The organism is Leisingera sp. ANG-S5 (genome assembly GCF_000813925.1).
Taxonomy (GTDB): domain Bacteria; phylum Pseudomonadota; class Alphaproteobacteria; order Rhodobacterales; family Rhodobacteraceae; genus Leisingera.
Genome location: NZ_JWLH01000004.1, coordinates 1 through 57,671, shown reverse-complemented (window position 1 = coordinate 57,671; position 57,671 = coordinate 1). Strand labels below are relative to the sequence as shown.

The 57,671-nt window shown below is 60.4% G+C and carries 42 protein-coding genes and 1 tRNA gene (1 of these 43 running past the window's edge); 29 read left to right on the top strand and 14 right to left on the bottom strand.

Features of this window, described 5'->3' with window-relative positions; all coding sequences use genetic code 11:
• From thiC to RA25_RS07990, 8 genes are all read left to right on the top strand, one after another.
• A protein-coding gene (thiC, locus tag RA25_RS08025) for a phosphomethylpyrimidine synthase ThiC (RefSeq protein ID WP_039171374.1) crosses the window boundary here: on the top strand, positions 1-1,130 show its 3' portion. It extends 685 nt beyond the left edge of the window; the window shows 1,130 of its 1,815 coding nt (coding positions 686-1,815); the start codon falls outside the window, past its left edge; it ends in the stop codon at positions 1,128-1,130.
• Positions 1,127-2,095: an FAD-dependent oxidoreductase gene (locus tag RA25_RS08020; RefSeq protein ID WP_039171371.1), complete on the top strand. Its 969-nt coding sequence runs from the start codon at positions 1,127-1,129 to the stop codon at positions 2,093-2,095. Before thiC ends, RA25_RS08020 begins: the two co-directional genes overlap by 4 nt.
• The gene (gene thiS, locus RA25_RS08015) at positions 2,064-2,261 is read left to right on the top strand and encodes a sulfur carrier protein ThiS (protein WP_019294658.1); all 198 of its coding nucleotides are present in this window, start codon (positions 2,064-2,066) and stop codon (positions 2,259-2,261) included. Before RA25_RS08020 ends, thiS begins: the two co-directional genes overlap by 32 nt.
• A 1-nt stretch (position 2,262) precedes the next feature.
• The gene (locus tag RA25_RS08010; protein WP_039152468.1) at positions 2,263-3,030 is read left to right on the top strand and encodes a thiazole synthase; all 768 of its coding nucleotides are present in this window, start codon (positions 2,263-2,265) and stop codon (positions 3,028-3,030) included.
• Positions 3,030-3,635 (top strand): thiamine phosphate synthase, encoded by a 606-nt coding sequence (locus tag RA25_RS08005; protein WP_039171451.1) that lies wholly within the window; start codon positions 3,030-3,032, stop codon positions 3,633-3,635. Before RA25_RS08010 ends, RA25_RS08005 begins: the two co-directional genes overlap by 1 nt.
• Positions 3,632-4,600: a HesA/MoeB/ThiF family protein gene (locus tag RA25_RS08000; protein WP_039171369.1), complete on the top strand. Its 969-nt coding sequence runs from the start codon at positions 3,632-3,634 to the stop codon at positions 4,598-4,600. Before RA25_RS08005 ends, RA25_RS08000 begins: the two co-directional genes overlap by 4 nt.
• Positions 4,597-5,301 (top strand): bifunctional hydroxymethylpyrimidine kinase/phosphomethylpyrimidine kinase, encoded by a 705-nt coding sequence (gene thiD, locus RA25_RS07995; protein ID WP_039171366.1) that lies wholly within the window; start codon positions 4,597-4,599, stop codon positions 5,299-5,301. Before RA25_RS08000 ends, thiD begins: the two co-directional genes overlap by 4 nt.
• Positions 5,302-5,416: 115 nt before the next feature.
• Positions 5,417-6,775, top strand: a complete 1,359-nt coding sequence (locus RA25_RS07990; protein WP_039171362.1) for an amidase — start codon at positions 5,417-5,419, stop codon at positions 6,773-6,775.
• 6 nt (positions 6,776-6,781) lie between these two features.
• Here the strand turns inward: RA25_RS07990 and RA25_RS07985 are convergent, their stop codons facing one another.
• A complete protein-coding gene (locus RA25_RS07985; RefSeq protein WP_039171359.1) occupies positions 6,782-7,771 on the bottom strand; it encodes a hypothetical protein in 990 nt (329 codons plus the stop codon).
• A gap of 167 nt (positions 7,772-7,938) precedes the next feature.
• On the opposite strand from RA25_RS07985, the gene RA25_RS07980 reads away from it, so the two are divergent.
• Positions 7,939-8,430 carry a hypothetical protein gene (locus tag RA25_RS07980; protein ID WP_039149838.1) on the top strand — a complete coding sequence of 164 codons (492 nt, stop codon included), beginning with the start codon at positions 7,939-7,941 and terminating at the stop codon, positions 8,428-8,430.
• Between the two features lie 43 nt (positions 8,431-8,473).
• Here the strand turns inward: RA25_RS07980 and RA25_RS07975 are convergent, their stop codons facing one another.
• Positions 8,474-9,349, bottom strand: a complete 876-nt coding sequence (locus tag RA25_RS07975; protein WP_039171356.1) for a hypothetical protein — start codon at positions 9,347-9,349, stop codon at positions 8,474-8,476.
• 203 nt (positions 9,350-9,552) lie between these two features.
• On the opposite strand from RA25_RS07975, the gene RA25_RS07970 reads away from it, so the two are divergent.
• The 4 genes from RA25_RS07970 to RA25_RS07950 all read left to right on the top strand — a co-directional run bounded on the left by RA25_RS07970 (position 9,553) and on the right by RA25_RS07950 (position 17,617).
• Positions 9,553-9,628, top strand: a tRNA-Thr gene (locus RA25_RS07970).
• Between the two features lie 1,011 nt (positions 9,629-10,639).
• Positions 10,640-11,980: a diaminobutyrate--2-oxoglutarate transaminase gene (gene ectB / locus RA25_RS07960; protein WP_052254204.1), complete on the top strand. Its 1,341-nt coding sequence runs from the start codon at positions 10,640-10,642 to the stop codon at positions 11,978-11,980.
• A 293-nt stretch (positions 11,981-12,273) separates the two neighbouring features.
• Positions 12,274-16,359 (top strand): Pls/PosA family non-ribosomal peptide synthetase, encoded by a 4,086-nt coding sequence (locus RA25_RS07955; protein WP_082023052.1) that lies wholly within the window; start codon positions 12,274-12,276, stop codon positions 16,357-16,359.
• A 133-nt stretch (positions 16,360-16,492) separates the two neighbouring features.
• Positions 16,493-17,617 carry a hypothetical protein gene (locus RA25_RS07950; RefSeq protein ID WP_039171350.1) on the top strand — a complete coding sequence of 375 codons (1,125 nt, stop codon included), beginning with the start codon at positions 16,493-16,495 and terminating at the stop codon, positions 17,615-17,617.
• 218 nt (positions 17,618-17,835) lie between these two features.
• On the opposite strand, the gene RA25_RS07945 is transcribed toward RA25_RS07950, so the two are convergent.
• From RA25_RS07945 to RA25_RS07935, 3 genes are all read right to left on the bottom strand, one after another.
• Positions 17,836-18,840: a hypothetical protein gene (locus RA25_RS07945; protein ID WP_152612175.1), complete on the bottom strand. Its 1,005-nt coding sequence runs from the start codon at positions 18,838-18,840 to the stop codon at positions 17,836-17,838.
• Between the two features lie 223 nt (positions 18,841-19,063).
• Positions 19,064-20,221, bottom strand: coding sequence for an NAD-dependent epimerase/dehydratase family protein (locus RA25_RS07940; RefSeq protein WP_039149853.1), 1,158 nt, complete (start codon positions 20,219-20,221; stop codon positions 19,064-19,066).
• A 93-nt stretch (positions 20,222-20,314) separates the two neighbouring features.
• Positions 20,315-22,918, bottom strand: a complete 2,604-nt coding sequence (locus tag RA25_RS07935; RefSeq protein ID WP_039171343.1) for a glycosyltransferase — start codon at positions 22,916-22,918, stop codon at positions 20,315-20,317.
• 159 nt (positions 22,919-23,077) lie between these two features.
• Here RA25_RS07935 and RA25_RS22110 point away from each other — a divergent pair, with 159 nt between their 5' ends.
• The 6 genes from RA25_RS22110 (at position 23,078) to RA25_RS07905 (ending at position 33,909) form a co-directional block, all read left to right on the top strand.
• Positions 23,078-24,058, top strand: a complete 981-nt coding sequence (locus tag RA25_RS22110) for an NAD-dependent epimerase/dehydratase family protein (RefSeq protein WP_052254202.1) — start codon at positions 23,078-23,080, stop codon at positions 24,056-24,058.
• Entirely contained in the window at positions 24,058-25,890 is a 1,833-nt protein-coding gene (locus RA25_RS07925; protein ID WP_039171340.1) for a DUF4422 domain-containing protein, read from the top strand. The genes RA25_RS22110 and RA25_RS07925 overlap by 1 nt, the downstream gene beginning before the upstream one ends.
• A gap of 49 nt (positions 25,891-25,939) precedes the next feature.
• Positions 25,940-29,239: a glycosyltransferase family 4 protein gene (locus RA25_RS07920; protein ID WP_052254201.1), complete on the top strand. Its 3,300-nt coding sequence runs from the start codon at positions 25,940-25,942 to the stop codon at positions 29,237-29,239.
• Positions 29,240-29,388: 149 nt separating this feature from the next.
• Entirely contained in the window at positions 29,389-30,774 is a 1,386-nt protein-coding gene (locus RA25_RS07915; RefSeq protein ID WP_082023050.1) for a methyltransferase domain-containing protein, read from the top strand.
• Between the two features lie 410 nt (positions 30,775-31,184).
• A complete protein-coding gene (locus RA25_RS22105; protein ID WP_052254199.1) occupies positions 31,185-33,467 on the top strand; it encodes a sensor histidine kinase in 2,283 nt (760 codons plus the stop codon).
• On the top strand, positions 33,457-33,909 hold the full coding sequence (locus RA25_RS07905) for a response regulator (RefSeq protein WP_019294679.1): 453 nt from the start codon (positions 33,457-33,459) through the stop codon (positions 33,907-33,909). The genes RA25_RS22105 and RA25_RS07905 overlap by 11 nt, the downstream gene beginning before the upstream one ends.
• 396 nt (positions 33,910-34,305) lie before the next feature.
• On the opposite strand, the gene RA25_RS22640 is transcribed toward RA25_RS07905, so the two are convergent.
• Positions 34,306-34,554 carry a hypothetical protein gene (locus RA25_RS22640; protein ID WP_152610550.1) on the bottom strand — a complete coding sequence of 83 codons (249 nt, stop codon included), beginning with the start codon at positions 34,552-34,554 and terminating at the stop codon, positions 34,306-34,308.
• 788 nt (positions 34,555-35,342) lie between these two features.
• On the opposite strand from RA25_RS22640, the gene RA25_RS07900 reads away from it, so the two are divergent.
• The 5 genes from RA25_RS07900 (at position 35,343) to RA25_RS07875 (ending at position 42,142) form a co-directional block, all read left to right on the top strand.
• Positions 35,343-36,377 carry a UDP-glucuronic acid decarboxylase family protein gene (locus RA25_RS07900; RefSeq protein WP_152610551.1) on the top strand — a complete coding sequence of 345 codons (1,035 nt, stop codon included), beginning with the start codon at positions 35,343-35,345 and terminating at the stop codon, positions 36,375-36,377.
• Positions 36,377-37,396, top strand: a complete 1,020-nt coding sequence (gene galE / locus RA25_RS07895; protein WP_039171337.1) for a UDP-glucose 4-epimerase GalE — start codon at positions 36,377-36,379, stop codon at positions 37,394-37,396. Before RA25_RS07900 ends, galE begins: the two co-directional genes overlap by 1 nt.
• Entirely contained in the window at positions 37,383-39,200 is a 1,818-nt protein-coding gene (locus tag RA25_RS07890) for a glycosyltransferase (protein ID WP_241477383.1), read from the top strand. Before galE ends, RA25_RS07890 begins: the two co-directional genes overlap by 14 nt.
• A gap of 3 nt (positions 39,201-39,203) precedes the next feature.
• A complete protein-coding gene (locus tag RA25_RS07885; protein WP_039171331.1) occupies positions 39,204-40,112 on the top strand; it encodes a glycoside hydrolase family 26 protein in 909 nt (302 codons plus the stop codon).
• Positions 40,113-40,849: 737 nt separating this feature from the next.
• Positions 40,850-42,142 (top strand): O-acetylhomoserine aminocarboxypropyltransferase/cysteine synthase family protein, encoded by a 1,293-nt coding sequence (locus RA25_RS07875; RefSeq protein WP_039171327.1) that lies wholly within the window; start codon positions 40,850-40,852, stop codon positions 42,140-42,142.
• Positions 42,143-42,202: 60 nt separating this feature from the next.
• Here RA25_RS07875 and RA25_RS07870 read toward each other — a convergent pair whose 3' ends face one another.
• Entirely contained in the window at positions 42,203-42,922 is a 720-nt protein-coding gene (locus RA25_RS07870; RefSeq protein ID WP_039171326.1) for an SIMPL domain-containing protein, read from the bottom strand.
• Positions 42,923-43,227: 305 nt separating this feature from the next.
• Here RA25_RS07870 and RA25_RS07865 point away from each other — a divergent pair, with 305 nt between their 5' ends.
• Positions 43,228-45,618, top strand: coding sequence for a hypothetical protein (locus tag RA25_RS07865; RefSeq protein ID WP_241477382.1), 2,391 nt, complete (start codon positions 43,228-43,230; stop codon positions 45,616-45,618).
• Positions 45,619-45,758: 140 nt separating this feature from the next.
• On the opposite strand, the gene hppD is transcribed toward RA25_RS07865, so the two are convergent.
• Positions 45,759-46,859 carry a 4-hydroxyphenylpyruvate dioxygenase gene (gene hppD, locus RA25_RS07860; RefSeq protein ID WP_039149878.1) on the bottom strand — a complete coding sequence of 367 codons (1,101 nt, stop codon included), beginning with the start codon at positions 46,857-46,859 and terminating at the stop codon, positions 45,759-45,761.
• Between the two features lie 151 nt (positions 46,860-47,010).
• Between hppD and RA25_RS07855 the strand changes: the two genes are divergently transcribed.
• The 3 genes from RA25_RS07855 to RA25_RS07845 all read left to right on the top strand — a co-directional run bounded on the left by RA25_RS07855 (position 47,011) and on the right by RA25_RS07845 (position 50,734).
• Positions 47,011-47,466: an Lrp/AsnC family transcriptional regulator gene (locus RA25_RS07855; RefSeq protein WP_039171323.1), complete on the top strand. Its 456-nt coding sequence runs from the start codon at positions 47,011-47,013 to the stop codon at positions 47,464-47,466.
• A 67-nt stretch (positions 47,467-47,533) separates the two neighbouring features.
• A complete protein-coding gene (locus RA25_RS07850) occupies positions 47,534-48,754 on the top strand; it encodes a PAS domain-containing protein (protein ID WP_039171321.1) in 1,221 nt (406 codons plus the stop codon).
• 90 nt (positions 48,755-48,844) lie between these two features.
• Positions 48,845-50,734, top strand: a complete 1,890-nt coding sequence (locus tag RA25_RS07845) for a monovalent cation:proton antiporter-2 (CPA2) family protein (RefSeq protein ID WP_019294691.1) — start codon at positions 48,845-48,847, stop codon at positions 50,732-50,734.
• A 54-nt stretch (positions 50,735-50,788) separates the two neighbouring features.
• Here RA25_RS07845 and cobT read toward each other — a convergent pair whose 3' ends face one another.
• Positions 50,789-51,805 (bottom strand): nicotinate-nucleotide--dimethylbenzimidazole phosphoribosyltransferase, encoded by a 1,017-nt coding sequence (cobT, locus tag RA25_RS07840; RefSeq protein ID WP_039171319.1) that lies wholly within the window; start codon positions 51,803-51,805, stop codon positions 50,789-50,791.
• Between the two features lie 100 nt (positions 51,806-51,905).
• Between cobT and RA25_RS07835 the strand changes: the two genes are divergently transcribed.
• On the top strand, positions 51,906-52,664 hold the full coding sequence (locus tag RA25_RS07835; RefSeq protein ID WP_039171316.1) for an adenosylcobinamide-GDP ribazoletransferase: 759 nt from the start codon (positions 51,906-51,908) through the stop codon (positions 52,662-52,664).
• Between the two features lie 68 nt (positions 52,665-52,732).
• Here RA25_RS07835 and RA25_RS07830 read toward each other — a convergent pair whose 3' ends face one another.
• The 5 genes from RA25_RS07830 to RA25_RS07810 all read right to left on the bottom strand — a co-directional run.
• Positions 52,733-53,242: a CarD family transcriptional regulator gene (locus RA25_RS07830; protein ID WP_019294694.1), complete on the bottom strand. Its 510-nt coding sequence runs from the start codon at positions 53,240-53,242 to the stop codon at positions 52,733-52,735.
• Positions 53,243-53,542: 300 nt separating this feature from the next.
• Entirely contained in the window at positions 53,543-53,881 is a 339-nt protein-coding gene (fdxA, locus tag RA25_RS07825; RefSeq protein WP_019294695.1) for a ferredoxin FdxA, read from the bottom strand.
• Positions 53,882-53,943: 62 nt separating this feature from the next.
• Positions 53,944-54,318 carry an RNA-binding S4 domain-containing protein gene (locus tag RA25_RS07820; RefSeq protein WP_019294696.1) on the bottom strand — a complete coding sequence of 125 codons (375 nt, stop codon included), beginning with the start codon at positions 54,316-54,318 and terminating at the stop codon, positions 53,944-53,946.
• A gap of 7 nt (positions 54,319-54,325) precedes the next feature.
• The gene (locus RA25_RS07815; protein ID WP_039171313.1) at positions 54,326-57,280 is read right to left on the bottom strand and encodes a helicase-related protein; all 2,955 of its coding nucleotides are present in this window, start codon (positions 57,278-57,280) and stop codon (positions 54,326-54,328) included.
• A 28-nt stretch (positions 57,281-57,308) separates the two neighbouring features.
• A partial coding sequence (locus RA25_RS07810) for a tetratricopeptide repeat protein (protein ID WP_039171309.1) occupies positions 57,309-57,671 on the bottom strand: 363 nt, incomplete at its 5' end.

The window sequence follows — 57,671 nt, the reverse complement described above, 5'->3', positions numbered from 1 at the left end:
TGGTCTGGGCGATCCGCTGGGGCGCCGACACGGTGATGGACCTGTCCACGGGCCGCAACATCCACAACACCCGCGAATGGATCGTGCGCAACTCCCCTGTGCCGATCGGCACGGTTCCGATCTACCAGGCGCTGGAGAAGGTGAATGGCATCGCCGAGGACCTGACCTGGGAAGTGTTCCGCGACACGCTGATCGAACAGGCGGAACAGGGCGTCGATTACTTCACCATCCATGCGGGCGTGCGGCTGCATATGGTGCCGATGACGGTGAACCGGGTGACGGGGATTGTCTCGCGCGGCGGCTCGATCATGGCGAAGTGGTGCCTGCATCACCACAAGGAGAGCTTCCTCTATGAGCATTTCGAGGAAATCTGCGACATCTGCCGCCAGTATGATGTGAGCTTCTCTTTGGGCGACGGGCTGCGGCCGGGCTCCATTGCGGACGCCAATGACGAGGCGCAGTTTGCCGAGCTGGAAACCCTGGGTGAGCTGACCAAGATCGCTTGGGCCAAGGACTGCCAGGTGATGATTGAGGGGCCGGGCCATGTTGCCATGCACAAGATCAAGGAGAACATGGACAAGCAGCTGGAGTGCTGCCACGAGGCGCCGTTCTATACGCTGGGGCCGCTGACCACCGACATTGCGCCGGGCTATGACCACATCACCAGCGGCATCGGGGCGGCGATGATCGGCTGGTTCGGTTGCGCGATGCTGTGCTACGTGACACCGAAGGAACACCTGGGCCTGCCCGACCGCGACGACGTGAAGACCGGGGTCATCACCTACAAGATCGCAGCCCATGCTGCCGACCTCGCCAAGGGTTTGCCCGGCGCCCAGCGCCGCGACGATGCGCTGAGCCGCGCGCGGTTCGAGTTCCGCTGGGAGGACCAGTTCAACCTGTCGCTGGACCCGGACACCGCACGCGAATTCCACGACCAGACCCTGCCGAAACAGGCCCACAAGGTTGCCCATTTCTGCTCCATGTGCGGGCCGAAATTCTGTTCGATGCGGATCAGCCACGACATCCGCTCGGAAGCGCAGAAAGAGGGCATGGAGGCGATGGCCGCCAAGTTCCGCGAGGGCGGCGAGCTCTATGTGCCTGCCGCTGAAGCAGCGGAACCGGCGGAATGATCACCATCGCAGGCGCGGGCCTGGCCGGCCTCGCCTGCGCCTATGAACTGGCGCAGCGCGGGGCCGCGGTCACCGTCTATGAGCGGGGCGAGACGCCCGGGGCTGGCAGTGTCGCGCGCTTTGCGGGCGGCATGCTGGCACCCTGGTGCGAACGCGAAAGCGCCGAAGCAGAGGTGATCACCCTCGGCAGCCGCGCCTTCGGCTGGTGGGCCAAGGTCACGACCGTGCACAGGCGCGGCACGCTGGTGGTGGCGCCTGCCCGCGACCGGGCGGAGCTCACCCGTTTTGCCCGCCGCACCAGCGGAAACCGGGGGGTGGACGGGGCAGAGATCGGCGCGCTGGAGCCAGCGCTGGCCGGGCGGTTTGCGCAAGGGCTGTTCTTTGAGAAGGAAGCGCATCTGGATCCGCGCCGCGCCCTGCGCGATCTGAGCGCCAAGGTGCAGGAACTGGGAGTGGAGATCCGTTACGGTGCCCCTGCCCCGGCCTGCGTCACGCTGGATTGCACCGGGATGGCGGCACCGCTGCCCGCCTTGCGCCCGGTGCGCGGCGAGATGGCGATCCTGCACTGCCCGGAGGTGGAGATCAGCCGCACATTGCGCCTGCTGCACCCGCGAATGCCGCTGTACCTGGTGCCCCGCGGCGATGGGCATTTCATGATCGGCGGCACCATGATCGAGAGCAGTTCCGACCGTGCCGTCACGCTGCGCTCGCTGAGCGAGCTTTTGAGCGCGGCCTTTGCCCTGCACCCGGGCTTTGCCGAGGCCGGCGTCGTGGAAACCGGCGCGGGCCTGCGCCCGGCCTTCCCCGAAAACCTGCCGCGGCTCACTGAACAAGACGGCACGCTTTACCTTAACGGGTTGTACCGCCATGGCTTTTTGCTGGCGCCCGCGATGGCGCAGCAGGCCGCGGAACACCTGCTACCGGAGACATCAGATGAAGATCATCGTGAACGCCAAACCGCATGAGGTTTCGGCAAGTGACCTGCAATCTGCCCTGCGGGAACTCGGCTTTGCCTGTTCCTCTGTTGCGACCGCTCTGAACGGCACATTTGTTGCCCGCGGCCAGCGGGCAGAGGTGCAACTGGCGGAGGGCGACCAGTTGGAAGTCCTGGCCCCGATGCAGGGAGGCTGAGATGGAATTCTACGGAACAGAGATCACCTCGCGGCTGCTGTTGGGCACCGCGCAATACCCGTCGCCTGCGGTGCTGGCGGAGGCGGTGAAAGCCAGCGGCACGGAGATCATCACCGTGTCCTTGCGCCGCGAAACCGCCGATGGGTCCGGCACCGCCTTTTGGCAGGAGCTGCAGAAGACCGGCTGCCGCATCCTGCCGAACACCGCGGGCTGCCATTCAGTGCAGGAGGCAGTGACAACGGCCCGTATGGCGCGGGAGCTGTTTGATACGCCCTGGATCAAACTGGAGGTGATCGGACACTCCGACACGCTGCAGCCGGATGTGTTTGGTCTGGTAGAGGCCGCGCGTATCCTGAGCAGCGAAGGCTTCCAGGTCTTCCCCTACACCACCGATGATCTGGTGGTGGGTGAGAAACTCTTGGAGGCGGGCTGCGAAGTGCTGATGCCCTGGGGCGCGCCGATCGGCTCCGGCCAGGGGTTGCGCAACCCGGACGCCTTGCGGGCGATGCGAGCGCATTTTCCGGGGGTGCCGATGGTTGTTGATGCCGGGATCGGGCGGCCCTCGGACGCGGCCCAGGCGACGGAGCTGGGCATGGATGCGGTGCTGTTGAACACTGCGGTCGCCAAGGCCGGCGACCCTGCGGGCATGGCCCGTGCAATGGCGCTGGCGGTTGAGGCGGGCCGTGCGGGGTTTGCAGCCGATCCAATGGAGCGGCGCGATATGGCGGTGCCCTCAACCCCGGTTCTGGGAATGGCGGAGTTTGCATGATGGAACGGTTTTATCTGATCACAGGCCATGTGGGACGGCTGGAGCTGCTGGTGCCGCATGGGGCCAAGCTGGTGCAGCTGCGGATCAAGGACCAGCCGGAGGCTGAGGTGCGCCGCCAGATCGCCCGGGCACGCGACTTCTGCGCGGTGCATGATGCCCAGCTGGTGGTCAATGACTACTGGCAGGCGGCGCTGGATCTGAACTGCAACTTTGTGCACCTGGGACAGGAGGACATGGACAGTGCCGACTTTGCCGCGCTGCGCCGCAAAGGGGTCCGCTTCGGCCTGTCGACCCATGACGAGGCGGAACTGGACCGTGCCCTGTCCCTTGGGCCCGCGTATGTGGCGCTGGGGCCGGTCTATCCGACACTCCTGAAGAAGATGAAATGGGGGCCGCAGGGGCTGGAGCGGGTCACGCGCTGGAAGCAGATGACAGGCGATGTGCCGCTGGTTGCCATCGGCGGGCTGACCCCGGAGCGGCTGCCGGGGGTTTTTGCAGCGGGCGCCGACAGCGCGGCGGTGGTGACGGACATCCAGCTGGCAGACGATCCTGAGGCCCGCACCCGCGAATGGGTGCAGGCTTGCCGGATCCGGGAGGACGCATGAGCCGCTATGCGCGTCAGATGGTCCTGCCGGAGGTGGGTGCAGAGGGGCAGGCACGCCTCGCCCGCGCCCATGTGCTGGTGGTTGGCGCCGGGGGGCTTGGCTGTCCGGTGCTGCAATACCTGAGCGGCGCGGGTGTCGGGCGGATCACGGTGATGGATGGCGACATGGTAGAGGAAAGCAACCTGCACCGGCAGGTGCTCTATTCCATGGCGGACATCGGTTTGCCCAAGGTGGAGGCGGCCCGGCAGCACTTGCTAGCCGCCAATCCGGGTTTGCAGTTTACAGCGCAGGCCCGGTATCTTGATGCAGCCAACGCGGAGCAGATGGTGGCTGGCGTCGATCTGGTGGTGGATGCGGCGGACAGTTTTGCGGTGTCTTATATTCTGTCGGATGAATGCCTGCGGCAGGGCAAGATGCTGGTTTCGGCCTCTGCACTGGGGCAGTCGGGCTATGCCGGGGGCTTCTGCGGCGGCGCACCGTCGCTGCGTGCCATTTTCCCGGACTTGCCTGCACAGGCCGCGACCTGCGCAACCGCCGGTGTGATGGGGCCGGTGGTGGGCATGATCGGCGCCCTGCAGGCGCAACTGGTGCTGAAGGCGCTGCTGGGTCATCAGCCCTCGCCGCTGGGGCAGCTGTTTGTTTTCCGGATGGGAGAAATGCAGGTCAGCACTTTCCGCTTTGACGAAGCCGAAGAGCCGGGGGAGGCCCTGCCCTTCATTGCAGCGGCTCATATCTCGCCTGACGATACGGTGGTTGAACTGCGGGACACCGCTGAGGCGCCCAAGTTGCTGGCTCCGCAGGCCCGCCGGATCGCGCGTGCGGAGCTAACAGCAGCGGGGCTGCCAAGGGAGAGCCGGATCGTGCTGTGCTGCCGCAGCGGGTTGCGGGCCTGGGGTGCGGCACAGGATCTGCGACAGGCGGGGTACAGCGATCTGGCCCTGCTCGCCGCGGGGGACAGCGCATGACGGTGATCCTGACCATTGGCGGCACCGACAGCAGCGGCGGTGCGGGGCTGACACGGGATACGGCGATGGCCGCAGAGCTGGGCGTGACTGTCCGCCCGGTGGTGACAGCCGTCACGGTGCAAACAGACGAGGCAGTTCTGGGTGTTCACCCCTGCCCGCCCGAGGGGGTGGCGGATCAGATCCGCGCGGCGCTGGCAACATCCCCGGCGCCGGGTGCTGTGAAGATCGGCATGCTCGGTTCCGCCGCAGTCGCGGAGGCTGTGGCGGCCGCCTTGCCAGCCGGGCTGCCCATTATCCTGGACCCGGTCCTGAAAGCGAGTTCCGGCGGCACATTGATGGACGCGGACGGCTTTGGTGTCCTGCTGCGCCGTGCCGCGCTGGTTACGCCGAACCTGGCTGAACTTGAGGTGCTCGCCGGAATAGGTGGTCCGCTTGAGACACAAGCAGCAGCCCTGCTGAGCCAAGGCGCGCAGGCGGTGCTGGTCAAGGGCGGGCACGGCACCGGCACCAAGAGCACCGACCTGTTGTTCACGCCGCAAAGGTCAGTCAGGCGGCACACGGCGCAGCGGCTGCCTGTTGCGAAACGCGGCACCGGATGCAGCCTCGCCACCGCAATTGCCTGCCATCTGGCGCGGGGCGCTGATTTGGACAGCGCTTGCGGTCAAGCCAAGCTCTCTGTCCACCGCTGGCTGCGCCGCTGACCGCGGCAAGGTCGCTGGCAGGCCGCTTTCAGGCCGGTTTCAGGACGGAGCGAAGCGTTCAGTCTCCCTAGGGTCGCGGCAGCACCGCTGCCATCTTAACAGGGAGACTTGCCGCATGGCCGAAATAACCGCGCTTAGCGCCGAAACAATGGCTGCCAAACTGCGGGCGCGGGAGCTGAGTGCCCGCGAAGTGCTGGAGGCCCACCAAGCGCGGACCGAAGTACAGGAACCCACGGTCAACGCTTTCATCACCCTGGACTGGGAGGCAGCAGAGGCGCGGGCGGCGGAGCTGGATGCAATGGCGACACGCGGGGATTTTGCCGGCCCGCTGCACGGTCTGCCCGTTGCCATCAAGGATTGCTTTGAAACCAAGGGGCTGCGCACCACCTGGGGGTCCAAGAGTTTTGAGACCTTTGTGCCGGATTACGACGCGCTGCATGTGGCCCGGCTGCGCGCAGCCGGTGCGGTGATCACCGGCAAGACCAATACGCCGGAGTTCACCCTGTCGGGCCAAACCGCCAACCTGGTCTCCGGCACCACCCGCAATCCACTGAACCCGCAAAAATCCGTTGCGGGAAGCTCCGGCGGCGCGGCAGCGGTACTGGCGGCAAACATGGCGGCGCTGGCCGACGGCTCCGACCTGGGCGGCAGCACCCGCACGCCCGCCGCCTGGTGCGGCGTCGTAGGGATGCGCCCCTCCTCCGGCCTGATCCCCTATGATCCGAACCCGGCGCCTTTTGACGGGCTGTCGGTGCCGGGGCCGATGGCACGGACTGTGCGGGACCTGGTGCTGATGCTGGAGGTGATGCAGGGCAATGCGGCCTGCCAGCCGCTGGGGTACTGGCAGGCGCTGCCGCGGCTGGCGGAGCTGGAAGAGGCCCCTGCACCGCGCTCTGGCCGGGTGGCGCTGTCACTGTCCCCGTTTGGCTCCAGCGTGGAGCCATCCGTGCAGGCGGCGATTGCCCCGGTGGAGGCGCTGTGCCGCGAGCTGGGCTGGCAGGTCGCGGAAGACACGCCGCCGCTGGAGCCGCTGCTGGCGCATCAGGACATCATCCGGGGCCAATGCGCGCTGCAGCTCCGGTCTGCATTGCAGCCGGATATGGCGCTGGCGGGCGAAAGCTACCGCACCGCTTGCGCCCAGGCCGAGGGGCGCAGCCTAGCGGAGCTGATCGCCTATCAGACTACCCGCGCCAAGGTCTGGGCAGATGTCTGCGCCTTCTTCCAGCGTTACGACTTTGCCCTCTGGCCCACTGCGACGGGGATGCCGTTTTCCGCTGACCTGCGCGACGGGGAGATCACCGAGGACTGGCGCACGGTGACGCTGACACCGCCGATGGAGCTGCCCTCTGCCTCCATCCCCTTTGGCAATTCCGCTGACGGGATGCCTGTTGGGCTGCATATCACCGGGCCGAAAGGGTCGGATGCGCGGCTGCTGCAGTTTGCCCGCAGCATCGAGCGGGCGCTTCAGGGCTGACGCGCCTCAGCGCATCCAGAAGCCTTCGGACTTGATCCGGTTGCGGATCGCCTGCTCGCGCCGCGGCAGGTTTTTGCGGTCAAACAGCGCCCGCACCTTCTCGCCGCGGCCCTGATAGACCATGCGCTTGATCGGCTCGTAGCCTTTCAGCACCTTTTTGATCTTGTTCGGTGCGGCAACCTCCTGCAGCACTTCCACCACGCGGTCGCTTTCTCGCGCGTAAAGCAGCGGGAACAGCCGGTAATGGCAGCTCACCCCCCCGTCGAGATAGCCTGCGGGCAGCGCGTCGCGCCCGCCGCCAAAAGAATGGATCACCAGCGGCAGCACGATCTGGTCCAGCCAGGGGTCCAGGCTTTGGCCCGCCAGTTCCTGCGGCGGGTCGTTCCGAACAGATTGCGCATAAACCAGAAAGCGTTTGCCAAAGGCCCGCGGGCAGGCGCCATAGAAAAAGCCCGCGTTGAAATAGAGGTAACGCTTCCAGTATTCATCCGGCTGGCTGAGATCGAGGCTGGATAGAAAATCAAGGCCGAAGCGGTCATAGAGCGCCTGCCAGATGCCCGCGTAGCCCGGACCGTACAGCGTCGGCTTCGGCCAGGTGCCCTCAACCCGCAGCGAGGCGCTGGGGCGGGAGAAGTCAAACGGCACCTCTGCCAGCTCGCCGGTGATCAGCGTGTCGGTGTCAAAGAACACAAACGGCTCCCCCTCGGGCAGCGCCTGCAGCGCCTCGATCTTGTTGCCATAGGGGTAGGCCGCGCCGAACAGCTTGCTTTCGAACGGCAGGATCTCTGCGCCCAGATCCGCAAGTGCCTGCAGGACATCCTGATTGCGGATGCCGGGATCTTTGTCCCACAGCGGCCCCGGCTGCGGCACGGCCACGAACAGGCGGCCGGAAAATCCCGGAGAACAGTGGCGCAGCGAGGCAGCAAACAGCAGCGCCTCATACTGCAGCCGGCCCGCTTGGCCGACGATCATCACATTGAAGGGGGCATTTGCCATTGTTTTCCCCGTTTTCCGTCTCTGCCGGGCGGTTAGGACTGCGCGTTAAGGCAGCAAAGAGAATTGCCTGCTAAGCTAGCTATAAGCCGGCAGGAAGCCGCGCAACCGGCCTTAGGAATTTCAGGGCGCCTTGTGACGCAAAAGGCGCCCGAGAGTGGAGAGAGACGATGTTTGACGTAATCCTGGCCATCATTGCTGCCTCGGCCCGACCCGGGGTGGACAGCGGCGCGCCGGCAGCTGCCGCAGCGGCACCCGCCGCGGAAGCGGTGCAGACCGCCCTGACCGCGGAACCGCAAGAGGCGACTGGCAGCTTTACGACCGCGCTTGAGGTCAAGCCGATCCTGGCGGCGACGCAGGCCAACTGGATCCATGTGCGCGAGTTTGATGGGCAGGATCTGCTCTATGTGACCCACCTGTGGTCCTGGCGCTGTGGCCTGGCGCAGATCAAGCTGGGGGTGAACGGCCAGGCGCCGGAAATCTGGCCGCTGCCGGACTGCCATCTGGACGAAGGCTTTCCCAACATGATCAAGGAAGAAGACGGCCTGCCCTACCGCAGCTACCCGCTGGGCTCGATCCAGCAGATCGCGGTTGAGGTGACCTATGATGACCTGACCTCCGAAAGCCTGACCTTCGGCCGCAACGGCCAGCCGGTGCAGTAATACAGAGCAGCTGCGGCCTGCAATCCGCGCGGCAAACGGGCTGTTACGGGGAAATGAGAGACACGCCGGGCAGACGCTGGATGGAATAGAGATCCTCCTCATAGGCCTCACTCATTTCCGCGACCAGCCCTGCAGTCCAGCCGGGGAAATCCAGCTCCTCCTCGAGCGCGTCCTCCCGTGCGAATTTTTCGAGAAAGGCTGCACAGACCCGGCGTTTGTGGATCTCTGTCATATCCGGGTGTGCGTCCAGATAGGCGCGCAACCGCTCAACCCCTGCGGGCTGCATGAGCGACGCCAGCAGGTCGAACCCGCCCTTGACCGGCGCTGACATTTCCAGCCCCGCGAGGTCACGCAAAACCTGGCCCCAGATCAGTGGCAAATCCTCGTAGCACCAGACCGTGATTGGCATCTGCGGCACCGCCTGCCGCATCCGCTGCAGCAGGCCGGACCAGCGCAGCTGCAACGGATCGCATCCCTGGAGAGCTTCGCGCACGGTGCCGCGGGCGGATTTTGCAAACAGCGCAGGCAGAAAGGCCGCCGGGTTGCGCAGCGCCATGAAGATTTCCAGCTGATCATAGGGAAACAGCTGCTGCAGCCCCTGCAGCCGCTGCTCTGCGTCCGGATAAAAACTGCTGCCCCGCAGCGCATGCCGCGGCGAGCCGAAGAAATGCGGGTTTGAAAACACCACCCGGCTGGCCGGGCTGTCATCCAGAATGGCATCCCACAGCACATCCGGCGCCTCTGCTGCGGCGGTGCCGCTTTTCATGGCGGCCAGGCAATCCTTCAGCAAACTGCGGTATTTTCCGGGACCGGGTACAACGACGCCTTGCCGTGACAGCGCGCCTGTGTTCTTCAACAGCGCCTTCAGCAGCAGGTCCTCCTCAGTGGCATGCGCGCCGCAGTGAATGATGACCTGCATGAGCGGACCCGTGTTTGCCTGTTGCCTGTGTCCAGACCTACTGCGGCGCGGCCGCCAGGTCAAACCAGAGGCCAGGCACCTGCCCGGTCTGCAACGGATATTCATCAGGTTTCCCCTACATAAGAACAGCCCTGTCCGCTTGTTGAAAAAGACCTCTTGCGACCGACCCGCGAACGATGCTAAGCGCGGTTTCACAGCTCAGCGCCCCTATAGCTCAGCTGGTAGAGCAACTGATTTGTAATCAGTAGGTCCGCGGTTCGAGTCCGTGTGGGGGCACCATTTTCCCGGATATCAGTTATTCCGAAGCAACCAGGTTGCGGTCTGCACAGGCGGATGAAAATACCTGCGGCAAAACTGCTCTGTATTTCGCTGCGGCGGGAAAAGACTTCAATTGCCTGCGCAGATGCGGGCGGCTTGCCGGCACTGTATACCCAAGGCGTTTCTACAAAATGCTGGCTTCGATCGCCAGGCCTCAGATGCGGAACGTGCTCCCGGCCCTCGCGCCGAGCTGCAGTTTTTGCTGAGCACTGGTCGCCAGCTTCAATGGCCAAAGTGTAACCTGGCACTCGAAAAAGTGAACTGGAGCTAGACTCCAATTGATGCTGGGAAATTCAAAATGATACCCGATCCGCGCTAGTATGGCGGGTCCGCATTTCAAATAATTTCTTGAAAATTTCGTAAAAATGACATAAGCTGATACTGCCATGCAACAGTGAGTGGTTAAATTATCCTAACATGGTAAACCGTGGACTTGATGCGTTCATCCGGGATCACGGAGAGCGTTGAATAGCAATTTGCTATTCTTCTCATTTGCTAATGGAGCAAAACTAGGGGGTTTATTTACTAGGGGGGGTATCAAATGATTGTTAGGCCAGAATTGCGCTGCGAAACACAAAGCAGCGCAAGCGTCCGTTCTGCACCTAAAAGCCTGCTTTCCTCTCGTGGAGAGCGTGCGGCCATCCGCAAGGACGCCGCCACCGGGCATGTGGGCAATTCTCCGAAGGCAGACCTGAAATTCCAGCTTGCAAAGACGAAAACCGGCTTGTGGCAAGTTCTGGATGCCAAGTTTGCTTGCGGCGGAGTGTTTCAGGACCGCGTGTCTGCCACGCGGTTTATCCGCCAGGAACTTGCCGGCTGCAGGGCGCCCCTTGTGTACGTGCTGATTGGGTCCTCAGAATAGGCGCCCCTCCTGCACGGCCCCGAACCGGGCTGCCACACAACTTCAAATACAGTTAATTTCCCCGGCCAGACCTGTGTCTGGGGTGTGCTGCGTTAGATATGGAGAATACCATGGAACACGTGCAGCAATTCGGATCGGAAAATGTCCAATTTTCCGAAACCGGACTATTTGCGAGATATGAATCCAATGTGCAATCCTATGCCAGGTCAATGCCTGCAGTTTTTGCAAAAGCCGTCGGCTGTGAAATCTGGAGCGAGGCGGGAGACCGCTATCTCGATTTTCTATCAGGTGCAGGATCACTGAATTACGGGCACAACAACCCCGTTCTGAAAACGGCACTGACCGAATATGTGAATTCGGATGGCATCGTTCACAGCCTTGACCTGCACACAGAGGCCAAGGCGTTCTTTCTGGCGGAACTTGCGGACACTATCTTGCGGCCCCGCGGGCTGGATTATGTTGCTCAGTTCACCGGGCCGACCGGCACAAACGCGGTGGAAGCGGCGTTGAAACTTGCCAGAAAAGTGACCGGCCGGACCACTGTTGTGCACTTTACCAACAGCTTCCACGGTGTTTCGCTTGGCTCGCTTTCCATGACCGGCAATCAGACCCTGCGCAAGGCGGCCGGCGTGCCGCTGCAGGGGGCGGTTTGCATGCCATTCGACGGCTATCTCGGGGACGGCGTGGATACGATCGCCATTCTGGACCGGATGCTTTGCGACAACTCCAGCGGCATCGACCTGCCAGCGGCGGTGCTTGTTGAAACCGTTCAAGGGGAAGGCGGCCTCAACCCCGCAAGCCGGGAGTGGCTGCGCAAGCTTGAGGCGCTGTGCAACCGCCTGGAGATCCTGCTTATTGTCGACGACATTCAGGCCGGCTGCGGACGCACCGGCACGTTCTTCAGCTTTGAGGCGGCGGGCATTGTTCCGGATATCGTCACGCTGTCGAAATCCCTCTCCGGCTATGGGCTGCCGCTGGCGATAGTCCTGCTGAAACGGGAACTGGATCAATGGGAGCCCGGTGAGCACAACGGAACCTTCCGCGGCAATAACCATGCCTTCGTGACCGCCGCTGCAACGCTGCGCCACTATTGGCGGACAAAGGACTTCTCCCGGGATGTCATGCGGAAGGCTGAATATCTCGAGGGACGCCTGCAGGGCATCGTCGCCCGGTTCCCCGGGCATCTGGAGAGGGTCAAGGGGCGCGGGTTCATGCGGGGCATCAGCTTTGCGAACGCAGGCAAGGCCGGTCAGGTGCGCGACCGCTGCTTCGCCCTTGGGCTGATCTGCGAGCGCTGCGGACCGGATGACGAAGTCGTCAAATGCATGTCGCCTCTGACGATCACCGACGGGGAACTGGCCGAGGGACTGGACATCCTGGAGCGCGCCACCGCTGATATTCTGGGTGCGCGAGGCAGATCCGGCCCGAAAATCCGCATCGCGAAGTCCTGACCCGGCAACTGTGCATCAGCTTTCCTAACCGCTGGACAGCGCTGTTGAGGGACGTTTGCATGAGAATTCCGGCTCAAAGTCTGCCGTTCTGCGACCCTTGAGCCGGAAAGGTTGGGAAGGGGGGCACAGTTTTCCTTCCCAACCGGACTGCGGGCACCGCATTTGCGAGCCTGCAGCCGCATCCATCCACGCAATCCCCGCCAGGGCGACGGAAAGCACAGAGCACAGCACCACCACGCAACGACGCCTGAACAGCCCGCGCTGCACGGCGTTCCGGCCAATGGAGCTCAAAAGTGCTTACGTGTCATTCAGCAGTGAACTCTGTCCGCTGGCAGCCCGGTGAACGGCTGCACCACCTGTTCGAAAGACGCTGCGATGAATTCGAGGCCGCCGGCGACAGTGACCACCTTGCAGTCATTTCCAGGGACGCAACGCTGACCTTCCGGGATTTGGACAACCATGCCAACCAGCTGGCCCGCTACCTGCTGTCAAACGGGCTGGGACCGGGCAACCGCATTGGCCTGATGTTCGACAAATCCGCGGCATCCTATACCGCCCTTCTGGCGGTGCAGAAGATACATGCCGCATATGTGCCGCTGGATGAAGGTTTCCCCCGCGAGCGCATAGCCTTCATTCTGGAAGACGCGGGCGTCGACGCCGTTCTTTCGCTTGAGCGGTATGCCGGCTGCTTTAGCGGAATTGATCTTCCCGCACATTTTCTGGACTTCGCTGCGCCGCAAATCGAAGCCTGCAGCACTGCCCGGCTGAGCCCCGCTGAACTGACAGGCAAAGGCGACGAGGTTGCCTATCTCATCTACACGTCAGGCACGACAGGGAAGCCGAAGGGCGTCGTGATTGAACAGGCGAGTATCTGCAATTTTGTGCGGGTCGCAGCCGAGACCTATGGCTACCGGCCCGACGACCGGGTGTATCAGGGCATGACGATTGCGTTCGACTTTTCCGTCGAAGAGCTTTGGGTGCCGCTATTGGCCGGGGCGGCACTTGTTCCCACCAAGCAGGGAGTGAGTCTCGTCGGAGAAGAACTGGCAGATTTTCTACGCCGGCGCCAGGTCACTGCGATGTGCTGCGTGCCGACGCTGCTGGCGACATTGGAAGAAGAATTGCCAGACCTGCGGCTGCTGCTTGTTTCGGGAGAGGCATGTCCGCAAGGCCTGATCTCGCGCTGGCACCGGGATGGCCGCACGATCCTGAATGCCTATGGCCCAACGGAAGCGACCGTTACATGCACCATAACTGAACTGCACCCGGACAAGCCGGTCACCATCGGCGGCCCGCTGCCCAGTTATTCGATTGCCATCCTCGACCCGGACGAGGACACCGAGCTGGCAGATGGCGAGCTGGGGGAAATAGCCGTCGCAGGCGTTGGCTTGGCCGCCGGCTATCTCAACCGTCCTAATCTGACAGCCAGGAAATTTGTTCCCGATTGCCTGAACGGCCCCAACAATCCCTCCCGCCGACTTTACCGCACTGGCGATCTGGGCCGTATCAACGCCGATGGCGAAATCGAATTCCACGGCCGGATAGACACCCAGGTCAAACTGCGGGGGTACCGTATCGAGCTGACGGAAATCGAGTCGGTGCTGCTTGAACTTCCTGAAATCTCTCAAGCCGTCGTCGACACCTGGGAAACCGAACCCGGCACGCGGGAGCTGGTTGCCTATTACGCACTCAATCAAGGTGTTGCAGCGCTGGACAGGGAAACTGTCGCCCGGAAGCTGAAGGAGCGGCTGCCGGCCTATATGATCCCTTCATATCTGGAGGAGCTGAAACACATTCCAATGACCGTCAACAACAAGGCGGACCGGAAGCAGCTGCCGGCCCCGGCCGGGCCGCGCTTCATTGTCAGCAGCAAGAATGCGGTTGCCCTGCAGGGCGAAGTGGAGGAATTGCTCGCCGGGCAGCTTTACCCGATACTGAATGTTGAACAGATTTCGGCGGACGACCATTTCTTTGATGATCTTGGAGCCCATTCCCTGCTGATGGCGCGCTATTGCGCAGTGCTGCGCAAATGCCCCGAGCTGCCGAGCATCTCGATGCGCGATATCTACCTTAACCCGACGATCCGTAAGCTGGGCGATTTTGCAAAGGCCGCAGCACCTGCCCCGCAGGTCCGCAAACCGCCGCAGGCGCCCAAACCCGCACACATCGCAAGCGACCGCGCGTACCTTCTTTGCGGAGCTGCGCAAGCCGCCTGGATGATGGCCTATGGCCTGGCGGGCTTGTGGCTGATTGTCAAATCCATTGAATGGGCGCTGTCGGGCAGCCCCACCGCCATAGAGGCGGGCGGGCGCATGATGCTCGCCGGTTTTGGTCTGTTTGTGCTGTTCAGCCTGATTCCGATTGCCGCGAAATGGACGCTGATCGGCCGTTGGAAGTCTGGGCGTTTTCCGATTTGGAGCATGGCGTATTTCCGGTTCTGGCTGGTCAAGGGACTGGTGCGCAGCGCTCCGCCGGCCCTGCTCGCCGGCACGCCGGTCTACAATGTCTACTTGCGCGCCCTTGGTGCCAGGATCGGACGCGGCACTGTTATCCACTCCGCCACGCCGGTCTGTACCGATCTGCTGTCAATCGGCAGCAACACAATCCTGCGCCGCGAAACGGTTGCACTTGGTTACCAGGCCGAAGCCGGCTTCATCGAGACCGGGCCAGTCACCATCGGAGATGATGTGTTCATCGGCGAGGCCAGCATTCTTGAAATCGGCTCGTCAATGGAAGACGGAACCCAGCTTGGCCACGCGTCGAGCCTGGAAAGGGATCAAGTTGCACTGTCCGGCAAACGCTATCACGGCACCCCTGCTGTCGAAACAAAGGACGACTATTGCAGGATCGAACCGCGCCGCTGCAGCGAACTGCGCCGGTGGGCCTATACGCTTGGCGGACTGGCCTTCGGCTTTCTGATGTTGGGGCTGATGTCCAGCGTCTTGGGCGCGGTCATTCTGGGCGGCTATGTGAATGAAATCGCCGCGATCACTGACTTGCGGGAAATGGCAATCCTCGCCGTGCAAGTCACGCTTGTTCTTTACCTCGTGGCCTTTCCTGCCGGGTTGCTGTTCATCGGTATCATGCCGCGCATTGCACATAAATTCGTGGAACCTGGCCGGGTCTACACGCTGTATGGTTTTCACTACTTCATGCACGGCCTTGTTGCCCGCTGGTCGAATTCACGCTTCTACAATCTGATTTTCGGCGACAGCTCGGCAATTGTCTACTATCTGCAGTATGTGGGTTTTAGCCTGAACAAGGTGATACAGACCGGCTCCAACTTCGGGGTCAACCAACGCCACACCAACCCGTTTCTCTGCGACATTGGCACCGGCACGATGGTTTCCGATGGGCTGTCCATGATCAACACTGAGTATTCGGCATCCTCTTTCCGCGTGTTGCCCGTGAAGATCGGTGCGCAGAACTATCTGGGCAACAACATCCACTATCCTGCCGGCGGGCGTACGGGTGAAAACTGCCTGATCGGGACCAAAACGATGATACCTGTCGACGGGCCGGTTTTGGAGAATACAGGCCTATTGGGTTCACCCCCGTTTGAGATTCCCAGGGCCGTGCAGCGTGACACAGAGATGGCGAGCAAACTAGAAGCAGCTGCCCGCGCCGGCCGGCTGAGGGAGAAAAACATCCACAATCTGAATACGGCGCTGATCTATCAGGCAGCTATGCTTGTGCTTGTCTGTATCATGCTGTTCTCGGCTCAAATCGCCTGGCAGAGCTATCTGGTGGTTGGTTTTCCGGCCTTAGCAGTCGTGGCGATCGGCATGAGTTTCTTCACAATCGGCTATTTTGTCTTTTGTGAACGGGCCAGCCTCTCCTTCGGCAGGCTGAAACCGCGCCAGGCAATTGTGCTTGATGACTACTTCTGGTCGCACGAACGGCATTGGAAAATGACTGACCATCCTGTCATCAACCTGTTCGCGGGAACACCTATGCGCGGGATTATCGGCCGTCTTCTGGGCATGCGGATCGGGCGCAAAATGTTTGATGATGGTGCCCAGTTCGTGGAACGCACCCTGATCAGCATCGGTGACAACGCAACTTTCAACTACAGGGCGACGCTGCAGTGCCACTCCCTGGAGGAAGGCGTGTTCAAATCGGACCGCATCTCAGTGGGCAGCGGGGCCACGGTAAGCGTTGGCGGCTTTGTCCATTACGGTGCCAGCGTTGGTGACAAGGCGGTCTTGGGAGCCAACGCCTTCCTTATGAAAGGTGAAGAAGTCTGTGCAGGCGATGTGTGGTGCGGCAACCCGGCCTGCCCGCCGCCGCATACCGAAGCAGAAAGCGCACTGAACTTCGGCCACCGCGACGCAGAGGTGCGAGTAAACGCTTGCCAGCAGCCGCTTTGTGCCGAATGATTCAACCGGGCATTGCTTGCCCGCCGTGTTGCAGACGGCAATTGAGTGCGTCATGTTCGACCGGCAGGGATGCCCTGCTGTAGGCAGTATCTTGAGCACGGACCGGGCAGGACCTCAGGAGGACCGCAAGGAAATGAAATCCATTGTTGTGACATGCGCGGCGTGCGCCTTGGCGCTTGCGGTGCCTGCGGGTGGCTGGGCCGAAGAAAACCGTCTGGTTCTTCTGGATGGAGCAGACGGGCCAGAAGACGAAAGCTATGATCCAGCCGCGCCCTTTCTGGCTGAACTGACATTGGAATATCTCCACAACGACAGTGATGATCCGGACGATCAGGAAGACGAATACACAGCTACGCTGGATCTCGAGTTTTATTTGAACGAGAACGTCTTGCTGGTTGGCACCTTGCTTGGCACATCGGTGAAAGGTGAGGGAACATTTCCGAACGACTACGATTTCTATTTTGAAGAATTGTACCTGAATGCAGAGATTGACAGCGTTGGTGTCTTCGGCGGCAAGTTCAACCCGGTGTTCGGAATAGGTTTTGATGACGTGGCCGGAGAGCTCTACGGTGCGGGCTATCACGACGATTATGAACTGACTGAGCGGCTTGGAGCAGGTGTTTACTACTCCTTCGAGGATGCTTTGGGCGGTGAACACATCCTAGGCGCCAGCGCCTTTCAGCTGGATACCAGTTTCCTCGCCAAGAGCTTTTTGCGCGGTGAGCGGCTTGCGTCCCGTACAGACGGCGGGCTGAGCAACACTGGCGGCCTGAATTCCTACAACATCTGGCTGGAAGGCGAAGATGCCTTTGGCATCGAGGATTCCCGCTACAACATCACTTACCGCTCGCAAGAGGGCGGGCTTCCGGGAGAGGCAACGGAAACCGGCTTTGCCGCTGGCGCCAGCAAGCTGTTCGAGCTTGCCAACGGCAATGAGCTGGAAGTGTTCGCCGAACTGGTCAGCCTGGACAACTCGCAAGACGACGGCGTGACCTTTGATCAGGAAACCTTGATGGCGAACGCCGCATATTATTTCGGCGCCGACTGGGTCGCCACACTTGGCGGCGGCGTGCAGGACATCGGCAACAGCAGCGACACATCCGAAATTGCCAATGGCAGCAACCGCTTTGCCACCGCGTCTGTGGGCAAGACTTTTTTTGACAGCCTGTATGTGGAGCTGGCATACAAACGCGAAAAGACGAGCGGCAGCTACGAAAACTCCGCTGGCGTTTTGTTTTCCTATAGCGTTGATTTTTAAGTAAGGCTGGAAAACTGCGCGAATTTTGGCGGTTTCAATTGTCCCCCGTCAGCCAGCCGGAAACCTGCGACGCCCTGCCTGATGCCTGGTTGTGCAGTTTGGCAAAGATCTCAAGCGGCTCCGAAATCATGCCAAGCGGCAGTTTAACCAGATACCGGCTTGGAAGACTGGCTCCCTCAGGAAAAACTGCACAACCAAATCAGGCGTTCCAGCATCAATCAGGACACTTTGAAAATATTGCCATTGGTGATTTGGCGCACTGCCCGGTCCATACGGAATTGATTGCCCCGATCGGTGTGCTCATCCGCCAGCAGATCCTCGTATCTATCGGCCACGGCACGCAAGTGTTCCAGAGCGTCATTCTTGCGGTCCTTCAGTGCCATCAGGTAGCCGCGCGACAACTCCAGGAAATACTCGTACTTGCGCTCAATACCCGGGAAGGCAACAGCGTCGTGATATGCCAAGCATTCTTCGTAGCTGCCTTGGGTGAAAGGATCATAGTCAGCTACTTCCTGCGGTACGTCCTTGATGCTGGTATAAATTGATGACGTGAAGACCTGGCCCTCCCAGCGGTAGTAATCCCTGAGGTAGCCCATCGTGACCTTGATCCAGGGCAGCCGGTCAAAGAAGAAGTCCTGATTGATCAATACAGAGTTCCCACCGATCATCGAGGGGTAAAACTGTTTCGAGACATGGGCGTTCAAGCGCATGGTTTTGCAGACATCTATGAACGCTATCTCGATAGGAGCGCCCTCCCACACTTCTTCGTTCAAGTCACCGATGTGAAGCGAGATCAGGTCTCTGTAGGGGTCTACGTTCTTTTCCAAAATGGGAACAAAGCTCTCCCCGAGAACGTAGGGTGTGCCATGGAAGACCCTGTTTTTGTCGATCTTGTCGCTGGCAGGCGCAGGCAGGAACCCCAGTTCGTAACCGTGCAGAGGCCTGGCATCGGGAAAACCCGAGAAATCCATTCTGGCAAAGTCCTGGTTGGATTGGAGACCAGAAGCACTGGCAACCAGGGAAGATCCAAAGAAGCTGCCGCCGTCGATGATGGCCCCATCACCGCGGTACAGCTTGCTGGTCAGAGCAGCCAGCATTGCCCGTTCCATATATGACAGCATGCCCGGTGCGCCGCTCTGGCGTTGGCTAAGCACTAGGTTGGGAAGGTCAAGTTTTTCTACAAACGAGCTGCCGACGACCCCCGCCGCAATCACTGAATACATATCAAATCACCCTTTTCTGTTCTGGCGCGCCACAAACAACCGGTAGCAGTTCAAGCCAGCCGAGGAGAGGCTTAGGTCTGATGCCTACAGCGGCAGTTACGAGCAAGGAGGCGGCCGGGAGAAGCAATCCGCCCGGCCGCCGTCTATGCTTATAAGAAGTCAGCTGCCGGAAAGGCCCAGAAGGGTCCCTTGGGGGTCAGCCGCTGTGTCTCCTTACCGCTGTTTACTTCCAAAGCGATACACAAGGGATTTTAGATGTGTCGCAGCGCGTAGCGTACTTCTGAGCGATCTCGCGCACTTCTTCCATCAGGTTTTCTTTCAGCCTGACGGGCTCAAGGCCAAGATACATGAAGCCTTCGTTGTTCACTTTCAGCTCATTCTCGGCCATTTCGTTCCGCGGGTTTTCGAGATAGGAAATTTCAGCTCCCATCATGGTGCGAAGCATTTGAGCCAGGTCGCGAACACGGTGTGTCTCCGTCATCTGGTTCAGGATCCGGACACGTTCGCCTTCCTGCGGCGGGCTTTCCAGTACCAGTTCAATACAGCGGCAGGTGTCCTGGATATGGATGAAGGCGCGCGTCTGACCGCCTGTCCCGTGCACAGTGACTGGATAATTGACCGCCGCTTGCATGATGAAGCGGTTCAGAACCGTGCCGTAGTCTCCGTCGTAGTCGAAACGGTTGATCAGCCGTTCGTCCAGCTTGGTCTCCGGCGTTTGCGTTCCCCACACGATACCCTGGTGCAGGTCGGTGACCCTGACACCGTCATTCTTGTTGTAGAAGGCGAACAGGAGCTGATCCTGGCATTTGGTCATGTGGTAAATCGACCCCGGGTTCGGCGGGTACAGGATGTCCTGTTCGATGTCGCCCGAAGGAGTTTCGATTTTCACATTCAAATAACCCTCCGGGATCTCAATCCCGGCGGTGCCATATCCATAGACCCCCATGGTCCCGAGATGGATCAGATGGGCATCCGAACCAGCCTCGACCAGAGCCGCCAGAACATCGTTGGTCGCATTGAGGTTGTTTGAGACTGTATAACGTTTGTGCGCCGCGCTTTTCATGGAGTAAGGCGCAGCCCGCTGTTCCGCAAAGTGGATTACGGCATCCGGCCGCTCTTCACGGATCAGAGTGAGCAGCCGTTCATAATCCTGCCCCACCGTCAGGTTTTCAAAGCGGATCGTTTTGCCGGTCAGCTCCTTCCAGACACGCAAGCGCTCGCCGATCGGCCGGATGGGGGTGAGGCTTTCAACCTCAAGCTCTACGTCGATTTTCCGGCGGGAAAGGTTGTCAACGATAACAACGTCATGCCCACGGTTTGAAAGATAGAGACTGGTCGGCCAACCGCAGAACCCGTCTCCTCCAAGAATGAGAACTTTCATCCAAAATTCGCCTTATGATTGTTTTGAGTGGAGATTAATACCGCTTAGATTTTTTTCGCAAGCGGAAATGCGCATTTGAAACTGGAGCACTTTTTACTGCTGGAGCTGCCTGAATGAACTCTCCGGCAGGGCGGCCGCCTTGCCGTGGTCTTCCTCCAAGTCAGCACCAGACGTCTGCCCGCACTCAGCTGACAGCGGTGTTGATATTGCCTTGGCAAGCGCCAATGCGTGTGAGGCCTCTGTCCGCTCCTGTAACAGAGCGTCGCGCAATTGCAGCGCATTTGCGCGCGCCTTCGCGGGATCAGCCAGGACTTTCCGAAGGACGGCGGCCCATTGATCAGCAGGCGCATCCGCGGGCAGGCAATGGGACAGCCCGGGACGCAGCACTTCCCGTGTCCCGCCGGCATCCGCCCCCACAAGCGGAATACCCGTCATGCCAGCCTCCAGCAGTTGCACTGGCACCCCATCCCACGCGGAGGTATAGAGCCACACGTCGGCTTCCCCCAGCGGCAGGCTGGCAAAATGCTCATATTCCCCTTCCAGGCATACATTGGCAGGGCGATCCGGAAGCGGCGGCCCTCCTTCCAGCACACTGGAACCCCACATCCGGAAGTCCGCTTCCGGCAGGCTGCGGGCAATCTCATATACCAACCCGGCTCTCTTTTGCGGATCCATCCGCCCGCCCCAAAAGATCTGGGGACGCCGGCCCGTGCCGGATGGCGGCGCTGGCGCGGCCGGGATCGAGCTGTCTGCCGGACTCGGCAGAACATGCACCCGCTCAGCCAACTGGCGCGGCAGCATAAAGCGTTCACAAAGTTCGCTGGCCAGGAACTGGCTGTCCGTGAGAATTCCCGCCAGTTTCTGGAAATGCGGATAGACACGCCGAAGCGGATACCCCGTCCAATATCCATACGGGGTTTGCTCGTTGCAGAACAGGCAGGCAAACAGGCGAGCTGAAGACGCAAGCGCGGTTCCGAAAGGGGGCATCGCGTCCCACAGAAGCCGGGAATTCACATTGAAGACACATTCCGGATGCAGAGCCCGCAAAAACTCCACCAGAACCCGCAGCCGTGCCTCCTTTTCCAGACCGGACGTCAGTGCTGCGAAGTCCACCACGCGAACGCCCGGCGGCAGCTTGCCTTCTGGCATGGTTCCGGATTGATCCGTCAGGATGACCAGCACTTCGTTCGCATCGCCGTCTGCCAGCGCCCTGGCAATATGGCCTTCGAAGCGCGGCGCAGCACCGAAACGCGGACGGTTCACGCAAATCACATGGCGCGCGCGCCTGTGGCCTGCAGCGCCATTCAAGCGCCACATCGCCGCCGTGCGTTCCGATACTGCATCCGTGTGGAACGGCGGAATCTTAACCTGCAGAGCCTGCATCCACCCTTGCTCAACCAAGGGTTCGTGATGAGCGGCACGCGCCACCTGTGCACCCAGCTCTCCAAACTCCAGCCGCTGGCGGAGCCCGCCGTACCGGGACCTCCACAATTTAAATGCATCCCCTGCGGAACAGCCGAGCATCTCGGCAATTGTGCCGAACGCAGTTACCGGGCGGGGCACATATCCCTCATGCTCGCCTTTTTCCAGCCAGTGCAAAAACGGGTTCATCCCGCTGCGGGCCACATCCGGATAGCTTTTCAGGTAGGCTTTGGTGGAAAACCAAGGAGCCGGATTACGGCCTTCTTTCCAGCCGGCTCGGACATAATGCGCTACCGGGTCAAAGTTTTCGAGAGCGGCAATGTCCGGGTAAGAAGCAAGGTAGAAAGCGTAGTCAAACTTGGCCCGTATAACCTTGTAAGCCCGCCGGTCGCGCCAAGAAATTCTCCCCTTGTGCGCCCGGGCACGTTCCACCCGCGCTGCAAATGCAGCGCCGTAATGCGGAACCTGCTCAAGCTGCTGACCTGGGGGCACGTGCGGGCTTTCCGGAGGAAGTGCAACCTGACCGCAAGCGCCAAGGTCTGCAACCCGGTCCACGGCCATTGGCTCCAGCTGCCGGACAACTGCCTTGCGCGCACGGCTCTCAGTAACCAGAGACGCGTCGCGCCGCCGCTTGAAGATAATTGTGTCAGGCGCGTTCAGGTGCAGCCAGCCGCCCGCCATAGTTTCGATAGAAAACTGCCAGTCCTGAAACGACAGCCCCGCCGGAATATCACGTGCAGAATATTGAAACTCCAAATGTGCCTCGCGCGGAGCAAGGCACAGGCTGTCGTAGTAATTCATGCAATAGAAGTGATACGGCGAGAACAAAGGGTCTGTCTGGTCTGGCTTCAAGAACACCGAATGCGCCCCGTCAAAGAGCCAGTTGAGTTCAGGGTGCACGATCACCCGGTGCCCTGCCCGCTCAGCTTGGCGCAAGCGGTCCATCCCGTTGCTGAGCCAGTTTTCCGAAAAAAGGTCATCAGCATCCAGGAAGGCAATGCTGCGCCCCTTTGCCAAACGCACGGCGGCATTGCGCACCCTTCCCAGGTCACCCTCTTCGAAACAGATTTTCCGCCAATTCAGAAGTTGAGGCTGCGAGAACCACTGGCAGGTTTCTTCAGTCGCATTGTCCAGCGCGACAAGGCGCTCAACTGAGTATCCCTTGGCTTCGGCAGCACGGATCGCATCATCAGCTGCCCTGATCGTTGGCCCGCAGACCAGCGTTTCATCGTGCGCCGTGAGAATTACAGACAAATCAAAACTGATGCCCGGCACTGCTCTGCTTCACCCCTGAACGGATTTTTTGTTTTCAACGCCCGTCCACAGGACCGAAGCACCGCTGCAGCCCCTGGTATTAGAAGCACGCCATCAATAATTTCGCCTTTTATCGCGCAGCGATTGCGGGTACGCAACCCTCAGACGAAAGGATTTTTCATGAAGAACAGCTCTGCATTTATCCTGATTGGCGGCTATGGTTTCGTGGGCCGCAACATCCTGGATGTTGTCCAGAACGGCCCTGAATTCGCCGGGCTGTCCCCCGCTGTGATCGACAACATGTCCAATGCGGCACCGGGCCATGAAACAATCGACGTTCCAGCCTATTGCGGCGGCTATGAGGAGCCAGGTGCCAAAGATTTCCTGGCTGATCTGGACAAGCAAGAGTTCAACGGCCGCATCTTTGTGTTCCTCGCTGGGGAGACCCGGGTCGCCGAATCCAAGGACAGACCCCTTGATTTCATTGAGGCAAATATCAGCCAGCCGGCCGGTTTCGTTCTGGATGCCGTGAAACCCGGCGACCACTTCATCTTGATCTCAACGGCTGGTGCTCTCTTCGACGGCACCTTCGAGGTCCGCAACACCTCTGCGTACTGTCCCAAGAATTTCTACGGCGCCACAAAGGCAGCTGAAGAAATGATTCTGGAAAAGCTGGTCGAGTTGCGCGGCGGCACATTCTCGGTTATCCGGATGACTAACGTTTATGGCTGCTATTCCGAAAACAAAAAAAGCGCCATCCACGCCTTCACCCGCGCAGCACTGGAAGAAACGGATGTGTTTATTAACGGCGACGGCGAGCAGCGGCGCGATTTCATCTATGCCGGGGATGTCGGCCGTGGCATTGCTACCCAGGCGTTGAGGGTTCAAAACGGCGCAGAAACGTCCCGCGTGAACACGCTGGGCGCCGGAGTTTCAACTTCGTTGATGGATGTTGTCAGTGCGATTGAGGCTGCAACCGGCAAAACGCTGAGCTACACGAAAATTCCAGCCGAAGAACTTCTGAAAACCGAACCCCGGGATGTCATCGCGTCACGCGAAGATACTGCGGTGCTGCTCGGGGGGGAGTTCACCCCATTGGTCGAAGGAATTCGAAGCACACACGCCTATTATGCGCGCCGGAGCGCTGGGGCTGACATCTGATGAAAACGGCCCTTTATGTCGCCTATCATAAACCGGCACCGCGCCTTCAGAGCACCTGCGTGCTCCCTGTTCAGGCAGGCAGGGCGCTGACCCGGTCTCCGATCCCCGGAATGATCGGCGACGAAACCGGCATTAACATCTCGGAAAAAAACGAAACCTGGTGCGAACTAACCGTACTTTACTGGGCTTGGAAGAACCATACGGGAAATGACCTGACCGGACTTATGCACTACCGTCGGCTGCTGGATTTTTCGGGCCGCGTTTCATCCGGTCCGGTGGAGACATTTCCGAACGAATTCGACACGCGTGCCTGGTGCCGTGAGGCCGAAGAGTGGATCATGCAGGAAGGTGCGAATTGGGACATCGTGCTGCCGCGGCCGCACCGGATGGGCAAAACAGTAGAAGAAAACTACCGGTCCGGCCACAATGCGCAGGACTGGGAAGAGATGTGCCGCATAATCCGGCGCGACCACCCGGAATATTCCGCCAGCCTGGATGCCGTGGCATCCGGCTACGAGGTGCGGCTGGGCAATCTGGCACTCATGGCCAAGCCTGTACTCGACAGGTATTGCAGCTGGCTGTTCGACATTCTTTTCAAAGTTGAGGCCGCTCCTGTAAACCGTGACACCTACAGCCCTTACCAGGCTCGATATCCCGGGTTCCTGTCGGAACGGCTGCTAACCGTTTTTGTCCACCACGAAGCCAAAACAAACCCGTCGGCACGCATCAAGGAAGTGTCGGTCCTGAACCTCAGCCGCGCGGCGGTGTCTCCGTTCTTGGTATCTGCAGACTGCCAGGAGCAAAGCGCCGTTAATATTGCCTGTTCGGCAGACCGGGCTTACCTTCCCCACGCAGCTGCAATGCTGCGCTCGGTACTGGATCATGCAGACCCGTCGCGGCCGCTGAATTTCTTCTTCCTGCATTCGAATATCGACAATTGCGACCTGTCACTCTTGCAGGCAATGATGGATGAGCGGCCAGGCGCCAGCTTTCACCCGATCAATGCCAATGGCATTTTCGAATCCAGTTACCGGTCTGCATCACGCGCACCTTCCAATGCCACTTACAACAGGTTCCTGCTCCCGTCTCTGTTTCCTGAGCTCAATCGCCTGCTTTACCTGGATGCGGACCTAATCGTCAGGGCTGACATCGGCAAACTGTTTGATGCAGATATGGGTTCAGCAGAAATCGCTGCTGTTCCCGACTGGATTATGACGCGTACCTTGTCCGGCCCGACCAGAACAATCGATCCCGAAGTCCCGGATCTGACCAAGTACCAGCGGGAAACTCTTGGACTAACAGAAGCTGAGATCGGGCGGTATTTTAATGCAGGGGTTCTGCTGTTCGATTTCGCTGCAATGAAGAACCCCGAAGCGATAGGCGGCAAGCTCCGCCGGATGGCCAGCGAGCGCCGGTATCTATTCAGGGATCAGGACATCCTGAATGTGTATTTCAAGGACAAGGTTTGCCTTCTTGATGCACGGTGGAACGTCTTCAACGCGCCGGAGCAGGCCTATGCCCGAGTACCGAGAAACAACCATGTGCAAGCAATGGCGGCCCGCCGCAGCCCTTGGATCACTCATTACGCCGACCGGGACTTCAAACCCTGGCTGGGCCATGCGGTCCCCGAAGCGCAGCACTACTGGCAGGCGCTGATCCGCACGCCATTCTATGGCGAGGTGGTAAGCGGACTGGCAAGGAAGGGCAGCCGCCGCAAGCGCAAGCTGGCCCCCTTGCTCGTGAGCGCTGGCCGCAAAACCGCAGAACGTATTCCCTTTTTGAAAGTTCCAATGCTGAAGCTCTACCATGCCTGTTCGGGCATCCGTCTCTGAGGGACGGTCAGAGGCAGCAGACGACAGCATCGAAACACATGGAGATTTCATGCAGATCGACAAATTTAAGACCAAGAGCTTCCCTGCGATTTCGTCACTCGGCCTGAGCAGTTCGAACCACAAGCTCCGCGTTTGCATTGTTACCGAAGAAATCATCGGACCGGTCCGTAATGGCGGTATTGCCTCTACCTATTACCACCTGTCCAAGGGGCTGGCTGCGCATGGACATGAGGTGCATGTTCTGTTCCTGAAAGGACCCGTGGTTCAGGATGAAACACCTGAACACTGGGTAGAGCATTTCGCCGCTTTCGGGGTCACTCTGCACTACCTCGATATTCCAAGCGATTCAGCCTGGAGCAGTGCTCCGAACTGGCAGCCCCGGTACGCCGCTGCCTACCAATGGCTGAGAGATCAGGAACGGTTTGATGTGGTTCATACATCGGAATGGCGCGGGGGCATGTTCTATGCGCTGATGGCCAAGCGCCTGGGCCTTGCCTTTCAGGATACGCTTTTCCTGGTAAAAACCTCTTCGCCGCACATCTGGAACCGCCACTACCAGATGCAGCCGATTGAGCGGCGCGATCTGGTTCTTGCCGCCTACGCGGAACAAAAGTGTGTAGAACTGGCCGACGCAGTCATTGGGGGCTCCGCCCATCTGATCACCTTCATGGAGCAAATCGGCTACCGGATACCGGATGCCAATGTTTTCGTGCAGCCCAACATCGTGGATTTTTCCAAGGTGCCAGTCACCGATCAGCGCCCGCCGCGCCAGCCGGGTGACGTTGTAAAATCACGTGAACTGATCTTTTTTGGCCGCTTGGAAGGCCGCAAAGGTGTCGAACTGATGTGCAACGCGCTCGATATTCTGCGCGAGCGCCAGATCTCTCCGTCCAGCGTGACGTTCATGGGGAAATGGGGTGGCGCCCTGGCCACTCAGGGCGGCATGAAGGTGCAGGATTATATCGAGGAAAAGGCGCGGGATTGGGATTTCCCGGTTTCCTACATCACCGATAAGAACCAGCCTGAAGCGCTCAGCCACATGTGTTCGCGCGATATGATCGCAGTGATGCCGTCGCTGATCGAAAACTCCACTATGGCAGTCTATGAAACGCTGGAATGCAACATTCCATTCATTGCGACCGATGTTGGCGGCACCGCTGAACTGATTGACCACAAGGACCACGCCAGTTGCTTGGTTGAGCCTATTTCCACAGCGCTCGCGGACCGGTTGGAACAGGTGTTGGAACACGGCCAGCGTATCGCAAGACCGGGGTTCTCCAATGATGAGAACCTGCAGGTCTGGTATGGCTTCCACGCCTATCTCGGTGAACAGATCGAACAGCTCGGCGCACGGCAAGCTATTTCAGCCATTACAGCTGAAATTGACGCGCCCGGCCAGCCCGTCGACACGATCCGTTATGCTGTGCTGTTGCGCAACGGCGATGACGTGGAAGCCCTGACACAAGCCTTGCTGAGTGAACGCCCTGACAGCGTGGCCCTCGCCTACAACGACGCGAAACTGCAAAGTGCCGTTGCCAAGGCGAAGACTACCCTGCAGGATGCCGGAATCGACGTAATCGAGGTTTCCTGTATCGGTCAGGCAGCTGGCAGCACGCTGCATGCGCTGGCGAACCTGCCTGGGGCAGATGCCATCGTAATCGCGCATGGAGCCTCTGTGAGGCCGGCTCCGGGCTTTCTAACTGCTGCCCGCACGGCGCTGGAACACCGGCCGGCCAGCCTGTTCACCAGCTTCTTCAGTGCCGCAGGAGATCTCCGGGGACTGCCAGCAGGCAGCGATGTGGCCTCGCAGCTGCTGTCCCCGCGCGCCTACGGGCCAGAGGTTTTCGCCATGCTGCGCACCACCTATGACAAGGTCGGTCAATTCGAGCCCTACGACGTTCAACGGGGGATCCTGCACGAGTTTGTCACCCGAGCTGCTGTGCAGTTCAATGACGATCTTTTGGTCTGCCCCGAAGAGCTGCTTGATTGGCCGCAGGCGCTGGAAGAAGCGCAGGCGATGGCAGACGATACTGTGTATGCCTACCTCAAATCCAAACCACTGCTTGATGAGTCAGGGTTGGCCCAGCGGAAATTTCTGCTGAGCGCTCTGCATATGGTCAACGGCAGCAACCGGTCCGTCGGCAGCAATTCCCTTCGCGATGGAGGACGCCCCGCGGAGAGCCCGCTGTGGCTGACACCGGCTGACTGGAACCGGGAAGAAATCCGGGATGCGCTGAAACGGAAGCTGGTGGCTGGGCTTGATGAAGAGACCAACACGCTTTGGCTGTTTGCACGGGGTGCTGGCAACCGCCGCCTCGTGGCGCGTGACGCTGATCAGCCGATTGAACTGGTGGAAGAACATCTGAGCCCGGACGGGAAGGATCACCTCACACTGCACTGCTACAGGATCCCCGAAAGCTGGGAAACCGGTACGGCCTACGCTCTTAACTGGTGCCTGTTCGACGGCGAAACGAGGACGGGAAATCAGTTTCTTCGTGTTAGCAAACTTGCCAGCAACACCTATGCGCTTTCCTCGCGGAAGCCTGTCCTGACTAAAGAGACACTGCAAAAGGTATTCAGTCTGCAGACCGAGGGTGCTTCCGCAACGGCTGCACTTGAAAACAAGGCCCTAGCTGCCTCGCTCCCGCATCTGGAAGAAGCGGCAAAGCATCTCCCTGCCCGCCCGCAGGACGCGCCGCAACAACAGCCTCAGCCAGCTGCGGTTGCTCCGGTTTCCGGCAATACCTCAGCGCAAACCGTAACCGAGCTGTTGCGGCTTGCCCAGGAAACGGACCGGCCCGAGCTGGAACGCCTGGCGATGCAGACCCGCAGCGAACTGCTGCTTGCAGAGAAATCTCCGCTTGTTTGGAACGAAAAGACCGCCAGCGATCCGCGGGATGTGCGTTCATTCCTGACCCTTCCAGCCGATGGGCGCTGGCAGGAAAACGAATGGCTGCAAGGCTGGGCTTGGGACAAGAACAGTCCGGAAGAAACGCTTCACATTGTGGTCTTGCAAGGCTCAGTACCCGTATTTGCAGGTCCAGCAGGCTATCATGATCCTAACTTGGGCCGCCGCACGCCGGGACTGGAGCGGCACGCCTTCCGCATTCCGGTGCTGCCCGCGTTTCTAAATAGCAGCAAAGGCCCCCTTTCGCTGCGGATCCTGGAAACGGGTGACCTGGTCCGCAACGGCCAGATTGAATTGGACAGTGCAGCTCCCAGCGTCCTTGTTCCTGCCAAGGGCGGCACTCAACACGCCCGTACAGGCACGCGCCCTCCTGCCAGAAACGAGTCCTTGATGCGGCGCGCAGGCAGGGTTCTGAAGGCGATGGGAAGCAAAACCCGCTGAATGCAGAGACATCTATCAGACACTTGCTTGAGCTAGGATCAAGCAAGTGTCTGCACAATATGCACTTTGAGGGCTCACAGTGAGACCCGGCCCTGCGCGGCCCTCACCGTATAGCCGGCTGGTTTCAACGCTAAGGAGGCTGACTGCCAATGCAATCAGGAACTATTCACCCCGCACAACCTGCAAACGGCTCGCAAGCGGATCTGCCGCGGGCGATCGGGGCCATGCAGCGCCAGGAGTGGGAGGAAGCCCGCCGTATACTGGTGCCGCTTGCCGCTCAGAAACCCAAAAGCGTGGCCTCTTTTCATCTGGCCCGCCTCGAACTGGAAGCCGGGGACACAGCTGCGGCTGAAACTCACTTGAATGCGTTCTTGGAATTCCGCCCCCGGCACCCTGGCGCACTAGCGCTGAAGGCCCGGGTCGCCTTAATCCGTGGTGAATTGGAGCTGGCGTCAGAACTGGCGGACGAAGCTCTTGAGCAGGACCCAAAAAACTTTGGTGCTTTGAGCACACGTTCCCAGATTGACGATGCACTGAACACAAAGGCAGCCGCCCAAGCACTGGAAACACTGAACTCCGGCTATCTCAAAGCGCGGCAGGACGGACCAGACAGCAAACTGCTTGCCGCCGCTGCGACGCTGGCCGAATTGGATCCTGGAAACCGCTGGAACGACGACACAACAGCAGCAGCAATCGCCTATTTCAAGCATGCCGGTGATCTGCAGGCAGCCTTGAGAAACTATGACCCGCATCTGATCAGCGCATCGGTGGAACTCGATTACATCACCTGGCCCAAGCGCATCCAGCCCCATATCCGCGGCGGGGCGGTTCTCGATGTCGGCTGCGGTTTCGGCGGCTATGGCATGGGTTTTTTGATTGCCGGTGCCAAATCCTACACAGGCCTGGATCCTGTGATGCAGCTTGACAGCACAAAGGCGCGGAACAAACGCACCCGAAGCGTTGCAAACCTGGGGGTGACACCGCGGGAAATCAGCGCTTCGCTTCCCGCGATCAATCTTATCCAGGGCAAGTTGGAAGACCTGCACATTGACAGCACGTTTCACGCTATTTCGCTGCACAATGTAACGGAACACCTGATCCAGCTCGAGCAGGTGTTCAAAGAGCTCGCCACGCTCTGCAAAAAAGATGCGAAGCTCATTTATACCCACCACAACTACTATTGCTGGAACGGGCATCACGGAAACCCGGCGTGGCCGGAGCAGCTGGATACCGACAATCCTGAGCATCTGCGGCTTTACGATTGGAACCATATTGAATTTGCCGTTAACGCCCCAGAGGACGACTATGTAAGAACTCATTTGAACCGGGTTCGCCTTGACGAAATCCGATCAGTCACCGAAAAATACTTCGACATCGAAACCTGGCAAAAAATCCCGTCTTCGCCCTCCACCTTGTCGCGTCTGACGCCAGAAGTCCTCGGCAGAATCCGCAAGACGATCCCCGATATCGAAGAACGCGAGTTGACAACAAATCTCGTCTTCTGCGTTGCGGCCCCCAAGCCTCCTACCGGTTGATAGTTGCTTGAACATTGGACCGGTCACTAAAAGGAATTGTCCAAGTTTTCGGATTAACCTGCACGTTTTCCGCTGCGGGATCGTTTGGGCGATGAACTGAGCCATCCGGACTGATTGGACACGGCGTTAAGTGTTCTCAGCGAGACCGGAGTGTTTGGCTGCTTTTGTCAGTTCTGGCCCTCAACTGACCATCGGCGCTGCTCCACCGGGCAGGTCCTTCGGGCCGCACGTGAGGCAGCGTTGGCTGCCTATGCCCTGACGGGGGCAGAAGCAGGCGAATGCTGTTTTAATGGAGATTTCACGAAGGATAACAAAACGTTATCCTTTCATTCACTTTCCAGCCCCACTCTGCGTAGAACAGCCGCCTGCTATCGCAATCACAGCGAATGCAATCGCCTTGAGGGCCGCAGATGTTCAAAAGTTCCGCTTCCTCGCTCAGAGGCCGGGTCGCCGGTCTTTCCGCTGCGATTTCGATCACGGCCGTTGTTCTGCTTACCCTCGCAAGCGGCCTGACCTCCAGATACCTGGAACGGCAAAGAACCCTCGACGAGGTCATGGATACCGCTGCGCTGATCGCGCGCGCCACCGAAGATGCCAACGGCCAAGTGGTTTCGGATGCAGTCATTCTCGCCAGCATGCCGGCGGTCGCTCAGTTGACCAGGAACGGCGGCGGTGACCCGGCTAGCAGTGAAAAGCGGGAGGAGGCGCTTGCCCGGCTGGCCAAAATTTTCAGCGCCTTTTTTGAACTCCGCCCTGCCTATGAGCAAATCCGCCTGGTTGGCATTGATGACAATGGCCGGGAAATCCTGCGCCTCAACAGACAGGGCAGCGAAGTGCTGCGCGTTCCAGAGGACGGGCTGCAGGAAAAGGCTGGGGAATCCTATTTCCAGGACGCCCTGTCATTGAATCCGCGTTCGGCGCTGACAGGAACAGCCTCCTACAATCGCGAAAACGGCCGCATCGCGGAACCTAGGACGGTGATGTACCGGGTCCTTGTGCCCGCCTTCCGCGACAGCGGAGAGATGTTCGGCTTTATCATTATCAACGTGAACGTGCTGAAGCATAACAGGAACACCTTCAGAAATCTGCCGCTCAAGGCAGATTTTGTGCTGCATAACACAAAGGGCGGCAGTTACGCTTGGGACGCAGGTGATCAGGAAGGCGTCTTTTCCCTGGCTGGCAGCGCCGGCCTGCCGGACAGTGTCTGGCAGGCGGCGACCTCAGCCGCAGACGCGCCGGTACGGACAACCAGCGGCGGAAGATTGTTTGTAACGACGCGGCTCGACAGCCTCAGCAACTCCGGTCATGCCGTCAGCTTCACCCTGATCAAGCAGCAGGATTTCTTTGCCCGTTTCCTGCCGGACAGCACACTTGCCCTTATCGCCCTGGGCCTGGTTTTTGTTGGCTGGTCCGCCCGTTTCTCCAGGAAACGGGTCGAAAGGGAAATGACGCCAATGGTTGAAATGAGCTCTGAAATTATCAGGGCATCCAATCAGGGGCGGTTGCCTGATCTTCCAACCCATCTACAAGACGAGGTCGGCGATCTTGCCCGAAGCTTTGAAAAGCTGATCACCAAGCTTCGGCAACAGGAATCCAGTGCGCTGATGCTGTTCAATGGGGTTGGAGACGGGCTTGCCATTCTCGACCGCCAAGGCAAGATTCTGCGCATTAATTCGGCCATGCAAATCATGTTCCAAGTGTCCGAAGCTGATGCCGCAGGTAATGACTTTGCGCAGTTTCTGGCACCGGGCGAATGGGAGCGCTTTCAGCATGGCCTATCGGACTACCCGCACGAGAAGGACTGCCCGGTTCTGGGCCGGATGCATGAATGCGAAGGCCCGGTCCAGGAGGGCGGCCGCACTTGGCTGGAGCTGACCCTGTCCCCTATTCCGGAGCAGGCCTCCCCAAGTTTTGCGCTGGTAGTACGTGACATCACCGAACGCCGGAAAATGCTGCTCCAAGCGGAACATTTGATTGAACAGTTGAACAGGTCGAACAAAGATCTGGTGGAGTTTGCCTATGTGGCTTCCCATGACCTGAAGGCACCTTTGAGGGCGATTTCCCACGCCGCGGCCTGGCTGGAGGAGGACCTGGCGGACAAGCTGACGGAAGGAACCCGCGAACACATCTCCTTCATGAAGTCCAGGATCGGGCGCATGTCGCGCCTGCTTGATGACCTGCTAGAACATTCCCGGATCGGCAACGAAACTCATGCTCCGGCGGAAGACATGGTTGACGGCAGCAGTTTTGCCGAAGATCTGGAGCTTCTGGCAGCGCCGCCCGATGATTTTTCATTCACATTCGACGACAGCTTCAAGCAATCAGTTTTTTCCCGCTTCCCGCTGCAAATCGTTCTGCTCAATCTGATCACCAATGCGATCAAGCATAACGACAAGGAGCATGGAGAGGTTCATGTCAGTCTCGCGGACAAAGGGGACCTCCTGGAGTTCACCGTGACCGACAACGGTCCAGGGATCCCCGAACGCCATCATGAAACCGTCTTTGGCTTATTCAAGACACTGGCCCCACGGGACAAGGTCGAAGGCAGCGGCATGGGACTATCCCTCGTGCGCAAGCATTTGCATGTGCTGGGACATGACATTCGCATCGTATCCGATGGTGATAACGGCGGAACCCAATTCATTTTCACATGGCCCAGGAAACCAGAAAGCGGAGAACAAAATGCAGCTTAATCCGCCGGAACAGATGCAGCCGGTCAACATTCTTCTAGTGGAGGACGACGACTTTGAAGCAATGGCCGTACGGCGGGCCTTTGCCAAGGCGCGGCTTTCGAACCAGATCACCCGCGCACACGACGGTGAGGAAGCCCTGGAAATTCTTGAGCAACGGCATCCGGAGGTATCTGTCAACGGCCCCGTAATCATGCTTATCGACATCAACATGCCGCGGATGAACGGGCATGAACTGGTTGAGGCGATACGGTCCAGGCAGGCCCTGCGCCACATGATTTGCTTTATGCTGACGACCTCACGCGAACCCCGCGATGTAGACCGCGCCTATCAGCAGAACGTGGCAGGCTACATCATCAAGGAAACTGCCGGCCACGATTTCTCAAACCTGCTCAATCTGCTGGGAGACTATTGGATTACAGTGCAGCTGCCGACTCCGCACTAGCCGCATGACGTGCCTTGCCTCCACAGGCCTTTACCGCAGCCCAAGTCCACTGCCGGTTTTGCGGGGTGTCACCACACCCGGCTCTGGCATGGATACCGCCCGAGGACATCCAAACAGCGCCTGCCTCTTGCACCGCAACAGCCATGCAGACAGACAGAGTTTGTGGTAGCGGCACATTGGCCCCTGCCCTCCGCTCTTTGCACAAGCGGCAGCCCCGCTGCGAACCCGCCGGTTCAGCGGAGCAAGCTCCGGAAGCCGGCCGGCACGGAATGTCGCTATTGCAACTGGTTCAACACATGGCGCCAGCAGGTTCACTGCTGGCGCTGGTTTTCAGACACTTCCGCTGGGTAGCCAATTCTGGTGCCCAAAGGCGGTGTTCACCGCGCTGGCGGAAGGTTAAGACTTGCATTCCCAAGCACGTTTGACCAAGCGGTCTTTGCGATCGAACCAATAGTTTTGCTCATTCGCGCTTAGCCTATCCGGATTGCGGACAACTGCGTCAGCCTGAGCTATGGCCTGAGGCAATTCGCGGCACGGATAGTATTCCGGCGGCGTAACTTCAGGCGCCTGTTCACCTTCAAACTCTTCGCATCCGGCCAGAATGGAACTCGCCAAAGCGAATGCAAAAACACTTACCAACTTCATCTTCGACCCCTTTTGTCTCCAGGAATAATTAGATTTCCACCATTTCTGCATTTCAGCACAATTCACTTCATCCGCTCGGGTGCATTTGATTTATAAACGTTCTGCAAGGGGAAACAGATCGCTTGAATATTCTTTCCAGTTCAGTTGGTGTGCTTTTCCGGCAAGTCAAATCAAGGCTTCTCTTTTCAGGAAAAATCCGGGATCGAACCTTTGGCAAGAGCGGCGAGACAGGAGAGAGGAAGCAGCCCTTCCAGGGGCGGCCGGAACGCTTCTTAGAGTAAGCAGATGAGGGCAAACAAGGACACTTTCGGGATTGCCAATGCTGAAATTCAAAACGCGTTCTGCGCCTGATATGCCATGCCTCAATTACTCGCGTTGCAGAACAAACTGGCAAAGAGAACGCAGTTCAACTCTCTTGGCACCACCGGCAGACATCGCGGCATAACATTCCGCGGTTCACTCCACCAAAAGCTGAGGATCAGTTTCGCAGCTTCCTTTGATGGGTAAAAACGCTGGAACGATCCCTGACCAAAAGTGGTAATGCCGCACGATTAAGTACTATAGGCGCACCCGGTGCTTGATGGCGGGCGTCTTGCAGCTATCGTCTTTCTGCGAGGCCGGCAGTGTATTGAAAGATGCAACGCAATTTAGTTTGTCCGGGGGCGCTGGTTAATAACATTAAATAATAGCCAGCTGAAGCAAGAAACGCCGTCGCGCACGGCGGTTTTTCAGGGGACACGTGTCCCGACAATTATATTGTGGTGCTGTACCGGATGGGGGTTGGGTACATGACGCTGCGAAATGATAACAAGCGTGTAATTCACGCCAAGGCTGAACCGTTGGTGCCGATGCGCAAGACGGTTCTGGTAACCGGGGGCGCTGGATTCCTGGGGTCTCAGCTGTGCGCCCGCAAACTGGAACAGGGCCATCAAGTGGTTTGTCTGGACAACCTGCAGACCGGGCGAATGCGCAACATCACACCGTTGATGTCACACCGCCGGTTCCGCTTTGTTGAACATGACGTCGTGGCGCCTTACCAGCTCAAAGGTCCGGTGCATCAGATCTTCAACCTGGCGTGTCCGGCCTCTCCGCCGAAATACCAGCTTGATCCCATCCACACCTTCAAAACCAGCGTGATGGGTGCAATGAACGCGCTTGAACTTGCTCGTGAAAAGGGGGCCAAGGTGTTCCAGGCGTCCACCTCCGAGGTTTATGGCGACCCTGAAATCAGCCCGCAGCCGGAAGGATACCGGGGCTGCGTCAATACCTTCGGGCCGCGTGCCTGCTACGACGAGGGCAAGCGCGCTGCCGAGACGCTGTTTTACGACTATCACCATCGCTACGGCGTGCAAATCTCGATTGCCCGCATCTTCAACACCTACGGCCCTTTCATGGACCCGCAGGATGGCCGCGTGGTGTCCAACTTCATTAATCAGGCGCTTCGGGGCGAGGATCTCACTGTTTACGGCAGCGGTGCTCAGACGCGCTCCTTCTGTTATGCAGATGACCTGCTTGATGCAATTGAAGCGCTGATGGAACTCAATGATCCCAGCCCGGCACCCGTCAATCTCGGCAACCCTGGTGAGTTTACGGTGCTGGAACTGGCCAAAAAAGTCTGCAGGCTGACCGGAACCGGATCGCAAGTGGTTTTCCGCGAATTGCCTCAGGACGATCCGCAGCAGCGCAAGCCCGACATCAGCGCGGCCAGAACCAAATTGGGCTGGCGCCCGAAAGTGCGGCTTGAAGACGGGTTGCGCAGGACCATCCGCCATTTCCAGGCTGAGATGGCTGAGCCGGACCAGATGTCCGCGGCGGTCCGCTGATGCCCCGCCGGTTCGCCATACTTGTGACCGGCGGCGCCGGGTTCATTGGCAGCCACGCTTGCAAAGCTTTGCACCAGGCGGGCTACCTGCCGGTCACGGTCGATAACTTGACCACCGGACATGCAGATGCGGTCAAATGGGGTCCGCTGGTGCATGCAGATGTGCGCAACGCTGCAGCACTGAAGGACGCCATCAAAAATCACGGCATCAAGGCAGTCATGCACTTTGCCGCTTCGGCCTATGTCGGAGAGTCTATGGCGCGCCCGGCCTTTTACTACGACAACAATGCCGGAGGGATGATCTCCCTGATCACTGCGTGCCTGGATACAGGAGTGGACAAAATCGTGTTCTCTTCCAGCTGTGCGACCTATGGCAGCCCCGAAGGCGGCCCTATACGTGAGGATACGCCGCAGGCACCGATCAACCCCTATGGCCGCAGCAAGCTGATGTGCGAGGAAATGCTGCGTGATTGCTCTGCCGCGCATGAGTTGCGGTTTGCGGCGCTACGCTATTTCAATGCAGCCGGAGCCGACCCGGAGGGCGATCTGAGCGAGCGTCACGATCCCGAAACCCATCTGCTGCCGCTGGCGCTGCAGGCGGCTTCCGGCCGGCGCGGACCGCTGCAAGTCTTCGGCACGGATTACCCCACCCGCGACGGCAGTTGCGAGAGGGACTACATCCATGTCAGCGACTTGGCGCGCGGCCATGTGCTGGCAGCGGACTATCTGGCAGAAGGCGGTGCCAGCACCGCTCTGAATCTGGGCAGCGGCACCGGGCATACGATCTTTGAAGTGCTGGAGACAATCCGCAGCGTCACCGGCAAAACGGTGCCGCATGACCTGGCACCGCGCCGCGCCGGAGATCCTTCCTCGCTGACCGCGGACGTGCGCCTGGCACAGCAGACGCTGGGCTTCCGCACCGAACGCTCCAAGCTGGACCAGATCATCAGGGATGCGGCGCCATCCTTCGGATTGGCCGCCGCAAGAGAGGATCGCCATGGGCGCCATGCAGCGGAATAACCGGGCATCGCCCTCCCCCAAGCCCGGCTTTGACTGGGCAGTTGCTGCTGTGTTTGGTCTGTGGATTTTGGCTGCCGGCTATTTCTGGCACTGGTGGCTGCAGCCCGGGCACAATATAGGCACCGGGCGATATATCATTGTTTCAGCAGCAATTTTCTGGCTCTACTTCCTGCTTGCCTATTTCATGCTGTTTTTCCTGAATGGCACCCGCCGCCGCCTGCGGCCGTCGCTGCAAGGACCGATGCGGGTGGCCATGATAACCACCAAAACCCCAGCCGAGCCTTTGTCCGTTCTGAAGGAGACCCTAACGGCCATGCTGGCGCAAACGCCGCCGCACGATACTTGGCTGGCTGATGAGGATCCTGATGACGCAACCCGCGCCTGGTGTGCGGCGCATGGTGTCAGGATCTCAACCCGCAAGGGCCTTTCTGAGTACCACCGCAAGGAATGGCCGCGCAGAACCCGCTGCAAGGAAGGCAACCTGGCCTATTTCTATGACCAATACGGCTATGAAGCCTATGATATCGTATCCCAGCTTGATGCCGACCATGTGCCGCAGCCCGGGTATCTTGAAGCCATTCTGCAGGGGTTTGACGACCCGGCCACCGGCTATGTCAGCGCCCCCTCCATTTGCTGCAGCAATGCGGACAGAAGCTGGGCAGCACGGATGCGGCTTTTTGCCGAGGCACCGTTTCATGGCGGCATCCAGCTAGGCTATAGCGCCGGCTGGGCACCTATGTGCATCGGCTCGCATTACGCAGTGCGCACCCGCGCCCTGAAGCAAGCAGGCGGCTTGGGGCCCGAACTTGCTGAGGACCATTCCACCACGATGCTCATGAACTCCGCAGGCTGGCGCGGCACCCATGCAGCAGATGCCATCGCGCATGGCGCCGGCCCGGCCTGCATGGCTGATCTAGCAACTCAGGAATTCCAATGGTCGCGCAGCCTGACAACGCTGCTGCTGAGCTACACCCCGCGCTATCTGAAGGGGCTGCCGCCGCGGCTGCGGTTCCAGTTCCTGCTGTGCCAGCTGTGGTACCCGCTTTTTGCCCTGTTCATGGCGCTGATGTACCTGTTTCCGATTGCAGCCCTGCTGCTGGATATCCGGTTTGCCGGGGTGACCTTCCTTGGTTTCGTTTTGCACGCGCTTCCTTCAACCGTTGCGGTGATCTTGTTCGTCTACCTCATGCGCGCGCGCGATACTCTCAGACCGTATGACGCCAAGGTTCTCAGTTGGGAGCGCGCATTGTTTCCCTGTGCGCAGTGGCCCTGGGTTCTGCTTGGCTGCGGAATGGCCATTGCGGACAGGCTGAGGGGCGGGTTTGTCGACTTCCGTGTAACGCCAAAAGGCGGCGGAGAGGCGCCGCCGGTGCCCTTGCGAGTCCTTCTGCCTTACCTGTTGCTGGCATTGGGGGCAGCCCTGCCGCCGCTGTTTGTGCAGGACCTGCAACAGGCCGCGGGATTCGTGGTGCTGAGCCTGATTAACGCCACCGTTTATACCGTGCTATTCACGGTAATCGCTGTCCAGCACTTGCGGGAAAACAGGCTGTCGCCCTTCAGATGGCCGCTTGCCTCGGCCTTTCAGGCGACGGCCTGCATGGCGCTTGCCGCAGTCATTGCTGCAGCGCTCGGCAGCCAGGGCGCGCACAGCCTCTATGCACTGTCTCACGGCAGCGGTGTGTTCTCTCCCTACACCCCCAAATACATTGTGTCCGGCGCGGGTCTCGGCCCGCCGGGTACTGTGACCTACCAAATAAACCTGGAATGGCCGGGGAATGCCCTGTTCCAGCAGAAGATGGAGTAGACAATGTCCCGTTCTAGCCGGCATATCCTAGTCACCGTCGCTGTATCAGCGGCCCTTTTCGGAACCGCCCTTCCTTCCTTCCCGCCACCTCCCGGTGAGCTGCCTTTCGGCGTCTATGATCCGAATGGCGACTTTTCAGATGAACAGAATGTTCAGGTCGAACATCTCTTCCTGCCGTGGGAGGACTTGTTTCTGGAGTCGCTGACCGAGGCTGACAAATACGCCAAGGAACGCAACCGCGAGGTCTTGGTCACGATTGAACCCTGGACCTGGACGCGCGATGCCCGCAACACGCCAGCGCGGTTGATCCGCGGCATCCGGGACGGTACCTACGACGGCAATATGGCCGCTATCTGCGAAGTGCTGAACCGGTTTGAGAGCAAGGTTACCGTCCGCTGGGCGCAGGAGATGGACGACAACAGCGGCCAGTTCATCTGGGCGCAGTGGCAGCCGGAAACCTATGTTTATGCATTCAAACGGATGATAGACGTCTGCCGCGACAAAGCACCGGAAATTCGTGTGATGTGGTCACCGCTGGGATATGAAAACCTGAATAAGTATTATCCCGGCGACGACTACGTGGATATCATTGGGCTTTCCGTTTTCGGCTTGCAGCCTTGGGAGCAGATCTACAAAGGCGGCGAGATGAGCTTTGATGAAATCTTCGCCCCCCGCTACGAGCGGGTGAAGGAGTACGGCAAGCCCGTCATGGTGGCCGAACTAGGCTATTCCGGCGATGAAGCATACGTTGCCCGCTGGGAACAGACCGTCCGGCAAGACAAGAGCGCCTACCCCGCCCTCACCGGCATCGTCTATTTCAACCAGCAGGAAGTCTACCCCTGGCCCAATGGGTTCGGTCTTCCGGATTGGCGGGTGGAACACCGTATCCGAGTCGAGACCGCAGGAAACTGACCCGTTTTCCGGCTTGGTGCTGTCCCTCCACAGTTCAAGCAACGCCCGGCCAGCATCGGCAGGCAAGGCAACGAACCATTTGATTTCAGAGCCTTTCCACCTGTGCAAGGCCGTACAGGGTCAGGCCTTTTGAGCGGGTTTCCGCACAGCTGCGTTGAAAAAAAATAGAATTGCGCCTAAGAAAAACGTGCTGTGCAGATCGTGCAGCGCGTGAATTGGCTGTTTGGCTGCCGCATGCCGTTTAGGCATAAATGAGCTGCCTGGGGCCTATGAGGACGAGGTGCAGTTTATGTACGCAGTACGTGCGATGCTCCGGCTTGTGCCGGTTTTTTCTTATTCAATCAAGATTGCAGGCGGCGCGCTTCTGGCCTGTCTGTTCAGCCTGGGCAGCGCCAGTGCGCAGGACAGCAAATCCCTAGCTGGAGAAACTGTGTTGGCCAAGGGGACATACGTCTGCTCCCCCAGCGGCTTTGGGCAAAAGTCCCGCTGCTACCGCAAGTAGGTCCGGCCCTCTCCTTCCAAACGATCCAAATCCGGAGCGCAGCCTGAACCGCAGGGCTGGCTGCGCCTGAATTGAATATCCAGCAGTTCTCCTGGAATTGCAGCGTCCGGCATTTGCCGGAGGCCCATTTGTGCGGCATTGCAGAAGCCTTCCTCTGCGGCATTCACGCGATTGCCTTCTGCGCGCAGCCATGCTGTGGTGCGCGCGACAGAAGACCTTTCAGGGAGACATACTGATGACCGACGCCCCGTCCTATGGTTTTGACACCTTGCAAATCCATGCCGGCGCCAAGCCGGACCCTGCCACCGGCGCGCGGCAGACGCCGATTTATCAAAGCACGGCCTACGTCTTCCGCGATGCCGAACACGCCGCCGCGCTGTTCAACCTGCAGGAAGTCGGTTTTATCTACTCCCGCCTGACCAACCCGACCGTTGCGGTGCTGCAGGAACGCCTGGCAACGCTGGAAGGCGGCGTCGGCGCGGTCTGCTGCTCCTCCGGCCACGCGGCACAGATCATGGCACTGTTCCCGCTGATGGGGCCGGGCTGCAACGTGGTGGCCTCGACCCGGCTTTATGGCGGCACCGTCACCCAGTTCAGCCAGACCATCAAACGCTTCGGCTGGTCTGCGAAATTCGTCGACACCGACGATCTGGACGCGGTGAAGGCGGCAATCGACGAAAACACCCGCGCGGTGTTCTGCGAATCCATTGCCAACCCCGGCGGCTATGTGACCGACATCCGCTCGCTGGCCGACATCACCAATGGCGCCGGCATCCCACTGATCGTCGACAACACCTCTGCCACGCCTTACCTGTGCAACCCGATTGCCCAAGGGGCCACGCTGGTCGTGCATTCGACAACCAAGTACCTGACCGGCAACGGCACCGTGACCGGCGGCTGCGTGATCGACAGCGGCAAGTTCGACTGGTCCGGCAATGACAAGTTCCCGTCTCTGTCCGAGCCGGAACCGGCCTACCATGGCCTCAAGTTCCACGAGACCTTCGGGCCGCTGGCTTATACCTTCCACGGTATTGCGATCGGTCTGCGTGATCTCGGCATGACGATGAACCCGCAGGCGGCGCATTATACCCTGATGGGGATTGAGACCCTGTCCCTGCGGATGCAGCGCCACTGCGAGAACGCCCGCACGGTTGCGGAATGGCTCGAGAACGACGACCGGATTGATTACGTGACCTATGCCGGCCTGCCGTCCTCCCCCTATTACGAGCGTGCGCAAGCCTGCTATCCCAAGGGCACCGGCGGCCTATTCACCTTTGCGGTCAAGGGCGGTTATGAGGCCTGCATTAAGCTGGTGGATTCGCTGGAGATATTCAGCCACGTGGCCAACCTCGGCGATACCCGCTCGCTGATCATCCACTCCGCATCCACCACGCACCGCCAGCTGACGCCGGAACAGCAGGAGGCGGCAGGCGCCAGCCCCAATGTGGTGCGGGTGTCGATTGGGATTGAGGATGCCGGCGACCTGATCCGCGATCTGGACCAGGCACTGGCCAAGGCCTGCGGCTAAGGTTCGCCCTATCAGTAACAGGAAGGCCGGGCGCAATGCCCGGCCTTTTCGCTTTTCCGGTTACTCACCGCCCGGCACCAGCATATCAAACACAACCGACACATTATGGGTGAAGGTCAGTTCCCCTGCCTCGATCGGCATTGCGTCGCTGCGGGCCATCTCCATGGTCATCATTGGACGTCCGCCACCGCCGCCATGCTCGGAGATCGAACGCACCGGGCCCAGCTCCATGCCTGCTGCCTCAGCCAGCTGCTCCGCCTTGCGGATCGCGTCCTTAACTGCTTCGCCGCGGATTTGGTCGGCGGCCGCAGAGGGATCATTAACTCCGAAGCTTAGCCCTTGAAAGCGGTTTGCCCCGGCCGTCAGCACGGCGTCCAGCACCGGCCCCAGTTCGCTCAGGTCGCGGACCCGCACCATCAGGGTATTCGAAGCCTCGAAACCCGTGATCCCGCGCCGTCCGCCGCTGTCGTAGGAACGGTCCTGCGACCAAACCGGGTGCATGGCAATCTGCTGGGTTTGCATATCCTCAGCGGCGATACCAGCGTCCTTCAAACGCGAGATCACGGCCTGCATCCCCTCTGCAACGGCCGTCATGGCTGCAGCAGCTTCTTCTGCCTCTTCTGTCACGCCCAAGGTGATGGTAGCCAGTTCCGGCGCCATCTGCAGCTTGCTCTCGCCCGTAACAGTGATCTGGCGCGGGATTTCGGCCTCGCTGGCCGCCAGTGCGCCTGTGCTCATCGACAGCATCAGGGCAGCTGCCAAAAGTTTCTTTGCCTTCATGCTCAAAAGCTCCTTTTCCGAATGCAGCTTACATGGGGACGGCAAACTGCCGCCCGCAAGGCCTGCACCCTGTCTTTTCCTTTAACTCGGCAGGTTCCTGCTTTAAGGTTCGCGGCAAAACACCGGGCGCAGCAGCGGCCCCGGGCAGTATGGATTTGGATGGTTTGACCCAAAGCATGAAACCGGCCTTCGCTCTTTCCCTTTCCGCTGACGGCATAGAACTTCTGCACCGTGCCCCGGACGGCTGGCGGAGCGTGGCCAGCACTCCATTTGACACCGGGGACCTTCCTGCAGCGCTTGCCTCAATGCGCAAGACTGCACTGCGGCTGGCATCAGAAGGGGTCTATTCCAAGCTGATCCTGCCGAATGACCAGATCCGCTATCTGAGCATTGAGACCGGAGATCTGACCGCGGGCGAACGGATTGAGGCTGCGCGCAAGGCACTGGATGGCGCAACGCCTTATCCCGTGGACGACCTGGCCTTTGACATCTGCGCCGAAGGCGGTGTTACCCATGTCGCGGCAGTGGCGCTGGAAACGCTCGACGAAGCGGAAACCTTTGCAGTGGAGCACGGCTTCGGGCCTGTCAGTTTTGTTGCCGCACCTCAGGACAGCGGCTTCCGGGGCGAACCGTTCTTTGGCACCACCCGGATGATCCGCGGAACCGAAGTTGAACCCGACAACGCCGTAGTCGAGGTGATCGGTCCGGCTGACCTTCCGGAACCTGAAACAGGTGATCTTTCTGAAGACCAGCCCCCTGCTTCCGTTGAACCCGAAGAAACAGAGGCTCTTGCAGCCTCTGCTCCACCGGCAATTTCATCTTCTGACACGGACAAAGCTGCCCAGCCCGGCGCCGCTCCGGAAAGCCCGGAAGCCTTAGGCCAGCAGGAGCCCCTCGAGGCCCCCGTCACAGCCGCGTCAGCCGGCCCGGCCTCAGAACCTGACCCCCTGCACCCAGAGCCGCCCGAAGCTTCACAGCCGGATGAACGCCACGCTACGTCGGCACCTGCCGCAAAGGTTTTCAGCAGCCGCCGCGGCACCGCGCCAGAGCAAGGCGCGGAAAACCCGCCGCTGCCCCCCGCACCCAAATCTGCCCCTCTCGCGCCTCCAGCCGCTGCTCCGTTCGCAGATGGCAGCACGCCGGTAGCTGATCAGGGGCCTGCAAAACCGCAGGGCGCGGCAAACACCTCAGCGGCAGAAGAAAAGAAAGTACCGCAACGGACCATTCCGCCAGCACCCGCAGCTCTGCGCGCACCGTCTCCTGCCGCGCCCGCACCGCGGCCGGAAACCAAGCCTGACCGCAAAAAGGCATCCGGGAACACACCGCGCTACCTGGGACTTGCGCTGACCGCCGCGCTGCTGTTGCTGCTGGCCACGGTCGCAGTCTGGGCGCTGTTCAGCGAGGGCGGTTTCTTTGCCGCCCGCCCGGCCACGGACAATGACCGATCCCCTGCCCCGGCCGTCATCTCTGGCGAACTTCAACCCGAAGAAACCGAGCCGAAAACTTCTTCCGGCACTGCCGGCCAGCCGGCTGAGATTTCCCCGCAAGTCAGTGTTCTGGCGGATCAGCCGGATCCGGGCCTGAGCGAAGCCGCACCATCCTTACCCGACGATTCGGAGGCAGCCCCCTCTGTAGAGGATGAAGCCGCCGCCGACGGCGTCGCCCCCCCGGAAGAAGGAACGGATACCGCGTTCCTGGATCCGCAAGCCCTGCAGCCCGGGGCGGCAGACGCCCCAGTGTCAGAACCGCTGGACGAACTGGCCCAGGCCGCCCGCTACGCTGCGACCGGTGTCTGGCCGGTGGCTCCGGAACTGGACACTATCCCCGCCGCTCCTGGCCTGGATGAACTTTATACTGCCTCCGTTGACCACTCGGAAATTGCGGCTGATGCAGTTGCTTTGCCGCAACCCGAAACTTACGCCCAGGACGAAGTTCCGGGCGCGATTGCCTCCCCTGCGGCAGCAGGGTCCGCATTTGATCTGGACGAACGCGGTTTGGTCAAGGCCACCCCCGAAGGCACGCTCAACCCGGATGGCGTCACGGTTTTTCTTGGCAGGCCGCAGAAGGTGCCGCCGCCTGCGCCGGACCGCAGCGACCCGGCAGCTGAGGCGCTGGCGGAGGAAGTCGCCCGCAACCAGGTGCTGTCACGCAAGCGCCCCAAGGCCCGGCCTGCTGATCTGGCGGAACAGGTGGAACGGGCCCAGAACGGCGGCCTCAGCCGTGCCGAACTGGCCGGGCTGCGCCCGCGCAAGCGCCCTGCCAGCCTGAAACCGGCAGAGGAAGAAGAACTGCCGGTCACCGCGCAGGCCATTGCGTCGTCGGTTGTGCCGCGCGGCCGTCCCGCAAATTTTGCCAATCTGGTCGACCGCGCCCGCCGCAACGCGCAAAACCAGGTGCAGACCGCGGCCGCCGTGCCTGCGGCTGCCGCTGCTGCACCGCCGCGCATTCCGACCAGCGCCTCCGTGGCCCGGCGTGCGACCGTAAACAACGCCCTCAACCTGCGGAAACTGAACCTGATTGGCGTCTATGGCACCGCTGCCAACCGCCGTGCCTTGGTTCGTTTGCCCTCAGGCCGTTACAAGAAGGTGCAGGTCGGCGACCGGATCGACGGCGGCCGCGTGATTGCCATTGGCGAAGGCCAATTGCAGTATCAGAAAGGCGGCCGCAACCGAACTCTGACGATGCCAAAGAGCTGAACAGCCGCATAGCTGCCTGCTTCCCTCTTGGCACTGTCTTCTCTGCAAGAGTCAGAAACTGCGCCTTTTCCTAATACCCCAGCCACAAAAAAACCGGGCCTGCTATGCAGGCCCGGCGCAGTCAGTCTCTCTGATGCCGCTTACTCCGCAGCCTGGATCTCGCCGCTTTCGATCTGCTCGCGCTCGATCGATTCAAACAGCGCCTTGAAGTTGCCCTCGCCGAAGCCATCGTCGCCTTTGCGCTGGATGAACTCGAAGAAGATCGGCCCGATCACGGTTTTCGAGAAGATCTGCAGCAGGATACGGGTCTCGCCACCGTCCACCACGCCTTCGCCGTCAATCAGGATGCCGTGCTTCTTCATGCGGTCCAGCGGCTCATCATGGCCCTGCACCCGTTCCTTGGACATCTCGTAATAGGTGTCATTCGGGCCGGGCATGAACTTCAGGCCCTTGTCGGCAATTGCGTCGGTGCTGGCATAAATATCCTCGGTACCAACCGCGATGTGCTGAATGCCTTCACCGTTGTACTTCTTCAGATAGGACACGATCTGCCCGGTTTCGCCGCGGTCCTCGTTGATCGGGATCCGGATGCGGCCGCAGGGCGAGGTCAGCGCACGGCTGAAGAGACCGGTGAATTTACCCTGGATATCAAAGAAGCGGATCTCCTTGAAGTTGAACAGTTCCTCGTAGAACTTGAACCACTTGTCCATGTTGCCCTTGTAGACATTGTGGGTCAGGTGATCGAGGTAATAGAAACCGTCACCGCGCGGCTTGGACTGCTTCAGCCATTCGAACTCGGTGTTGTAGGGCGAGGTGTCGTAATACTGGTCGATGAAGTAGATCAGCGAGCCGCCAATGCCCTTGATCGCGGGCACATCCATGACCTTGCCCGGGCCTTCATAGGCCTCGGCGCCTTTGGACACCGCGTGTTCAAACGCCTTTTGCGCATCAGCAACCCGCCAGCCCATCGCCGGGGCGCAGGGGCCGTGCTCATCCACGAACTTCGCGGCAAAGCTGTCGGGGTCTGCGTTCAGGATGTAGGTGACGTCCCCCTGCTGCCACAGCTCCACCAGCGGCTGGTCCTTGCGGTGGCCGGTCAGCTCATAACCCATACGGGTGAACAGCGCCCGCAGTTCGTCCGGCTCCGGGCTGGCAAATTCGACAAACTCAAAGCCGTCGGTGCCTGCGGGGTTTTCAGGGGTGATTTCGGATTTCGGGGCGTTGTGCGGGAAAGGACCCATTGCGCGTCTCCTTCATGTCATTCGGGACAAGGTGAATTCTTGCATCAAGAATACCGCATTCGTTATGCAGTTTTTCCGCGTATTTGCGCACCACACCCTTGATTTGCGCGCAAGTTACGCATCACAATGTTGAATTCAGGAGAAATCACGCATGCTGGATCCGACTGACACAAAACTGCTCGCAGCTCTGCAGAAAAATGCCCATCTCACTGCACAGGAGCTGGGAGAGATTCTGAATTTGTCGCCCAGTCAGGCCGGGCGGCGGCGGCAGCGGCTGGAAGCAGAGGGATACATTGAAGGCTACGCGGCCCGATTGAACCCGGCCAAACTGGGACTGGCGGTACAGGGCTTTGTGCAGGTTCACCTCAGCAGCCACGGGCCGGAACAGTCCAAGGGATTTGCGCGGCTGGTCGCCCGTCAGCCGGAAATCACGTCAGCCTGGACGATGACCGGCGAAGCCGATTACCTGCTGCGTGTCTATTGCACCGATCTGCAAGCACTGAACACGTTGATCCATGAAATTCTGCTGCCCCATCCGGGCGTTGCCAGGGTCCAGAGCCAGATCGTGATGGCACAATTAAAACGCGACGCGCCGCTGCCGACTTAACCAGCTGGGAAGGATTTGGGCCTAAAGATGCAGCAACGACTTCTGTAACCCAAAGTGGAACTTTTCCGTGTCCTTTGTAGACCGCCGTGTTGAAACCCGCCCAACCAGCGGCGAGGCACCGTTTGGCCTCAATGAAGTATTCTTTTCCCGAACCGACAGCCGGGGGGTGATCCGCGCCGGGAACTACGTGTTCCGCCGCGTCGGCGCTTACCCCTGGGAAGAACTGATCGGTGCGCCGCACAAGGTGATCCGCCACCCGGACATGCCCAAGGGGGTGTTCTCGCTGTTCTGGGACACCATTCAGCGCGGCGAAAGCATCGGTGCCTATGTCAAGAACAAGGCCAAGGATGGGTTGTACTATTGGGTCTTTGCAGTGGTGGTGCCCTGCGGGGACGGGTACCTGTCGGCCCGCATCAAGCCCAGCAGCAAGCTGTTTGACGAGGTGCGCGGCCTTTACGCCAAAATGCTGAAGCGTGAAAAGGACGAGGGCGTCAAACCGGAGGAAAGCGCCCAGTACCTTCTCGATTGGCTCAAAAGCCAGGGCTTCGAGGACTACCACCAGTTTGCAGCACATGCCCTCAGCCAGGAACTGATCGCGCGGGACAAGGGTCTGGGCAACCAGCAGAACGCCCGGATTCAAGAGCTGACCGGCATGCTGGAAGACGCCGAAAAGCTGGCAGAGGAAACTGATGGTCTGATCGCAGACTTTGATGCCATGCACACGATTCCGCATAATCTGCGGGTGCTGGCGTCGCGCATCGAACCCTCAGGCGGGCCGGTCACTGTTCTGTCTCAAAACTACGGCGCCATGTCACGGCAGATGTCGGACTGGTTTGGCGCCCACGTGATGGGCGAAAACAGCAACTTCGCCAAGATCAAATCCTCGGTGAACGACAGCCTGTTTGTCGAGGGCATGGCGCGCGTTCTGATCGAATGCGACAACCAGCTGCAGCAGGAACGCCGCGATCTGGGTGATGCCGACATGGAATCAGAACGAAAGATTCTGGGCGACCTGGTGAAGCAGCAGGTCAAGCGGTCTGAAGAGGGCATGAAAGAAGTGGATGAGGAAGCCGCGCGCATCACCGGTGCCTGCCAGATCATGCACCGGCATTTCCTGGGTCTCAGCTCCACCCGGGTTCTGCTCAAGATCGAAAGCGCTCGCCTGACTGATTCCGGTGAAACCCTGGCGGATATTATTGACCAGCTCGGCGGCTTCCAGGAACGGATTTCCAGGCGGCTGGACCGGATCGGCAAACTCAGCGAAGATATCCGGATGCTTGAGCAGTAAAGGCCGCGCAGGCGCCCGATTGCCGCAACAGCCTGTTCCGCCGCCGCAAAGCCATTGCCAAGGCCGGGGCAGGCTTGCGATACCTGTAATATGGAAGAATTTTTCTATCAGGCGACAATTTACCTCGGCGCAGCAGTGATTGCGGTGCCGCTGGCAGCGCGTCTCGGTTTGGGCTCTGTGTTGGGATACCTTGCGGCAGGCATCGCCATCGGCCCGGTGCTGGGCCTGACCGGTGCGGAAACCGAGGACCTGCGCCATTTTGCTGAATTCGGCGTGGTCATGATGCTGTTCCTGATCGGGCTGGAACTGGAACCGCGCGCGCTTTGGGCGATGCGGGACAAGCTGATCGGGCTGGGCGGCATGCAGGTTGCCCTATCGACGGTAGTGCTGATGGGCGCAGCAATGGCCATGGGCCAGCCCTGGCATGTCAGCCTAGCCGTCGGCCTGGCACTGTCTCTATCCTCTACAGCTATTGTGCTGCAGACCCTGTCGGAAAAGGGGCTGATGCAGACCGGCGGCGGCCGCTCCGCCTTCTCGGTGCTGCTGACCCAGGATATCGCGGTCATTCCGATCCTCGCCTTTTTGCCCTTGCTAGGCACCTATGCCATCCCCCAGTTTGCTGCAGATGGTTCAATCAGCCGCGAAGGCGCTGGCGGCCATGGCGGCCACGGCTCTTTGTCACTGGTGGACGGGCTGCCAGGCTGGGCGGTGGCGCTGGTCACTTTGGCTGCAATTGCCTTCATCATCCTGGCGGGCATTTACCTGACCCGGCCGCTGTTCCGCTTCATCCACGCCTCCAACCTGCGCGAGATGTATACTGCACTGGCGCTGATGATCGTGGTCGGCATTTCTTTCGTGATGACCCTTGTTGGCCTGTCGCCAGCGCTCGGTGCCTTCCTGGCGGGTGTGGTGCTGGCCAACTCCGAGTTCCGGCACGAGATGGAAAGCGACCTCAATCCCTTCAAGGGGCTTCTGCTCGGGCTGTTCTTCATCACAGTGGGGGCCGGCATCAACTACCGCCAGTTCCTGGCCGACCCCGGCGACCTGATCGGTCTCGCGCTGCTGGTGATCTTTGCCAAGGGCGCTGTGCTGTTTGTTGTCGGCCGCGCCTTCGGCCTGCGCCGGCGGCGTCTGTGGCTGTTTACACTCAGCCTGGCGCAGGCCGGCGAATTCGGCTTTGTGCTGTTGGCCTTTTCCACCCAGCTCAACGTGCTTCCGCCGGCGCTGTCCGAAAAACTGCTGCTGGTGATCGCCCTGTCGATGCTGATTACCCCGCTGTTGTTCATTGCCTATGATCTGCTGTCCAAACGCATGGGAGAACCTCTGCAGGCCCCTGAGCCGGACGAGATCGACGAAGAAGGCCCGGTGATCATTGCCGGCATCGGGCGGTTCGGACAAATCGTCAACCGGCTGGTGCAGGCCAGCGGCTTCAAGACCGTGGTACTGGACCACGACATGGAGGCGGTGCAGCTGATGCGCCGCTTCGGGGTCAAGAGTTTCCTGGGCGACCCAACCCGCCCGGAGCTTCTGAAGGCCGCAGGCATCGCCAAGGCCAAGGTCTTTGTTGTGGCGCTGGATGACCCGGAAGGCGTGGTCAAAATGGTCTCCTATGTGCGCCGGGCCTACCCGGACCTGCACATCATTGCCCGCGCCAAGGACCGCAACCATGTGTATGAGCTGTATCAGGCCGGTGCCGACGACATCGTGCGCGAGCTGTTCGACAGCTCCGTCCGCGCCGGCCGCTATGTGCTGGAGAACGTCGGTCTCAGCGAATACGAGGCCGCGCAAGCCGCGCAGACCTTCTACAACCACGACCGCCAGAACCTGCGCGACTTGGCGCAGCACTGGATCCCGGGTGTCCCCGCCAGCCAGAATCCTGCCTATATCGAACGTGCGCAGGAACTGGAGAAGGCCATCGAAAGCGCAATCTTTGAAATGGCCGAGCGCAAGCGCAAGCGTTCCTCCGAAGCCGCTGAATAACAAAAGCCCCGGCAAAGGCCGGGGCTTCTTTCTATAACCTTGAGGCCAGCAGGCTCAGCCGTCCGAAACGCCGGCTTCGGCAAAGGTCGCCATACCGCTGTGGCAGGCGATGGCGCCTTTCAGAACCTGAATCGCCAGCGCCGCCCCGGAGGCCTCGCCCAGGCGCAGGCCCAGCGACAGCAGCGGTTCCTTGCCCAGCTTTGCCAGCAATGCCGCATGCGCAGCTTCGGCGCTTTGATGACCCGCAACCGCATGGTCCAGCGCACCATCCGCAGTCTGCAGCAGGCAGGCCGCCGCGGCGCAGCAGATAAACCCGTCAAGGATCACCGGGATATGCAGCACCCGGGCGGCGGCGATCGCCCCCGCCATGGCCGCAATCTCACGCCCGCCCAGGCAGGCCAGCGCGTCCAGGCCGTCGCGGATTGCAGCGCGGTGCAACGCGACGCCTTCCGCCACCACCCGGGTCTTGTTGGCCAGGCCTGCGTCATCCACACCGGTGCCACGGCCGGTCCAGTCCGACGCCTCTCCGCCAAACAGCGCACAGGCCAGGGCCGCAGCCGGTGTGGTGTTGCCGATCCCCATTTCGCCAACAACCAGCAGGTCCGCCGAAGGGTCCACAGCCTCCCATCCAGCCTTCAGCGCCGCCAGCAATTCGTCCTGGCTCATTGCGGCGCTTTTGGTGAAATCAGCGGTCGGACGGTCCAGCTCCAGCGCATGAACGTCCATGCGTGCGCCTGCCATCTTTGCCAGCTGGTTGATTGCTGCACCGCCGTGCTCGAAGTTGATAACCATCTGGGCCGTCACTTCTGCCGGGAATGCCGAAACACCTTGCTCCATCACCCCGTGATTGCCTGCAAAAACGATCACCTGGGGCGCGGCAATTTCCGGCCGCTCACTGCCGCGCCAGCCGCCGTACCAGATCGCCAATTCCTCCAGACGCCCCAGCGCGCCCGGCGGCTTTGTCAGCTGACTGTTTCGCGCCGTAGCGGCGGCGGCAGCTGCTTGGTCCTGCGCAGGCGCGCCGGCCAGTGCGGCGCGGAAATCATCAAGGGAGGAAAGCTGTGGCAGCATAGGAAAGCCTCGTTGCATCTGAGTGGTGGACGCGGATAAAGCGGATTGACCCTGTTTAACCGCTGGCAGCCCCGCCGCAAGCACTGCAATAGGCCCGCAAATGCAAAAAAACGACATTCAGGCAAAAGACATTCTGCTGGCGCTGGTGCTGCTGACCAGGCTGCCGATGCCGCACCTGCCGCAGCAGGCCTTCCAGCGCCAGGCCAAGGCGGTCTGGTCGTTTCCGCTGGCCGGTCTCGCAGTGGCGCTGCCCGCAGCGCTGCTGGCGGCGCTGGCGCTGGCTGCCGGGCTGCCTGCCATGGTGGCCGCAGGTCTTGCGCTGGCAGTGCAGGTGATGCTGACCGGCGCCATGCATGAGGACGGGCTGGCCGACACCGCCGACGGGTTGTGGGGCGGCTTTACTCGCCAGCGGCGGCTGGAGATCATGAAGGACAGCCGTATCGGAGCTTACGGGGTGATCGCGCTGATCCTGGGGCTGGGACTGCGGTGGAGCGCCTTGGCCGCTGTGTTTGCGGCGGCCGGCGTCTGGCCGCTGCTGGCGATCGCAATGATGAGCCGGGCAGTGATGCCCCAGCTTATGGCATTTTTGCCAAACGCCCGCTCCGTCGGCCTGTCACAGACCGTTGGCCGCCCCCGCGCCCTGCCCTGCCTGCTGGCTGCAGTGCTGGCAATTGCTCTGTCGCTGCCACTGATCGGCGGCGCGGCCTTTGGCGTGGCTTTGGCTATGGGTGCTGCTGCGGCCGGGCTGGGCGCCCTGGCCAAGGCCAAGATCGGCGGCCAGACCGGAGATGTTCTGGGCGCTTCGCAGCAGGCGGCTGAGATTGCCGGACTTCTCGTCCTGCTTGCCTTCTGCGGTTAACTCACCCTGAGACGAACAAAAGCCGCGCCCTTTCGGGCACGGCCTTCAATCGTAGATCAGCGCAGAGATCAGGCAGCGCGGGAGGTCAGGACCTCATCCACCTGCTTTGCAGCGGCGATTTCATCGTTGCCGGAAACAGCGGCCACTTCGCGGGTCAGGCGCTCCAGCGCAGCCTCGTACAGCTGACGCTCGGAATAGCTCTGCTCGCGCTGGTCGTCGGTGCGGTGCAGGTCGCGCACCACCTCAGCGATCGAGATCAGGTCGCCGGAGTTGATCTTTTGCTCGTACTCCTGGGCGCGGCGCGACCACATGGCGCGCTTCACCTTGGCTTTGCCCTTGAGCGTCTTCATCGCCTGGGCGATCACATCCGGCGAGCTCAGCGAACGCATGCCCACTTCAGTTGCCTTGTTGGTCGGCACGCGCAGGGTCATCTTGTCCTTTTCAAAGGTGATCACGAAAAGCTCCAGCGCAAAGCCGGCCACTTCCTGCTCCTCGATCGAGATGATCTGGCCGACGCCATGCGCCGGATAGACCACATAATCATTGGGGCGGAATTCGAGCTTCTTCGACTTGGTCATACAGGTTCTTCCTCACTCATGGCCGGGCGGCACCGGCACTATGGCGTAAAAAAAATCCAGATCCGGTCAGTTCAGTTTGACCAGCCCTCAGGACATTTTCTCCGCAGAAATACCGCCCATTTTGCACGCCACTGCTACGGCGCACCGGGGGCGGACTCCGATTGTTTATGTCTATTGTGCGCTAAGTATATCATAAAAAAGGGCCGCCCGAAAGGCGGCCTTCTGGCAAGGCTCCGTGAAAACCCGAAGCGATACGGCGGTTTTCCGCACAAATGCGGCATCACCGCGTGAGGCAGAGAATCAGCCGCCTTCGCCGGGCGCCTCGGAGAAATACTTCTCCATCTTGCCCTCTTCGCCGTCGCGTTCCTCATACCCCGGCATCGGATCTTTCTTGGACACGATCACCGGCCACAGCTCTGCATATTTGCGGTTGAATTCAACCCATTTGTCCATGTCCGGCTCGGTATCCGGGCGAATTGCGTCTGCCGGGCATTCCGGTTCGCAAACGCCGCAGTCGATGCATTCGTCGGGATGGATCACAAGGGTGTTCTCGCCCTCATAGAAACAGTCCACCGGGCATACCTCGACACAGTCGGTGTATTTGCAGGCGATGCAGTTTTCCGTCACGACATAGGTCATTGTACCGAGTCCCGTTATCCGTTTGCGCCTAGCTAATCCAGACGCGGCTGCACTTCAAGGCGTCAAAAGCCCTCTGGCTTGCGGGTAAGATCAAGCGCCCTGCGGGCTTTTTTGTCCGGACGGCCTTTTCCCTCGAACTTTGGATTGGCCGGAATTTTTTCCTGCTTTTCCGTCATGTCAAAGTACAGCGCCTGTGCCTCCGGCGCCGGGCCGCGGCGTTCGCCGATGGCTTCCACCTTGACCACCCGGATCACTTTGCCTTGAGCAAAGGTCAGAACGTCACCCGGGGCAACGTTCTGAGCCGGTTTCAAAGCCTTGGTGCCGTTGAGGCGCACATGGCCCGCGCTGACTTGTTTCGCGGCCAGGCTGCGGGTTTTGAAAAACCGCGCATGCCAAAGCCATTTGTCGATGCGGATCTTGGGCGCCCCCTCAGTCATAGCCGGGTCAATCGCCCTGCTTCAGCCCCATCAGCGCTGCGGCGAAGGGGTTGTCCGGGTCGATCTGCTTTTCCTTCTTGGCAGGACGCGAGGAATAGGTCTTGGCGCCCTGATCCTGGCGCGGACCGCCCTTGCGGCCCGGCTTGCCCCGGCCACCATCACGGTCGCCGCCCTTGGCACCGCGCGGCTTGCCCTTGCCGCCAGGCTTGCCGTCGCCCTGCGGGCGGCGGTTCTGCTGGCGCTGGCCGCCTTGGCGTCCGCCGCGGTTACCGCCCCAAGTGAAGGTGAAAAAGACTTCCACCTCCGGCGCGTCAACAGCCGCATCGGCTGCTTCACCAACCGGGGTTTCGCCCGCAGCCGTTTCCGCAACGGGCGCCTCGGCTGCCGGCTCGGCCGGTTCCTCGGCGACGGGGGCAACGCCCTCGTCTGCGATGGCCTCAGTGCCGGCAGGCACATCCGCCGGCGCAGGCTCGCCTTCGGCATCCGGTGCCGCGGCCGGGGTGTTCTCTGCCTCTGCAGCGGCATCCATCACCGGCTGACCTTCGGCAGGCGTGCCGGTTTCTGCCACCACGGCGTCGGCAGGCTTCACCTTTTCGCGTTCGCCCTTCTCGGCTTTGTAGCCCAGGCCCTGCATCAGATCGGCGAACTGCTCCAGCGTCATACCGGTGATCGACAGCATGTCGGCCTTGGCTTCAAAGCCGCCGCGGCTGTCTTCGCCGCGCAGCATGTCAGCCAGACGCTCCAGCATGTCGATGCGGATCATCCGCTCGCCGGCGGCACGGTAGCCGGACATGGTGTCATAGCCTTCCGGCGCGTCTTTGATGGACGGCACGGTGACCAGACCCGGGGGCGGCGCCTCGGGGAAGTCTTGCAGGCCGTTTGCCAGCGACCACAGCACCAGGCGCAGACGGGTCGGCGCCGGCTTCAGCAGCAGCGGCATGAAAATGGTGAACTGGCCGAAGCGGATGCCGTGCTTGCGCAGCGCGCCGCGGGCGTCCTGATCCAGGTCCTTGACCTCTTGCGCCACGCCTGCACGGGGCAGCACGCCGAGGTTTTCGACCATGCGGAAGGCAAAGCCGCGCGCGAGACCGGTCAGTTCTTCATCTTTCTGCAGGTTCAGAAGCGGCTCGAACAGCGCGTTGATCTTGCGGGTGATGAAATGCAGCAGACGGCGCTCGACCTTCTGGGCCACGTCCGGCCCGGCGGCCTCATCCACAAAGACCTCGATCTGCGGGTTCAGCGCGTCGGCGCCGGCAACCAGCTTGCCGACCGCATGTTCGCCCCACATCAGACCGCCCTGTTCGGTAAAGTCGATCTCGGTATCGGGCGCGTTGTAGAACCGGTCCGCGCGCAGATGGAATTGCGGCGCCAATGCCTGCAGCGAGGCCGCCTTGAGGGCCTTTGCCTCAGTGCCTTGCGCAGCTTTGTCCGGGCTGAACCGGAACCCCTCCAGACGGCCGACGAATTCGCCTTCGACCGTCACTTCACCCTTGTCATTCACTTCGGCCAAAAGGGCCTCCTTCTGTTTGAGCCGCCGCAACAGCACAGACGTGCGCCGGTCCACAAATCGCTGAGTCAAACGCTCATGCAGAGCATCCGACAACCTGTCTTCTACAGCGCGCGTCTCCCCGCGCCAATGGCTTTCGTCACGCAGCCAGCCATTCCGCTGCGCGACATATGTCCACGTCCGGATAAATGCCAGACGCTTGGACAATGTGTCGATGTTTCCGTCGGTGCGGTCAATCCGCTTTATCTGGCGGGCCATCCAGTCGTCCGGCACCACCCCGCCGCCATGCAAATGCTCGAAAATCACCCCCAGAAGCGACGTGTGTTCGGCATGGGAGATACCGCGGAAATCAGGGATCCGGCAAACATCCCACAACAATTTCACCGACTGCGCGTTGGTGGTGCGCGAGATCACGGCGGATTCCCGCGACAGCATCTTCAGCGCGCCCAGATCATCGGCTTCACGCGCTTTGATCAGGTTCTCGTTCGAGGGGCTTGATTCGAGCGAATTGATCAGCGCCTCAACCGAGCCGAATTGCAAATCGGCAGAGCGCCAGTTGAGTTTCTTCAGCGGCGTGAACTGGTGGTTCATGATGGCCGATGCGGTGCCCTCGTCCAGCGGCCGTGCATCGCCAGTGACGCCAAAGGTGCCGTGGCTCATCCCCCGGCCCGCGCGGCCTGCGATCTGCGCCAGTTCATTCGGTGCCAGCGGGCGCATCCGGCGGCCGTCAAACTTGGCGGTGGAGGAAAACGCCACATGGTCAATATCCAGGTTCAGCCCCATGCCGATGGCATCGGTCGCCACAAGGTAATCAACCTCGCCATTCTGATAGAGCGCCACCTGGGCGTTGCGTGTCCGGGGGGAGAGCGCCCCCATCACCACCGCTGCACCGCCCTTCTGGCGGCGGATCAACTCGGCGATTGCATAGACATTATCAACCGAAAATCCGACGATTGCGGTTCGGGGCGGCATCCGGCTTATCTTTTTCGAACCTGCATAGACCAGATCGGACATCCGGTCGCGGCGGACGAATTCGACACCCGGCACCAGCGCCGAGATCGGTCCGCGCATGGTGTCTGCGCCCAGAAACAGCGTCTCATGAGTACCGCGGGCGCGCAGCAACCGGTCTGTGAACACATGGCCGCGCTCCGGGTCGGCGCAGAGCTGGATTTCGTCGATGGCCAGGAAATCGCACCCCATGCCCTCCGGCATCGCCTCGACGGTGCAGATCCAGTACTGCGCCCGCGGCGGCACGATCCGTTCCTCGCCGGTGACCAGCGCCACGACTGACGGGCCGCGCGCAGCCACCACCTTGTCATAGACTTCCCGCGCCAAAAGGCGCAGCGGAAAGCCCATCACTCCGGTGCGGTAGCCCAGCATCCGTTCGATGGCATAGTGGGTTTTGCCGGTGTTGGTCGGGCCCAGAACGGCCACGATCCGCGATGCGCTTGCCATAACTTCAGCCCCCGCGCCCCAGCGGGGCTTACAGTTCCCTGCCCTCGATCGAGGGCCTCAGACGTTCGAGGGCGCTGCTTACTTCCTCGTGGTGCGGATGTATAGCCTTGGCGCGCTGGTAGGCCTCATAGGCGCGTTCCGGCTGGCGGAACTGCTCAAACACCACGCCCAGCGCATAGACCGCGTTGTAGTCCTGCGGGTTCAGTGCCAGCGACCGTTCCAGATCCGCTATCGAAGGGCCGTAGAGGCCGATCTCGAAGTAAACCCGCGCGCGTTCATACCAGCCGCGGGCAAAGCCTGGCGCGTGATCGGTCAGCGCGGTCAGATGCTCCACCGCCTCCTGCAGGTCGCCGCGTTCCATCGCGTCCCGTCCCCGCCGCAGCAGCAGGTC

What these genes read in the sequence shown, in the direction of transcription:
- RA25_RS08020 (WP_039171371.1), top strand. Translation starts at nt 1,127, where the DNA reads ATGATCACCATCGCAGGCGCGGGCCTGGCCGGCCTCGCCTGCGCCTAT.
- thiS (WP_019294658.1), top strand. Translation starts at nt 2,064, where the DNA reads ATGAAGATCATCGTGAACGCCAAACCGCATGAGGTTTCGGCAAGTGAC.
- RA25_RS08010 (WP_039152468.1), top strand. Translation starts at nt 2,263, where the DNA reads ATGGAATTCTACGGAACAGAGATCACCTCGCGGCTGCTGTTGGGCACC.
- RA25_RS08005 (WP_039171451.1), top strand. Translation starts at nt 3,030, where the DNA reads ATGGAACGGTTTTATCTGATCACAGGCCATGTGGGACGGCTGGAGCTG.
- RA25_RS08000 (WP_039171369.1), top strand. Translation starts at nt 3,632, where the DNA reads ATGAGCCGCTATGCGCGTCAGATGGTCCTGCCGGAGGTGGGTGCAGAG.
- thiD (WP_039171366.1), top strand. Translation starts at nt 4,597, where the DNA reads ATGACGGTGATCCTGACCATTGGCGGCACCGACAGCAGCGGCGGTGCG.
- RA25_RS07990 (WP_039171362.1), top strand. Translation starts at nt 5,417, where the DNA reads ATGGCCGAAATAACCGCGCTTAGCGCCGAAACAATGGCTGCCAAACTG.
- RA25_RS07985 (WP_039171359.1), bottom strand. Translation starts at nt 7,771, where the DNA reads ATGGCAAATGCCCCCTTCAATGTGATGATCGTCGGCCAAGCGGGCCGG.
- RA25_RS07980 (WP_039149838.1), top strand. Translation starts at nt 7,939, where the DNA reads ATGTTTGACGTAATCCTGGCCATCATTGCTGCCTCGGCCCGACCCGGG.
- RA25_RS07975 (WP_039171356.1), bottom strand. Translation starts at nt 9,349, where the DNA reads ATGCAGGTCATCATTCACTGCGGCGCGCATGCCACTGAGGAGGACCTG.
- ectB (WP_052254204.1), top strand. Translation starts at nt 10,640, where the DNA reads ATGGAACACGTGCAGCAATTCGGATCGGAAAATGTCCAATTTTCCGAA.
- RA25_RS07950 (WP_039171350.1), top strand. Translation starts at nt 16,493, where the DNA reads ATGAAATCCATTGTTGTGACATGCGCGGCGTGCGCCTTGGCGCTTGCG.
- RA25_RS07945 (WP_152612175.1), bottom strand. Translation starts at nt 18,840, where the DNA reads ATGTATTCAGTGATTGCGGCGGGGGTCGTCGGCAGCTCGTTTGTAGAA.
- RA25_RS07940 (WP_039149853.1), bottom strand. Translation starts at nt 20,221, where the DNA reads ATGAAAGTTCTCATTCTTGGAGGAGACGGGTTCTGCGGTTGGCCGACC.
- RA25_RS22110 (WP_052254202.1), top strand. Translation starts at nt 23,078, where the DNA reads ATGAAGAACAGCTCTGCATTTATCCTGATTGGCGGCTATGGTTTCGTG.
- RA25_RS07925 (WP_039171340.1), top strand. Translation starts at nt 24,058, where the DNA reads ATGAAAACGGCCCTTTATGTCGCCTATCATAAACCGGCACCGCGCCTT.
- RA25_RS07920 (WP_052254201.1), top strand. Translation starts at nt 25,940, where the DNA reads ATGCAGATCGACAAATTTAAGACCAAGAGCTTCCCTGCGATTTCGTCA.
- RA25_RS07915 (WP_082023050.1), top strand. Translation starts at nt 29,389, where the DNA reads ATGCAATCAGGAACTATTCACCCCGCACAACCTGCAAACGGCTCGCAA.
- RA25_RS22105 (WP_052254199.1), top strand. Translation starts at nt 31,185, where the DNA reads ATGTTCAAAAGTTCCGCTTCCTCGCTCAGAGGCCGGGTCGCCGGTCTT.
- RA25_RS07905 (WP_019294679.1), top strand. Translation starts at nt 33,457, where the DNA reads ATGCAGCTTAATCCGCCGGAACAGATGCAGCCGGTCAACATTCTTCTA.
- RA25_RS22640 (WP_152610550.1), bottom strand. Translation starts at nt 34,554, where the DNA reads ATGAAGTTGGTAAGTGTTTTTGCATTCGCTTTGGCGAGTTCCATTCTG.
- RA25_RS07900 (WP_152610551.1), top strand. Translation starts at nt 35,343, where the DNA reads ATGACGCTGCGAAATGATAACAAGCGTGTAATTCACGCCAAGGCTGAA.
- galE (WP_039171337.1), top strand. Translation starts at nt 36,377, where the DNA reads ATGCCCCGCCGGTTCGCCATACTTGTGACCGGCGGCGCCGGGTTCATT.
- RA25_RS07890 (WP_241477383.1), top strand. Translation starts at nt 37,383, where the DNA reads ATGCAGCGGAATAACCGGGCATCGCCCTCCCCCAAGCCCGGCTTTGAC.
- RA25_RS07885 (WP_039171331.1), top strand. Translation starts at nt 39,204, where the DNA reads ATGTCCCGTTCTAGCCGGCATATCCTAGTCACCGTCGCTGTATCAGCG.
- RA25_RS07875 (WP_039171327.1), top strand. Translation starts at nt 40,850, where the DNA reads ATGACCGACGCCCCGTCCTATGGTTTTGACACCTTGCAAATCCATGCC.
- RA25_RS07870 (WP_039171326.1), bottom strand. Translation starts at nt 42,922, where the DNA reads ATGAAGGCAAAGAAACTTTTGGCAGCTGCCCTGATGCTGTCGATGAGC.
- RA25_RS07865 (WP_241477382.1), top strand. Translation starts at nt 43,228, where the DNA reads ATGCGCAAGACTGCACTGCGGCTGGCATCAGAAGGGGTCTATTCCAAG.
- hppD (WP_039149878.1), bottom strand. Translation starts at nt 46,859, where the DNA reads ATGGGTCCTTTCCCGCACAACGCCCCGAAATCCGAAATCACCCCTGAA.
- RA25_RS07855 (WP_039171323.1), top strand. Translation starts at nt 47,011, where the DNA reads ATGCTGGATCCGACTGACACAAAACTGCTCGCAGCTCTGCAGAAAAAT.
- RA25_RS07845 (WP_019294691.1), top strand. Translation starts at nt 48,845, where the DNA reads ATGGAAGAATTTTTCTATCAGGCGACAATTTACCTCGGCGCAGCAGTG.
- cobT (WP_039171319.1), bottom strand. Translation starts at nt 51,805, where the DNA reads ATGCTGCCACAGCTTTCCTCCCTTGATGATTTCCGCGCCGCACTGGCC.
- RA25_RS07835 (WP_039171316.1), top strand. Translation starts at nt 51,906, where the DNA reads ATGCAAAAAAACGACATTCAGGCAAAAGACATTCTGCTGGCGCTGGTG.
- RA25_RS07830 (WP_019294694.1), bottom strand. Translation starts at nt 53,242, where the DNA reads ATGACCAAGTCGAAGAAGCTCGAATTCCGCCCCAATGATTATGTGGTC.
- fdxA (WP_019294695.1), bottom strand. Translation starts at nt 53,881, where the DNA reads ATGACCTATGTCGTGACGGAAAACTGCATCGCCTGCAAATACACCGAC.
- RA25_RS07820 (WP_019294696.1), bottom strand. Translation starts at nt 54,318, where the DNA reads ATGACTGAGGGGGCGCCCAAGATCCGCATCGACAAATGGCTTTGGCAT.
- RA25_RS07815 (WP_039171313.1), bottom strand. Translation starts at nt 57,280, where the DNA reads ATGGCAAGCGCATCGCGGATCGTGGCCGTTCTGGGCCCGACCAACACC.